This window comes from Enterobacter cloacae complex sp. 342H5 (assembly GCF_050030905.1).
Classification (GTDB): domain Bacteria; phylum Pseudomonadota; class Gammaproteobacteria; order Enterobacterales; family Enterobacteriaceae; genus Enterobacter; species Enterobacter intestinihominis.
Genome location: NZ_JBLGVB010000001.1, coordinates 2691246 through 2747624, shown reverse-complemented (window position 1 = coordinate 2747624; position 56379 = coordinate 2691246). Strand labels below are relative to the sequence as shown.

At 54.1% G+C, this 56379-nt stretch carries 56 protein-coding genes and 1 pseudogene (2 of these 57 running past the window's edge); 35 read left to right on the top strand and 22 right to left on the bottom strand.

Going from position 1 to position 56379, the window contains the following annotated elements; all coding sequences use genetic code 11:
• The 4 genes in view from cmoA to ACQG03_RS13130 are tightly spaced (at most 51 nt apart) and all read right to left on the bottom strand, a layout consistent with a single transcriptional unit that may run on beyond the window.
• A protein-coding gene (cmoA, locus tag ACQG03_RS13145; protein ID WP_038416270.1) for a carboxy-S-adenosyl-L-methionine synthase CmoA crosses the window boundary here: on the bottom strand, positions 1-241 show its beginning. Its footprint begins 503 nt before the window's first position; the window shows 241 of its 744 coding nt (coding positions 1-241); its start codon is at positions 239-241; the stop codon falls past the left edge of the window.
• Between the two features lie 40 nt (positions 242-281).
• The gene (locus ACQG03_RS13140) at positions 282-677 is read right to left on the bottom strand and encodes an MAPEG family protein (RefSeq protein WP_003859737.1); all 396 of its coding nucleotides are present in this window, start codon (positions 675-677) and stop codon (positions 282-284) included.
• A 51-nt stretch (positions 678-728) separates the two neighbouring features.
• On the bottom strand, positions 729-1547 hold the full coding sequence (locus ACQG03_RS13135; protein ID WP_063162937.1) for a DUF72 domain-containing protein: 819 nt from the start codon (positions 1545-1547) through the stop codon (positions 729-731).
• Positions 1544-2110 carry a hydrolase gene (locus ACQG03_RS13130; RefSeq protein WP_023300447.1) on the bottom strand — a complete coding sequence of 189 codons (567 nt, stop codon included), beginning with the start codon at positions 2108-2110 and terminating at the stop codon, positions 1544-1546. The genes ACQG03_RS13135 and ACQG03_RS13130 overlap by 4 nt, the downstream gene beginning before the upstream one ends.
• Before the next feature lie 263 nt (positions 2111-2373).
• Here ACQG03_RS13130 and aspS point away from each other — a divergent pair, with 263 nt between their 5' ends.
• The 6 genes from aspS to ruvB all read left to right on the top strand — a co-directional run bounded on the left by aspS (position 2374) and on the right by ruvB (position 7629).
• Entirely contained in the window at positions 2374-4146 is a 1773-nt protein-coding gene (gene aspS, locus ACQG03_RS13125) for an aspartate--tRNA ligase (RefSeq protein ID WP_023300446.1), read from the top strand.
• Position 4147: 1 nt separating this feature from the next.
• Positions 4148-4591 carry a dihydroneopterin triphosphate diphosphatase gene (gene nudB / locus ACQG03_RS13120; protein ID WP_023300445.1) on the top strand — a complete coding sequence of 148 codons (444 nt, stop codon included), beginning with the start codon at positions 4148-4150 and terminating at the stop codon, positions 4589-4591.
• Between the two features lie 27 nt (positions 4592-4618).
• The gene (locus tag ACQG03_RS13115; protein WP_003859747.1) at positions 4619-5359 is read left to right on the top strand and encodes a YebC/PmpR family DNA-binding transcriptional regulator; all 741 of its coding nucleotides are present in this window, start codon (positions 4619-4621) and stop codon (positions 5357-5359) included.
• A gap of 34 nt (positions 5360-5393) precedes the next feature.
• Positions 5394-5915, top strand: a complete 522-nt coding sequence (gene ruvC, locus ACQG03_RS13110; protein ID WP_014884319.1) for a crossover junction endodeoxyribonuclease RuvC — start codon at positions 5394-5396, stop codon at positions 5913-5915.
• A gap of 80 nt (positions 5916-5995) precedes the next feature.
• On the top strand, positions 5996-6610 hold the full coding sequence (gene ruvA, locus ACQG03_RS13105; RefSeq protein ID WP_022648487.1) for a Holliday junction branch migration protein RuvA: 615 nt from the start codon (positions 5996-5998) through the stop codon (positions 6608-6610).
• 8 nt (positions 6611-6618) lie between these two features.
• Positions 6619-7629, top strand: coding sequence for a Holliday junction branch migration DNA helicase RuvB (ruvB, locus tag ACQG03_RS13100; RefSeq protein WP_006811035.1), 1011 nt, complete (start codon positions 6619-6621; stop codon positions 7627-7629).
• 52 nt (positions 7630-7681) lie between these two features.
• Here ruvB and znuB read toward each other — a convergent pair whose 3' ends face one another.
• On the bottom strand, positions 7682-8467 hold the full coding sequence (znuB, locus tag ACQG03_RS13095; RefSeq protein ID WP_022648485.1) for a zinc ABC transporter permease subunit ZnuB: 786 nt from the start codon (positions 8465-8467) through the stop codon (positions 7682-7684).
• The gene (gene znuC / locus ACQG03_RS13090) at positions 8464-9219 is read right to left on the bottom strand and encodes a zinc ABC transporter ATP-binding protein ZnuC (RefSeq protein ID WP_003859757.1); all 756 of its coding nucleotides are present in this window, start codon (positions 9217-9219) and stop codon (positions 8464-8466) included. The genes znuB and znuC overlap by 4 nt, the downstream gene beginning before the upstream one ends.
• Positions 9220-9296: 77 nt before the next feature.
• Between znuC and znuA the strand changes: the two genes are divergently transcribed.
• From znuA to lpxM, 3 genes are all read left to right on the top strand, one after another.
• A complete protein-coding gene (znuA, locus tag ACQG03_RS13085) occupies positions 9297-10241 on the top strand; it encodes a zinc ABC transporter substrate-binding protein ZnuA (RefSeq protein ID WP_032677373.1) in 945 nt (314 codons plus the stop codon).
• A 15-nt stretch (positions 10242-10256) separates the two neighbouring features.
• Positions 10257-11576, top strand: coding sequence for a murein DD-endopeptidase MepM (mepM, locus tag ACQG03_RS13080; RefSeq protein WP_022648483.1), 1320 nt, complete (start codon positions 10257-10259; stop codon positions 11574-11576).
• Between the two features lie 119 nt (positions 11577-11695).
• Positions 11696-12667, top strand: coding sequence for a lauroyl-Kdo(2)-lipid IV(A) myristoyltransferase (gene lpxM, locus ACQG03_RS13075; protein ID WP_022648482.1), 972 nt, complete (start codon positions 11696-11698; stop codon positions 12665-12667).
• 43 nt (positions 12668-12710) lie between these two features.
• Here the strand turns inward: lpxM and pyk are convergent, their stop codons facing one another.
• Both pyk and ACQG03_RS13065 read right to left on the bottom strand, forming a co-directional pair.
• Positions 12711-14153: a pyruvate kinase gene (pyk, locus tag ACQG03_RS13070; RefSeq protein ID WP_003859767.1), complete on the bottom strand. Its 1443-nt coding sequence runs from the start codon at positions 14151-14153 to the stop codon at positions 12711-12713.
• 114 nt (positions 14154-14267) lie between these two features.
• Complete coding sequence (locus ACQG03_RS13065; protein ID WP_003859769.1) at positions 14268-15137, bottom strand: MurR/RpiR family transcriptional regulator; 870 nt, start codon at positions 15135-15137, stop codon at positions 14268-14270.
• 354 nt (positions 15138-15491) lie between these two features.
• Between ACQG03_RS13065 and zwf the strand changes: the two genes are divergently transcribed.
• From zwf to ACQG03_RS13020, 9 genes are all read left to right on the top strand, one after another.
• The gene (gene zwf, locus ACQG03_RS13060; protein WP_022648481.1) at positions 15492-16967 is read left to right on the top strand and encodes a glucose-6-phosphate dehydrogenase; all 1476 of its coding nucleotides are present in this window, start codon (positions 15492-15494) and stop codon (positions 16965-16967) included.
• A gap of 234 nt (positions 16968-17201) precedes the next feature.
• Positions 17202-19013 carry a phosphogluconate dehydratase gene (edd, locus tag ACQG03_RS13055; protein WP_023300442.1) on the top strand — a complete coding sequence of 604 codons (1812 nt, stop codon included), beginning with the start codon at positions 17202-17204 and terminating at the stop codon, positions 19011-19013.
• Positions 19014-19052: 39 nt separating this feature from the next.
• On the top strand, positions 19053-19694 hold the full coding sequence (kdgA, locus tag ACQG03_RS13050) for a bifunctional 4-hydroxy-2-oxoglutarate aldolase/2-dehydro-3-deoxy-phosphogluconate aldolase (RefSeq protein WP_003859774.1): 642 nt from the start codon (positions 19053-19055) through the stop codon (positions 19692-19694).
• A gap of 335 nt (positions 19695-20029) precedes the next feature.
• Positions 20030-22543 carry a DUF2345 domain-containing protein gene (locus ACQG03_RS13045; RefSeq protein WP_063162938.1) on the top strand — a complete coding sequence of 838 codons (2514 nt, stop codon included), beginning with the start codon at positions 20030-20032 and terminating at the stop codon, positions 22541-22543.
• Entirely contained in the window at positions 22540-24654 is a 2115-nt protein-coding gene (locus tag ACQG03_RS13040) for a T6SS effector phospholipase Tle3 domain-containing protein (RefSeq protein ID WP_063162939.1), read from the top strand. Before ACQG03_RS13045 ends, ACQG03_RS13040 begins: the two co-directional genes overlap by 4 nt.
• 9 nt (positions 24655-24663) lie before the next feature.
• On the top strand, positions 24664-25371 hold the full coding sequence (locus ACQG03_RS13035) for a T6SS immunity protein Tli3 family protein (RefSeq protein WP_063162940.1): 708 nt from the start codon (positions 24664-24666) through the stop codon (positions 25369-25371).
• A 3-nt stretch (positions 25372-25374) separates the two neighbouring features.
• Positions 25375-26082, top strand: a complete 708-nt coding sequence (locus ACQG03_RS13030; protein ID WP_063162941.1) for a T6SS immunity protein Tli3 family protein — start codon at positions 25375-25377, stop codon at positions 26080-26082.
• 12 nt (positions 26083-26094) lie between these two features.
• The gene (locus ACQG03_RS13025; RefSeq protein ID WP_074148337.1) at positions 26095-26352 is read left to right on the top strand and encodes a PAAR domain-containing protein; all 258 of its coding nucleotides are present in this window, start codon (positions 26095-26097) and stop codon (positions 26350-26352) included.
• Complete coding sequence (locus ACQG03_RS13020) at positions 26352-27746, top strand: hypothetical protein (RefSeq protein ID WP_063162942.1); 1395 nt, start codon at positions 26352-26354, stop codon at positions 27744-27746. The genes ACQG03_RS13025 and ACQG03_RS13020 overlap by 1 nt, the downstream gene beginning before the upstream one ends.
• A 61-nt stretch (positions 27747-27807) precedes the next feature.
• Here ACQG03_RS13020 and purT read toward each other — a convergent pair whose 3' ends face one another.
• Entirely contained in the window at positions 27808-28986 is a 1179-nt protein-coding gene (gene purT, locus ACQG03_RS13015) for a formate-dependent phosphoribosylglycinamide formyltransferase (protein WP_063162943.1), read from the bottom strand.
• Between the two features lie 171 nt (positions 28987-29157).
• Here purT and ACQG03_RS13010 point away from each other — a divergent pair, with 171 nt between their 5' ends.
• Positions 29158-29808 carry a tellurite resistance TerB family protein gene (locus ACQG03_RS13010; protein ID WP_022648470.1) on the top strand — a complete coding sequence of 217 codons (651 nt, stop codon included), beginning with the start codon at positions 29158-29160 and terminating at the stop codon, positions 29806-29808.
• A gap of 75 nt (positions 29809-29883) precedes the next feature.
• Positions 29884-31959, top strand: a complete 2076-nt coding sequence (gene ptrB / locus ACQG03_RS13005; RefSeq protein ID WP_063162944.1) for an oligopeptidase B — start codon at positions 29884-29886, stop codon at positions 31957-31959.
• On the opposite strand, the gene exoX is transcribed toward ptrB, so the two are convergent.
• The 3 genes from exoX to ACQG03_RS12990 all read right to left on the bottom strand — a co-directional run bounded on the left by exoX (position 31941) and on the right by ACQG03_RS12990 (position 33608).
• Positions 31941-32603 carry an exodeoxyribonuclease X gene (exoX, locus tag ACQG03_RS13000; RefSeq protein ID WP_022648468.1) on the bottom strand — a complete coding sequence of 221 codons (663 nt, stop codon included), beginning with the start codon at positions 32601-32603 and terminating at the stop codon, positions 31941-31943. The two genes, ptrB and exoX, sit on opposite strands and share 19 nt — an antisense overlap.
• Positions 32604-32627: 24 nt before the next feature.
• Positions 32628-33266: a nitrilase-related carbon-nitrogen hydrolase gene (locus tag ACQG03_RS12995; protein WP_063162945.1), complete on the bottom strand. Its 639-nt coding sequence runs from the start codon at positions 33264-33266 to the stop codon at positions 32628-32630.
• Between the two features lie 111 nt (positions 33267-33377).
• Positions 33378-33608 carry a DNA polymerase III subunit theta gene (locus ACQG03_RS12990; protein WP_003859784.1) on the bottom strand — a complete coding sequence of 77 codons (231 nt, stop codon included), beginning with the start codon at positions 33606-33608 and terminating at the stop codon, positions 33378-33380.
• A 137-nt stretch (positions 33609-33745) separates the two neighbouring features.
• On the opposite strand from ACQG03_RS12990, the gene yobA reads away from it, so the two are divergent.
• The 3 genes from yobA to ACQG03_RS12975 are packed head-to-tail and all read left to right on the top strand — an operon-like array spanning position 33746 to position 35343.
• Positions 33746-34117, top strand: coding sequence for a CopC domain-containing protein YobA (gene yobA, locus ACQG03_RS12985; protein WP_023300433.1), 372 nt, complete (start codon positions 33746-33748; stop codon positions 34115-34117).
• 1 nt (position 34118) lies between these two features.
• A complete protein-coding gene (copD, locus tag ACQG03_RS12980; RefSeq protein WP_023300432.1) occupies positions 34119-34988 on the top strand; it encodes a copper homeostasis membrane protein CopD in 870 nt (289 codons plus the stop codon).
• A 16-nt stretch (positions 34989-35004) separates the two neighbouring features.
• On the top strand, positions 35005-35343 hold the full coding sequence (locus ACQG03_RS12975; RefSeq protein WP_022648464.1) for a YebY family protein: 339 nt from the start codon (positions 35005-35007) through the stop codon (positions 35341-35343).
• Positions 35344-35468: 125 nt separating this feature from the next.
• Here ACQG03_RS12975 and ACQG03_RS12970 read toward each other — a convergent pair whose 3' ends face one another.
• Both ACQG03_RS12970 and ACQG03_RS12965 read right to left on the bottom strand, forming a co-directional pair.
• Positions 35469-35666: a hypothetical protein gene (locus ACQG03_RS12970; protein ID WP_032609507.1), complete on the bottom strand. Its 198-nt coding sequence runs from the start codon at positions 35664-35666 to the stop codon at positions 35469-35471.
• A 45-nt stretch (positions 35667-35711) separates the two neighbouring features.
• Positions 35712-36692, bottom strand: a complete 981-nt coding sequence (locus ACQG03_RS12965; protein ID WP_022648463.1) for a VirK/YbjX family protein — start codon at positions 36690-36692, stop codon at positions 35712-35714.
• A gap of 167 nt (positions 36693-36859) precedes the next feature.
• Between ACQG03_RS12965 and pphA the strand changes: the two genes are divergently transcribed.
• Complete coding sequence (gene pphA / locus ACQG03_RS12960) at positions 36860-37504, top strand: protein-serine/threonine phosphatase (RefSeq protein WP_045308320.1); 645 nt, start codon at positions 36860-36862, stop codon at positions 37502-37504.
• Between the two features lie 34 nt (positions 37505-37538).
• On the opposite strand, the gene ACQG03_RS12955 is transcribed toward pphA, so the two are convergent.
• The 4 genes from ACQG03_RS12955 to yebS all read right to left on the bottom strand — a co-directional run bounded on the left by ACQG03_RS12955 (position 37539) and on the right by yebS (position 43288).
• On the bottom strand, positions 37539-37778 hold the full coding sequence (locus tag ACQG03_RS12955; RefSeq protein WP_006811010.1) for a YebV family protein: 240 nt from the start codon (positions 37776-37778) through the stop codon (positions 37539-37541).
• A gap of 104 nt (positions 37779-37882) precedes the next feature.
• On the bottom strand, positions 37883-39346 hold the full coding sequence (gene rsmF, locus ACQG03_RS12950) for a 16S rRNA (cytosine(1407)-C(5))-methyltransferase RsmF (RefSeq protein ID WP_063162946.1): 1464 nt from the start codon (positions 39344-39346) through the stop codon (positions 37883-37885).
• Between the two features lie 56 nt (positions 39347-39402).
• Positions 39403-42036, bottom strand: coding sequence for a PqiB family protein (locus tag ACQG03_RS12945; protein WP_022648460.1), 2634 nt, complete (start codon positions 42034-42036; stop codon positions 39403-39405).
• A complete protein-coding gene (gene yebS / locus ACQG03_RS12940; RefSeq protein ID WP_022648459.1) occupies positions 42005-43288 on the bottom strand; it encodes a membrane integrity lipid transport subunit YebS in 1284 nt (427 codons plus the stop codon). The genes ACQG03_RS12945 and yebS overlap by 32 nt, the downstream gene beginning before the upstream one ends.
• A gap of 132 nt (positions 43289-43420) precedes the next feature.
• Between yebS and ACQG03_RS12935 the strand changes: the two genes are divergently transcribed.
• The 4 genes from ACQG03_RS12935 to htpX all read left to right on the top strand — a co-directional run bounded on the left by ACQG03_RS12935 (position 43421) and on the right by htpX (position 47844).
• The gene (locus ACQG03_RS12935; RefSeq protein ID WP_006811006.1) at positions 43421-43918 is read left to right on the top strand and encodes a GAF domain-containing protein; all 498 of its coding nucleotides are present in this window, start codon (positions 43421-43423) and stop codon (positions 43916-43918) included.
• 96 nt (positions 43919-44014) lie between these two features.
• The gene (proQ, locus tag ACQG03_RS12930) at positions 44015-44701 is read left to right on the top strand and encodes an RNA chaperone ProQ (protein WP_058677574.1); all 687 of its coding nucleotides are present in this window, start codon (positions 44015-44017) and stop codon (positions 44699-44701) included.
• A gap of 19 nt (positions 44702-44720) precedes the next feature.
• Complete coding sequence (gene prc, locus ACQG03_RS12925; RefSeq protein ID WP_003859896.1) at positions 44721-46769, top strand: carboxy terminal-processing peptidase; 2049 nt, start codon at positions 44721-44723, stop codon at positions 46767-46769.
• 193 nt (positions 46770-46962) lie between these two features.
• On the top strand, positions 46963-47844 hold the full coding sequence (htpX, locus tag ACQG03_RS12920) for a protease HtpX (RefSeq protein WP_003859899.1): 882 nt from the start codon (positions 46963-46965) through the stop codon (positions 47842-47844).
• 51 nt (positions 47845-47895) lie between these two features.
• On the opposite strand, the gene ACQG03_RS12915 is transcribed toward htpX, so the two are convergent.
• Complete coding sequence (locus ACQG03_RS12915) at positions 47896-49269, bottom strand: MFS transporter (RefSeq protein WP_063151962.1); 1374 nt, start codon at positions 49267-49269, stop codon at positions 47896-47898.
• A gap of 178 nt (positions 49270-49447) precedes the next feature.
• Between ACQG03_RS12915 and kdgR the strand changes: the two genes are divergently transcribed.
• Positions 49448-50239 (top strand): DNA-binding transcriptional regulator KdgR, encoded by a 792-nt coding sequence (gene kdgR / locus ACQG03_RS12910; protein WP_022648455.1) that lies wholly within the window; start codon positions 49448-49450, stop codon positions 50237-50239.
• A gap of 63 nt (positions 50240-50302) precedes the next feature.
• Here kdgR and ACQG03_RS12905 read toward each other — a convergent pair whose 3' ends face one another.
• Complete coding sequence (locus ACQG03_RS12905) at positions 50303-50542, bottom strand: YobH family protein (RefSeq protein WP_022648454.1); 240 nt, start codon at positions 50540-50542, stop codon at positions 50303-50305.
• 160 nt (positions 50543-50702) lie between these two features.
• On the opposite strand from ACQG03_RS12905, the gene mgrB reads away from it, so the two are divergent.
• From mgrB to rlmA, 6 genes and pseudogenes are all read left to right on the top strand, one after another.
• Positions 50703-50846 (top strand): PhoP/PhoQ regulator MgrB, encoded by a 144-nt coding sequence (mgrB, locus tag ACQG03_RS12900; protein ID WP_003859906.1) that lies wholly within the window; start codon positions 50703-50705, stop codon positions 50844-50846.
• Positions 50847-50920: 74 nt separating this feature from the next.
• Complete coding sequence (locus tag ACQG03_RS12895; RefSeq protein ID WP_023300358.1) at positions 50921-51208, top strand: YebO family protein; 288 nt, start codon at positions 50921-50923, stop codon at positions 51206-51208.
• A 669-nt stretch (positions 51209-51877) separates the two neighbouring features.
• A pseudogene (locus tag ACQG03_RS12890) lies at positions 51878-52022 on the top strand (DUF2627 domain-containing protein).
• 12 nt (positions 52023-52034) lie between these two features.
• Positions 52035-52244, top strand: a complete 210-nt coding sequence (gene cspE / locus ACQG03_RS12885) for a transcription antiterminator/RNA stability regulator CspE (protein WP_001062678.1) — start codon at positions 52035-52037, stop codon at positions 52242-52244.
• Between the two features lie 216 nt (positions 52245-52460).
• Positions 52461-54206, top strand: coding sequence for a peptidoglycan glycosyltransferase FtsI (gene ftsI / locus ACQG03_RS12880; protein WP_023300357.1), 1746 nt, complete (start codon positions 52461-52463; stop codon positions 54204-54206).
• Positions 54207-54245: 39 nt separating this feature from the next.
• Entirely contained in the window at positions 54246-55061 is an 816-nt protein-coding gene (gene rlmA, locus ACQG03_RS12875) for a 23S rRNA (guanine(745)-N(1))-methyltransferase (protein WP_063162947.1), read from the top strand.
• Here rlmA and mntP read toward each other — a convergent pair.
• Together mntP and ACQG03_RS12865 are read right to left on the bottom strand one after the other, a co-directional pair.
• Positions 55058-55624, bottom strand: a complete 567-nt coding sequence (mntP, locus tag ACQG03_RS12870) for a manganese efflux pump MntP (protein ID WP_032622454.1) — start codon at positions 55622-55624, stop codon at positions 55058-55060. The two genes, rlmA and mntP, sit on opposite strands and share 4 nt — an antisense overlap.
• 400 nt (positions 55625-56024) lie before the next feature.
• Positions 56025-56379 carry the 3' portion of a DUF986 family protein gene (locus ACQG03_RS12865; protein WP_063162948.1) on the bottom strand. The gene runs 104 nt beyond the window's last position, so 355 of the gene's 459 nt are visible here — the last part of the coding sequence; its start codon lies off the right edge, out of view — the gene reads right to left on this strand; it ends in the stop codon at positions 56025-56027.

Sequence of the window (56379 nt, the reverse complement as noted above, 5' to 3'; positions counted from 1 at the left end):
CGTGATGAACGTTACGACGAATGGACAGCGTTGCCGCTCCCAGCGAACAGCCCAGGTCATAGACCTGCGTGCCGGGTTGAACGAAACGCTCCGCCAGCATGCCGATCATGGAGATGATATTGGAATAACCGGGAACAGAGCGCTGGATCATATCCGGGAAGACTTCGGCTACCCGTTCATCAAAGGTCCAGTCGCCCAGGCTGGCGATAGGCGCGGAAAAAAGCGTGTCGCGATCTGACATAACGTAAAAATCCGGGAAAAATAAAGGGGCATATTGTGCGCTAATGGAAGGAGAAAACCAACTCCCACGGCATATACCAAAGGTTAGCCAGCACCATCAGCAAAAGCGAGCACCAGGTCGCGCTCATGCCGGAACGACGCCAGCGGATCAGGCGGTGGTGAAAACCATAATAATGCATCAAACGACCTGCAATCAGCAGCAGCCCACAGACGTGCACCATCCAGGTTTCAGCGCCATCCATCTCCATTAACAGCAGTAAAATTAACGCGACGGGAATGTACTCGACCGCGTTGCCGTGGATCCGGATTGCGCTTTGCAGCTCAGAAAAGCCCCCGTCACCGTAGGAGACGCGGTACTGCATTCTCAGGCGCACAACATCAAATGAAAATTTAATCAGCAGTAATGCACCTAACACCGCATACAGCGCGCTGACCATACTAACTCCCTGTTTTTGGCAGATGGCACGTCTCTATGATAGGGGGTGATTTCAGAAAAGAGAAGATTGTTGTGGGATGGACGGCGCGGGGCCAACCGACGGAACCGCCTGCTGCAAGGCCTGCCAGAGAGCATCGACCAGTTCAGGTGCCTGGGCAATATCCGGCGTATGTAAAAACAGGTACGGAGTGGTGCTTTGCTCCCATTTCGCGAGCGTTTGCAGCCAGACGGCGAACATCTCCTCATTCTGTTGCATGTTATCGCTGCCGATAAACCGCACCATCGGGTTCTGCGCGGTAACAATGGCGTGAACCGGTACTTTCGGTTTTTTGCGCTGGGCATCAACAACGGCTTCGCTGTGCGGGATTGCGCTGTGCACGGGGCGGCTGTCGAGGATCACGCGGTTGACCGATCGTTCATGCAGGCCGCGATTCAGCGCTTTCTCCGCGTCGCCTTTGGCAAAGAAATCTGGATGCCTCACCTCCACACCGTACGTGAAATCGTGGGGCAGGGCGTCGAGAAACTGCCAGAGGGCTTGTAGATCGCGCGGGCCGAACGTGGCAGGAAGCTGGAGCCAGTACTGGCCAACACGGTTTGCCAGGGGCGACATCCGGGTGAAAAACTCGTGGGTTAAATCATCGCAGTTTCGCAGTGCGGCGTTGTGGGAGATGGTTGCCGGAAATTTGAAGCAAAAGCGGAAATCGTCGGTGGTTTGCTCGCGCCAGCGCTCGACGATCTCCGTGCGTGGCAGAGCGTACAGCGTGGTATTGCCCTCCACGCAGTTAAAGTGTCGGGCATACTCTTCAAGGCCAGTAATACCCAGGCGCACCCATTTCGGGTGCGACCACTGGGGCAAACCCACGTACATCATAGCGCGCTGAGGATCTCATCCGTGCTGCGCACGCGACCAATACGCGGGAAGATATGGGTCATGCTGCCCTGATGCTGATCCGCAGAGGCTGCGCTGCACGCATCTTCCGCTATCACCAGATTAAAGCCCAGCTCCCAGGCGTTACGGGCGGTGGATTCCACACCGATGTTGGTGGAGATCCCGCACAGAATAATAGTGTCTATCCCGCGACGGCGCAGCTGGAGCTCCAGGTCAGTGCCATAGAATGCGCCCCACTGGCGTTTGGTGACTTCTACATCGCTGTCGCGTTTACCGAGTGAGACCGGGTATGTCCACCAGTTGTCCGGCAGCGCATGCGCCGGGGCCTGAGCATCAACCGGCTGCTTTAGCGCTTCGGCGAAATCAGTGGACCAGCCGACGCGCACCATGACGACAGGCGCACCGCTGGCCCGGCATTTTTCCGCCAGACGCGCAGCACGGCTTACAACATCGTCAGCGGTGTGTGGACCACCGGCAAAAGGCAGGATCCCTTCCTGTAAATCAATGACCACAAGGGCGGTTTTGGTGGCATCAAGCGTTAACATTGTCACTCCAGTAAAATTAATTGCTTTTTTACACCTTACGACGGGTTGGCCTGTTATCGGTCGGATAATTTTGTTAATTTTTGTGAGAATAGACAATAAGAGCACAGCAAACACGCGTCAGGCCGTGCTTCGCTCTTATCGTGCGGCAGAATTTCCAGTATAATAGCCGCCTTTTTTCATCCAGTTGTGACATACAGAAAGCTGCGACATCGTAGCCTGTAAGACAGGCGACAATCAGCCTGCGGCTAATTAAGGGATATCTCATGCGTACAGAATATTGCGGGCAGCTGCGTCAGTCCCACGTCGGGCAGCAGGTCACCCTGTGTGGTTGGGTCAATCGTCGTCGCGATCTTGGTAGCCTTATCTTTATTGATATGCGTGACCGCGAAGGTATCGTTCAGGTGTTCTTCGATCCGGATCGCGCTGATGCGTTGAAGCTGGCCTCTGAGCTGCGTAATGAGTTCTGCATTCAGGTGACGGGCACCGTGCGTGCGCGTGACGAGAAAAACATCAACGCCGATATGGCGACCGGTGCTATCGAAGTGCTGGCGTCCGATCTGGTGATTATCAATCGCGCAGAAGCGTTGCCGCTGGACTCCAACCACGTCAACACCGAAGAAGCGCGTCTTAAATACCGCTACCTGGATCTGCGTCGCCCGGAGATGGCTCAGCGCCTGAAAACCCGTGCGAAAATCACCAGCCTGGTGCGTCGCTTTATGGATGACCACGGTTTCCTCGATATTGAAACTCCGATGCTGACCAAAGCCACGCCGGAAGGCGCGCGCGACTACCTGGTGCCATCCCGCGTCCATAAAGGCAAATTCTACGCGCTGCCACAGTCACCACAGCTGTTCAAGCAGCTGCTGATGATGTCCGGCTTCGACCGCTACTATCAGATCGTGAAATGCTTCCGCGATGAAGATCTGCGTGCAGACCGTCAGCCAGAATTTACCCAGATCGATGTGGAAACCTCCTTCATGACCGCCGAGCAGGTGCGTGAGGTGATGGAAGCCCTGGTGCGTAGCCTGTGGAACGACGTGAAAGGCGTTGAGCTGGGCGATTTCCCAATCATGACCTTCGCGGAAGCCGAGCGTCGCTACGGCTCCGACAAACCAGACCTGCGTAACCCAATGGAGCTGGTGGACGTGGCAGACCTGGTGAAAGCCGTTGAGTTTGCGGTCTTTGCTGGTCCGGCTAACGATCCGAAAGGCCGCGTGGCTGCCCTGCGCGTACCGGGCGGTGCTGCGCTGAGCCGTAAGCAGATTGACGACTACGGCAACTTCATCAAGATCTACGGTGCGAAGGGTCTGGCCTATATTAAAGTAACCGAGCGTGCTAAAGGTCTGGAAGGCATTACCAGCCCTGTTGCGAAATTCCTGAATGCGGACATCGTGGAAGCTATTCTGGAGCGCACCGGCGCGCAGGACGGCGACATGATCTTCTTCGGCGCAGACAACAAGAAAGTCGTTGCGGATGCGATGGGTGCGCTGCGCCTGAAGCTCGGCAAAGACCTGAACCTGACCGATGAAAGCAAATGGGCCCCGCTGTGGGTGATCGACTTCCCAATGTTTGAAGACGACGGTGAAGGCGGCCTGACCGCGATGCACCACCCGTTCACCTCGCCAAAAGACATGACGGCGGCGGAACTGAAGGCTGCACCGGAAGATGCGGTAGCGAATGCCTACGATATGGTTATCAACGGCTACGAAGTGGGCGGCGGCTCCGTGCGTATTCACAGCGGTGAAATGCAGCAGACCGTGTTCGGCATTCTGGGCATTAACGAGCAGGAGCAGCGCGAGAAGTTTGGCTTCCTGCTGGACGCCCTGAAATACGGTACGCCTCCGCACGCGGGTCTGGCCTTTGGTCTTGACCGTCTGACCATGCTGCTGACCGGCACCGACAACATCCGTGATGTTATCGCCTTCCCGAAAACCACCGCAGCGGCGTGTCTGATGACTGAAGCGCCAAGCTTTGCCAACCCGGCCGCGCTGGCTGAGCTGGGCATTGAGGTGGTGAAGAAGGAAGAGAAAAACTGATATGGCATATAAGCGTCCCGTTTCGGTTCTGGTGGTCATTTATGCAGAAGACTCGAAGCGGGTGCTGATGTTGCAGCGGCGCGACGATCCTGATTTCTGGCAGTCGGTTACCGGCAGTCTGGAAGAGGGAGAGTCCGCGCCGCAGGCCGCCGCGCGTGAAGTAAAGGAAGAGGTCGCCATTGACGTTGCTCGCGAGCAACTGACCCTGAAGGACTGTCAGCGCACGGTGGAGTTTGAAATTTTTAGCCATTTACGTCATCGCTATGCACCGGGAATTGAGCGCAATACGGAATCGTGGTTCTGCCTTGCGCTTCCCCATGAGCGGGAGATCGTGTTCACGGAACACCTGACCTACCGCTGGGTGGATGCGGCGGATGCCGCCGCACTGACCAAGTCATGGAGCAACCGGCAGGCGATAGAAGAATTTGTAATTAACGCTGCCTGAGAAGGCGCGATTTTTGGAGAACTTTTTATGGCAGGTCATAGTAAGTGGGCCAACACCAAACACCGTAAAGCGGCACAGGATGCCAAACGCGGTAAAATCTTTACCAAAATCATTCGTGAGCTGGTAACAGCGGCGCGTCTGGGTGGCGGCGATCCGGCCTCTAACCCACGTCTGCGCGCGGCGGTGGATAAAGCCCTGTCCAACAACATGACGCGTGACACCCTGAACCGTGCAATCGCACGTGGCGTGGGCGGTGATGAAGACGCGAACATGGAAACCATCATTTATGAAGGTTACGGTCCTGGCGGTACGGCGGTGATGGTAGAGTGCCTGTCCGACAACCGTAACCGTACCGTTGCGGAAGTGCGCCACGCGTTCACCAAAACCGGTGGTAACCTGGGCACTGACGGTTCTGTAGCGTACCTGTTCAGCAAAAAAGGCGTCATCTCCTTCGAGAAAGGCGACGAAGATGCGATCATGGAAGCGGCGCTGGAAGCCGGTGCGGAAGACGTAGTGACCTACGACGACGGCGCTATCGATGTCTACACCGCATGGGAAGAGATGGGTGCCGTGCGCGATGCGCTGGAAGCGGCAGGTCTGAAAGCGGATAACGCTGAAGTGTCCATGATCCCTTCCACAAAAGCGGACATGGATGCAGAAACCGCACCGAAACTGCTGCGTCTGATCGACATGCTCGAAGACTGCGACGACGTGCAGGAAGTGTATCACAACGGTGAAATCTCTGATGAGGTTGCAGCGACTCTCTGATGAGAGCCTGTAAACCGTTTACGGGAGACGCGTGATGTCGATTATCCTCGGGATTGACCCCGGCTCACGCGTCACCGGGTATGGCGTTATCCGTCAGGTGGGACGCCAGCTAACCTACCTCGGCAGCGGCTGTATTCGTACCAAAGTGGACGATCTGCCGTCGCGCCTGAAGCTCATTTATGCGGGCGTGTCGGAGATCATCACCCAGTTTCAGCCGGACTTTTTCGCCATCGAGCAGGTCTTTATGGCGAAGAACGCTGACTCGGCGTTAAAGCTCGGGCAGGCGCGCGGCGTGGCGATAGTTGCCGCCGTGAACCAGGACCTGCCAGTGTTTGAATACGCGGCCCGTCAGGTTAAGCAGACGGTGGTGGGCATAGGTAGCGCGGAGAAAAGCCAGGTGCAGCACATGGTGCGTACCCTGCTGAAGCTCCCGGCGAACCCGCAGGCCGACGCCGCCGATGCGCTGGCCATTGCGATTACCCACTGCCACGTCAGCCAGAACGCGATGCAAATGAGCGAGTCGCGGCTCAATCTGGCGCGAGGCAGATTACGATAATGACAAATCAGGCTGGATGTTTATCCAGCCTTTTTTTATTATGTCGGCAGTTAATTTCATCCAGAACGCAGGAGCGTCACGTGATAGGCAGACTCAGAGGCATCATCATTGAAAAACAACCCCCGTTAGTGCTGCTGGAAGTGGGTGGCGTGGGCTATGAAGTCCATATGCCGATGACCTGCTTCTACGAGTTGCCGGAGGCGGGCAAAGAGGCGGTTGTCTTTACCCAGTTTGTGGTGCGTGAAGACGCTCAGCTGCTGTACGGATTCAATAACAAACAGGAACGCACCCTGTTCCGCGAATTAATTAAAACCAACGGCGTCGGGCCCAAGCTGGCGCTGGCGATTCTGTCCGGTATGTCAGCGCCACAGTTTGTGAATGCCGTTGAGCGCGAAGATCCGGCTGCGTTAATTAAACTTCCGGGCATCGGCAAGAAAACCGCCGAGCGCCTGATTGTCGAGATGAAGGACCGCTTTAAAGGTCTGCATGGCGATCTGTTCACCCCGGCGGCCGATCTGGTGCTGACTTCACCGGGCGGGCCAGCGACGGATGATGATGCCGAGCAGGAAGCGGTTGCCGCGCTGGTGGCGCTGGGCTATAAACCTCAGGAGGCCAGCCGTATGGTGAGTAAAGTTGCCAAACCGGATGCCAGCAGTGAAACTCTGATTCGTGAAGCGCTGCGCGCTGCATTGTGAGGTAAAGGATGATTGAAGCAGACCGCCTGGTATCGGCAGGCACCATTCAGCCAGATGACGTGGTGGATCGCGCGATCCGTCCAAAACTGCTGGATGAGTACATTGGCCAGCCGCAGGTTCGTTCTCAGATGGAGATTTTCATCCAGGCGGCAAAGCTGCGCGGCGATGCGCTCGATCACCTGCTGATTTTTGGTCCGCCGGGGTTAGGTAAAACCACCCTGGCGAATATCGTCGCCAACGAAATGGGCGTTAACCTGCGTACCACCTCCGGCCCGGTGCTGGAGAAAGCAGGGGACCTGGCGGCGATGCTGACCAACCTAGAACCGCATGACGTGCTGTTTATCGATGAAATCCACCGCCTGTCACCGGTGGTGGAGGAAGTGCTCTATCCGGCGATGGAGGATTACCAGCTGGATATCATGATCGGCGAAGGCCCGGCCGCGCGCTCGATCAAAATCGATCTGCCACCGTTTACTCTGATTGGTGCCACGACGCGAGCCGGCTCGCTGACCTCACCGCTACGTGACCGTTTTGGTATCGTGCAGCGTCTGGAGTTTTATCAGGTGCCCGATCTTCAGCATATTGTGGGTCGCAGCGCGCGCTACATGGGGCTGGATATGAGCGAAGAGGGAGCGTTTGAAGTGGCGAAACGTTCCCGCGGTACGCCGCGTATCGCCAACCGCCTGCTGCGTCGCGTGCGTGATTTTGCCGAGGTGAAGCACGATGGCACCATTTCGGCTGACATTGCTGCGCAGGCGCTGGATATGCTGAACGTTGATGCCGAAGGCTTTGACTATATGGACCGTAAGCTGCTGCTGGCAGTGCTGGATAAGTTCTTTGGCGGGCCGGTGGGGCTGGATAACCTGGCGGCGGCAATTGGCGAAGAGCGTGAGACTATTGAAGATGTGCTGGAGCCATATCTGATCCAGCAGGGCTTCTTACAGCGTACCCCGCGTGGTCGTATGGCGACGGTGCGGGCGTGGAATCATTTCGGCATCACGCCGCCCGCGATGCCGTAAGTAGCGATTAATGGTAGCCCCGGTAAGCGAAGCGCCACCGGGGACATGCTGACTACTGCGCGGTTTTTTTCATCATACTGAAAATAAACAACACCGCCGCGCACAATACCACCGACGGCCCCGCTGGCGTATCATAGAACGCCGAGAAGGTTAAGCCGCCCGTCACCGCGATCATTCCGATAATCACCGCGATACCGGCCATTTGCTCCGGCGTACGCGCAAAACGACGCGCCGTGGCGGCAGGGATTATCAACAGCGACGTGATGATCAGCGCGCCAACAAATTTCATCGCTACCCCGATGGTTAACGCCGTCACCAGCATCAAGAGCAGCTTCACGCGCTGAAGCTTCACGCCGTCGACAAAGGCCAGATCGGGGCTGACGGTCATTGCCAGTAAATTCCGCCACTGCCACAGCAGGATCCCGAGCACCACCACCACGCCAATGGCAATGGAAATCAGATCTTCGGGCGTGACGGCCAGCAGATCGCCGAACAGATAGGCCATCAGGTCCACGCGGATGTTGGACATCAGGCTCACCACCACCAGGCCCAGCGACAGGGCGCTGTGCGCCATAATGCCGAGCAGGGTATCAATGGCCAGGTGAGGGCGTTTTTCCAGCCAGACCAGACCGGCGGCCAGCAGCAGCGTGACGACAATCACCGCATAAAACGGGTTTACGTCCAGCAACAAACCAAACGCGACACCCAGCAATGACGCATGGGCCAGCGTATCGCCGAAATAGGACATTCTGCGCCAGACGACAAACGAGCCGAGTGGACCCGCGGCGCAGGCAAGCATAATCCCGGCCAGCCAGCCGGGCAATAACAGTTCAATCATGAGTGTCCATTTCCCCGACGCAGGACAATTCGTCCCTGTAAATCATGGCGGTGATTGTGATTATGGCGATAGATGCCCAGCTGTTCGGCGCCACGATGGCCAAACATGGAGATAAATTCGGGATGCATTGACACCACTTCCGGCGTGCCGGAACAACAGATGTGATGATTCAGGCACAGCACTTCGTCGGTTTTGGCCATTACCAGATGCAGATCGTGGGAGACCATCAGCACCGCGCAGTTAAGCTCCCGACGGAGCTGGTCGATAAGATCGTACAGCGCAACCTGACCGTTGACGTCGACACCCTGCGTCGGCTCGTCCAGGACCAGCAGCTGAGGGCTGCTGAGCAGGGCGCGGGCAAGCAATACGCGCTGGGTTTCACCGCCCGACAGCTTTTGCAAAGGCGCCTCAACAAGATGTCCCGCCTGAACGCGTTTTAGCGCCGGTAGGATATCCGCTTTACGCGTACCGGGACGGAGACGCAGGAAGCGGCTCACCGTCAGGGGCAGGGTGGCATCAAGATGTAATTTTTGCGGCACATAGCCGATACGCAATTTGTCCTCGCGGACGATAACACCTGCGTCAGGGGCTACCAGGCCTAATACGACGCGCACCAGCGTCGATTTGCCTGCACCGTTAGGGCCGAGCAGCGTGAGTATTTTGCCGGGCTTCAGATTCAGCGACACGTCAGAAAGGACGCGGCGCTGGCCGAATGAGACCGAAACATTTTCAAGAGAAACTAAAGTCGTCATGTCAATTTAAGCTTGCAGAAGTCATCGAATGTTATAATATCACATTCCACGCATTCATTACGATGATTAGTCGCATTATGTTACAGAAAAATACGCTTCTTTTCGCAGCTTTATCCGCTGCTCTTTGGGGGACAACAGCACAAGATGTTAACGCTGCCGTTGTCGCTTCGCTTAAACCACTTGGCTTTATCGCCGCTGCCATCGCCGACGGTGTGACGGACACAGAGGTTCTTCTGCCTGACGGGGCCTCCGAGCATGATTATTCTCTGCGTCCGTCTGATGTAAAACGCTTACAGAACGCGGACTTAGTCGTCTGGATTGGTCCTGAGATGGAAGCGTTCATGCAGAAATCCGCTAAACAGGTCCCTGCGCAGAAACAGGTGACGATTGGTGAGCTGTCCGCTGTGAAACCGTTGCTGATGAAAGGGGCTGAGGACGAGGGCGATGAACACGACCACGACCATGCTCATGGCGAAAAAGGTGACGACCATCACCATCACGGTGAATACAACATGCATCTCTGGCTCTCCCCAGAGATAGCGCGGCTTACAGCGGTTGCAATCCACGACAAATTAGTGGAACTTATGCCGCAAAGTCGAATCAAACTCGACGCCAACCTGAAGGATTTTGAGGCTCAATTAGCCGCAACCGACAAACAGGTAGGTAACGAGCTCGCACCGCTTAAAGGAAAAGGGTACTTCGTTTTTCATGATGCCTACGGGTATTACGAGAAACATTACGGTCTGACCCCATTGGGGCATTTTACCGTCAACCCTGAAATTCAGCCTGGTGCGCAGCGTTTACATGAAATCAGAACACAGTTGGTTGAGCAAAAAGCGACATGCGTTTTTGCTGAGCCACAGTTCAGGCCAGCGGTCGTAGAAGCCGTGGCCAGGGGAACATCCGTGCGCATGGGAACCCTTGACCCGCTAGGTACGAACATCCAGTTGAGCAAAGCGAGCTATTCGCAGTTCCTCAGCCAACTGGCGAATCAGTATGCGAGCTGCCTGAAAGGAGATTAACGAGGAAGTGAATACGTGCAACAGATAGCCCGCTCTGTCGCCCTGGCATTTAACAATCTGCCTCGACCCCACCGCGTTATGCTGGGGTCGCTTACAGTTCTCACGTTAGCGGTCGCCGTCTGGCGGCCCTATGTTTACCACCCGAGTTCTGCCCCTATTATTAAAACTATCGAACTGGAGAAGAGCGAGATCCGCTCTCTGCTGCCTGAGGCCAGCGAGCCTATCGATCAGGCCGCACAGGAAGATGAAGCTATTCCCCAGGATGAGCTGGATGACAAGATCCAGAATGAAACCGGCATTCATGAATATGTTGTTTCTACTGGCGATACGCTGAGCAGCGTCCTGAACCAGTACGGTATCGACATGGGCAACATTAGCCAGCTTGCCGCATCCGATAAAGAGCTGCGTAACCTGAAAATTGGTCAGCAGCTTTCCTGGACCTTAACGCCCGACGGCGATCTGCAACGTCTGACCTGGGAGATGTCCCGTCGCGAAACCCGCACCTACGATCGCACCGCAAACGGTTTCAAAATGACCAGTGAAATGCAGCAGGGCGACTGGGTTAACAGCGTGATGAAAGGGACCGTCGGCGGCAGCTTTGTTTCCAGTGCCCGCGATGCTGGCCTGACCAGCGCTGAAATCAGCTCGGTGATCAAAGCCATGCAGTGGCAGATGGATTTCCGCAAACTGAAAAAAGGCGATCAGTTCTCTGTCCTGATGTCCCGCGAAATGCTGGACGGTAAGCGCGAGCAGAGCCAGCTGGTGGGTGTTCGCTTGCGTTCAGACGGCAAAGACTACTACGCCATTCGCGCGGAAGACGGTAAGTTCTATGACCGCAGCGGTACGGGTCTGGCAAAAGGCTTCCTGCGTTTCCCAACGGCGAAACAGTTCCGTGTCTCCTCCAACTTTAACCCGCGTCGTCTGAACCCGGTAACGGGTCGCGTAGCGCCGCACCGTGGCGTTGACTTCGCCATGCCGCAGGGCACGCCAGTGCTGGCGGTAGGTGATGGTGAAGTGGTCATGGCGAAACGCAGTGGTGCTGCTGGCTACTACGTGGCTATTCGTCACGGTCGCACGTACACCACCCGCTACATGCACCTGCGTAAACTGCTGGTCAAACCGGGCCAGAAAGTGAAACGTGGCGATCGCATCGCGCTGTCCGGTAACACAGGCCGGTCGACGGGCCCGCACCTGCACTACGAAGTGTGGATCAACCAGCAGGCGGTTAACCCGCTGACGGCTAAACTGCCGCGCACCGAAGGGCTGACCGGGAAAGATCGCAAAGATTACCTGGCGCAGGTGAAAGAGGTGATGCCACAGCTGCGCTTCGACTAAGCTAACACCCTCAAAAATAAGCCGGCGTCAGTGTGCGCCGGCTTTTTCTTTTGTACGCGGACGGCTGCCTCGCTACACTATCTGAATATATTTTTGCGTCACCAGACCCTGGAACCCGCATGGAAACCAAAAAAAACAATATTGAGTACATTCCCGAGTTTGAAAAATCCTTTCGCCACCCGCGTAACTGGGGCGCCTGGCTTGGCGTATACGCGTTTGCTGGCATGGCGTTACTACCTGCTTCCCTCCGCGATCCGGTTCTCGGAAAAGTGGGGTGCCTGGCAGGGCGCTTAGGTAAAAGCGCACGCCGCCGGGCGCAAATAAACCTTCTGTACTGCTTCCCGGATAAAACCGACGTCGAACGCGAAGCAATCATTGATGACATGTATACCACCGCGCCACAGGCCATGGCGATGATGGCGGAACTGGCGCTGAAAGGGCCGGAAAAGATCGTCGACCGCGTTGACTGGAAAGGGCTGGAAATCATCGACGAGATGCGTCGCAATGATGAAAAAGTGATTTTCCTGGTGCCGCACGGTTGGGGGGTCGACATTCCGGCAATGTTAATGGCATCGCAGGGCCAGAAAATGGCGGCGATGTTCCATAATCAGGGAAACAAAATCTACGATTTCGTCTGGAATACCGTGCGCCGTCGCTTTGGCGGACGCCTGCACGCCCGTAACGATGGCATTAAGCCTTTCATTCAGTCGGTACGTCAGGGTTACTGGGGCTACTATCTGCCCGATCAGGATCATGGTCCTGAGCACAGCGAGTTTGTCGATTTCTTCGCGACCTATAAGGCTACGCTACCCGCGATTGGTCGCCTGATGAAAGTCTGCCGCGCCCGCGTGATCCCGCTGTTCCCGGTTTATGACGGTAAAACGCATCGCCTGAGCATTGAGGTACGTCCGCCGATGGACGATCTGCTGACCGCGGACGATCGCACCATTGCACGCCGCATGAATGAAGAGGTGGAAGTGCTGGTGGGACCACATAAGGAGCAATATACGTGGATCCTGAAGTTGCTCAAAACGCGTAAACCTGGCGAAACAGAGCCGTACAAGCGTAAAGAGCTTTTCCCGAAGAAATAGGAAACCTTCACCCCTCTCCCCTTAGGGGAGAGGGGATCGGAGCTTACTCTACGGTCAGTACGCGGGTGGTATTGGTTGAGCCGATGGTGCTCATCACGTCACCCTGCGTCACGATAACGATATCACCGGATACCAAATAACCTTTGTCGCGCAGCAGGTTCACGGCATCGTGCGCGGCGGCCACGCCATCGTTGGTGCTGTCGAAGTAGACTGGCGTCACGCCGCGATACAGCGCCGTCAGGTTCAGCGTACGCTCGTGACGGGACATGGCGAAGATCGGCAGACCGGAGCTGATGCGAGACGTCATTAGCGCGGTACGGCCAGATTCGGTCATGGTGATGATCGCCGTGACCCCTTTCAGGTGGTTGGCTGCGTACATCGCGGACATCGCAATCGCTTCTTCCACATTGTCGAACTGGATATCCAGGCGGTGCTTGGAGACGTTAATGCTTGGGATCTTCTCCGCACCCAGGCAGACGCGCGCCATGGCGGCCACGGTTTCCGCCGGATACTGACCCGCAGCGGTTTCTGCTGACAGCATCACCGCGTCAGTACCATCCAGCACGGCGTTCGCCACGTCCATGACTTCCGCACGGGTTGGCATTGGGTTGGTGATCATGGATTCCATCATCTGGGTGGCGGTGATCACCGCGCGGTTCAGCTGACGCGCGCGACGGATCAGCGCTTTCTGGATACCGACCAGTTCAGGGTCGCCAATTTCCACGCCCAGATCACCACGGGCAACCATCACCACGTCAGACGCCAGGATCACGTCGTCCATCGCGTCCTGATCGCAGACCGCTTCAGCGCGTTCCACTTTCGCAACAATTTTCGCATCGCAGCCTGCATCACGCGCCAGGCGGCGAGCATAGTTCAGATCTTCGCCGCAGCGGGGGAAGGAGACGGCCAGATAATCCACGCCGATCTGCGCTGCGGTCACGATATCCGCTTTGTCTTTATCGGTCAGCGCTTCGGCAGACAGGCCACCGCCGAGTTTGTTGATGCCTTTGTTGTTGGAGAGCGGGCCGCCGACGGTCACTTCGGTGAACACCTTCATACCCTGAACTTCCAGCACTTTCAGCTGTACGCGTCCGTCGTCCAGCAGCAGGATGTCGCCAGGCACAACGTCAGCAGGCAGACCTTTGTAGTCGATACCCACTTTTTCCTTATCGCCTTCGCCTTTGCTCAGGTTGGCATCCAGCAGGAATTTATCGCCGATGTTGAGGAAGACTTTGCCTTCTTTAAAGGTCGATACGCGGATTTTTGGACCTTGCAGGTCACCGAGGATAGCAACATGGCGGCCCAGTTTAGCTGCGATTTCACGCACTTTGTCGGCACGTAATTTATGGTCTTCTGGCGTTCCGTGAGAGAAGTTCATGCGCACCACGTTGGCACCCGCGGCGATAATCTTCTCGAGGTTATTATCGCGGTCGGTGGCCGGGCCTAGGGTGGTGACGATCTTGGTTCTGCGAAGCCTTCTGGACATGTAATACTCCGTTAACTGAAACAACTTTGGTGTTGCGTGAACATAGAATCGGCCTTCATCTATCGCAAGGCAGTAGCGAGGGGACCGAATGCCGTAAATCGTACATCGTCGTTATTAGGGAACATCGCTCTTTATAAGCAATTCTTTATCAAAACGCGATTCTTTCAGGGCTTCCTTGACCCGCTTCAAGTTATCCCGGAATTTTGCGCCCCGGCGTAAAGTAAAACCGGTCGCCAGCACGTCGATGACCGTCAGCTGCGCCAGGCGGGAGACCATCGGCATGTACATGTCGGTGTCTTCCGGTACGTCCAGGGTGATGGCGAGCGTTGCTTCCCGGGCCAGCGGCGTACCTGCCGTCGTCAGGGCGATGACCATCGCATCGTTGTCACGCGCGAGTTGCGCCAGCTCCACCTGGCTCTTGGTGCGGCCCGTATGGGAGATGAGTACCACGACATCATCTTCGCTACAATTCATACAGCTCATGCGTTGCAGCACAATGTCATCGGAGTAAATCACCGGCACGTTAAAGCGAAAGAACTTATTCATGGCGTCATGCGCCACGGCGGCGGACGAGCCAAGGCCAAAGAAGGCGATCCGTTTGGCCTGCGTGAGAAGATCGACCGCGCGATTCACTGAACTCATGTCCAGAGACTGGCGAACATGGTCGAGCGTGGCCATTGCCGATTCAAATATTTTTGCGGTGTAAGCATCAACGCTGTCGTCTTCATCTACATTGCGATTAACATACGGGGTACCGTTTGCCAGACTTTGTGCCAGATGCAGTTTAAAATCAGGAAAGCCGCGGGTGTCCAGACTACGACAGAATCGATTGACCGTCGGTTCGCTGACGCCCGATTCCTGTGCCAGAGCGGCGATGCTTGAATGAATCGCCTGAGCGGGCGCGGCGAGAATAACTTCAGCCACTTTGCGCTCGGATTTGCTAAGGTGTTCCAGTTGAAACTGGATTTTTTCCAGCATGTTCATTGTTAACAAGACGCTCGTGAGGGCATAAACGATTTCATAGAGATGAAACCTTGATTCGATTTAGCCGATATTACCCCCGGGACACCCGAAAGGGTAATCGTCGACAAGAAATGTTGTTGTTTTTTTTCATTACTTGATCGACGTCGGGTTTTGCTCTGACCCTGTTGCGCAAAGAATCGACATTAGTTGCGTCACCAGACGGGCATTATGGCACCGGCGACGAAAAATCACCGTATCGCACGTGACGTTAAGCGCTAATGGTTTCAGGAAACGCGTAAAAGCAGTACAGTGCATTGTAATAAAATTACAACGATACCTGGCAGAGTACCAGGAGATCTAACTGAGGAGAATGACATGGCGGTAACGCAAACAGCCCAGGCATGTGACCTGGTCATTTTCGGCGCGAAAGGCGATCTTGCACGCCGAAAATTGCTGCCTTCCCTGTATCAGCTCGAAAAAGCGGGCCAGATCCATCCCGATACCCGAATCCTTGGGGTAGGGCGCGCCGACTGGGATAAGGAGGCTTATACCAAAGTCGTGCGCGAGGCGCTCGAAACCTTCATGAAAGAGAAAATCGATGAAAGCCTTTGGGATAAGCTGAGCGGGCGTCTCGATTTCTGCAATCTGGACGTCAACGATGTAAGCGCCTTTACCCGTCTGGGTGAAATGCTGGACCAGGAAAATCGCGTCACCATTAACTATTTCGCCATGCCGCCAAGCACCTTCGGCGCCATCTGCAAAGGTCTGGGCGAAGCGAAGCTGAACGCCAAACCGGCGCGCGTGGTGATGGAGAAGCCGCTGGGTACGTCGCTGGCAACCTCGCGTGAAATCAACGACCAGGTGGGCGAGTTCTTTGAGGAGTGTCAGGTTTACCGTATTGACCACTATCTGGGTAAAGAGACGGTTCTGAACCTGCTGGCGCTGCGTTTTGCCAACTCCCTGTTTGTGAACAACTGGGACAACCGCACTATCGACCACGTGGAAATTACCGTGGCGGAAGAGGTGGGCATCGAAGGCCGCTGGGGCTACTTCGACCAGGCCGGCCAGATGCGTGACATGATCCAGAACCACCTGCTGCAAATTCTGTGCATGATTGCCATGTCTCCACCGTCAGATCTGACGGCCGACAGCATTCGTGACGCCAAAGTGAAAGTGCTGAAATCACTGCGCCGTATTGACCGCTCCAACGTGCGTGAGAAAACCGTGCGCGGCCAGTACACCGCAGGTTTTGCCCAGGGGAAAAAAGTCCCTGGCTATCTGGAAGAAGAGGGCGCGAACAAGTCCAGCAACACCGAGACGTTTGTGGCGATCCGCGTGGATATCGACGACTGGCGCTGGGCCGGCGTGCCGTTCTACCTGCGTACCGGGAAACGTCTGCCGGCAAAATGCTCCGAAGTGGTGGTCTACTTCAAAAATCCGGAACTGAACCTGTTCAAAGAATCCTGGCAGGAACTGCCGCAGAACAAACTGACTATTCGTCTGCAACCGGATGAGGGTGTGGATATTCAGATCCTGAACAAAGTGCCGGGTCTTGATCACAAACACAACCTGCAAACCACCAAGCTCGACCTGAGTTACTCTGAAACTTTCAACCAGACGCATCTGGCCGATGCTTACGAGCGTCTGCTGCTGGAAACCATGCGTGGTATCCAGGCGCTGTTCGTCCGCCGCGATGAAGTGGAAGAGGCGTGGAAGTGGGTGGACTCAATCACCGAAGCGTGGGCAGCCGACCAGGACGCGCCAAAACCGTATCAGGCGGGAACATGGGGACCTGTCGCCTCCGTTGCGATGATCACCCGTGATGGCCGCTCCTGGAACGAGTTTGAATAACCCCCATCTCTAGCCCAAAGGTGTTATTTTACCGGTAACATGATCTAACACAGCAAGTGGCATAATTTTTAATCTTTTAAGCTCCGCGTGGATTCACCCGCGGAGCTTTTTTTATTACACTCCCTTCAGACATTTTGCCCCTGTGCTCCGGATATCAGGCGTTTCAGCGTTGTTAACAACCGTCAGAAACTGTGTAAACTCCCGAGCCTGGACAGATAAATTAGAGGAGCTTTTATGAATCCGACATTGTTACGCGTAACACAACGCATCGTTGAACGCTCGAAAGAGACCCGTGCTGCCTACCTTGCCCGCATCGAACAGGCGAAGAGTGAAACGGTCCATCGCTCACAGCTGGCCTGCGGGAATCTGGCCCACGGCTTTGCCGCCTGCCAGCCTGGTGATAAAGACGCGCTGAAAAGCATGCTGCGTAACAATATCGCCATCATTACCTCCTATAACGACATGCTTTCAGCCCACCAGCCGTATGAGGTTTACCCGTCTATCATCCGCAATGCGCTGCACAGCGTGAACGCGGTGGGCCAGGTTGCAGGCGGCGTGCCGGCCATGTGTGATGGCGTGACTCAGGGACAGGACGGTATGGAGCTGTCTCTGTTGAGCCGCGAAGTGATCGCCATGTCGGCGGCAGTAGGCCTCTCTCACAATATGTTTGATGGCGCGCTCTACCTGGGCGTATGCGACAAAATCGTCCCGGGGCTGGTGATGGCCGCGCTGTCGTTTGGCCATCTGCCAGCGATTTTTGTGCCGTCAGGCCCGATGGCAAGCGGTCTGCCAAACAAGGAAAAAGTCCGTATCCGCCAGCTGTATGCCGAAGGAAAAGCGGACCGTCAGGCGCTGTTGGAAGCGGAAGCCGCGTCCTATCACGCGCCGGGCACCTGTACGTTCTACGGTACGGCTAACACCAACCAGATGGTGGTGGAGTTTATGGGGATGCAGCTACCGGGCTCGTCGTTCATCCAGCCGGATGCGCCACTGCGTAAAGCGCTGACCGAAGCCGCAGCCCGTCAGGTGACGCGCCTGACCGGTAACGGCAACGAGTGGATGCCAATGGGCAAAATGGTGGATGAAAAAGTCATCGTCAACGGGATTGTCGCCCTGCTGGCGACCGGCGGTTCAACCAACCATACCATGCACCTTGTCGCGATGGCGCGCGCGGCGGGCATTCTGATCAACTGGGATGACTTCTCCGAGATCTCCTCCGTGGTACCGCTGATGGCGCGTCTGTACCCGAACGGTCCGGCGGACATTAACCACTTCCAGGCCGCGGGCGGCGTGCCGGTGCTGATGCGCGAGCTGCTGAAAGGCGGCCTGCTGCATGAGGATGTCAACACGGTGGCGGGCTTTGGCCTGCATCGCTATACCCTTGAGCCGTGGCTGAACAACGGTGAGCTGGACTGGCGCGAGGGGGCGAGCAACTCGCTCGATCCTCAGGTTATCGCGACCTTCGAACAGCCGTTCTCTCCTCACGGCGGCACCAAAGTGCTGAGCGGTAACCTTGGGCGTGCCGTAATGAAAACTTCTGCCGTGCCGGAAGAGAATCAGGTTATCGAAGCCCCGGCGGTGGTGTTTGAAAGCCAGCACGACGTTTTACCTGCCTTCGACGCGGGTCTGCTTGATAAAGACTGCGTAGTCGTGGTGCGTCATCAGGGACCAAAAGCGAACGGGATGCCAGAATTACATAAACTTATGCCGCCGCTTGGTGTATTATTGGACCGCCGTTTCAAAATTGCGCTGGTGACCGATGGACGCCTCTCGGGGGCATCCGGTAAAGTGCCTTCAGCGATTCATGTCACCCCGGAAGCCTACGACGGCGGCCTGCTGGCGAAAGTCCATGATGGAGACATGATCCGCGTTAACGGTCAGACAGGCGAGTTAACCCTGCTGGTGGACGAAGCAGAGCTGGCGGCGCGTCAGCCACATATTCCTGACCTGAGCGCATCCCGCGTGGGTACCGGACGCGAGATGTTTGGTGCGTTGCGTGAGAAACTCTCCGGTGCGGAGCAGGGCGCAACCTGTATTACGTTTTAAGACGACTTGATTTTAACGATCTGGCGAGAGAAAACTCTGATGAAAAACTGGAAAACAAGTGCAGAAGCAATCCTGACTACTGGCCCTGTCGTGCCGGTTATTGTGGTAAACAAACTGGAGCACGCTGTCCCAATGGCGAAGGCGCTGGTTGCGGGTGGCGTTCGTGTTCTGGAAGTGACCCTGCGTACTGCCTGTGCGATGGATGCGATTCGCGCTATCGCCAAAGAAGTGCCGGAAGCGATCATCGGTGCTGGTACGGTTCTGAATGCGCAGCAGCTGGCGGAAGTGACCGAAGCGGGCGCACAGTTTGCCATCAGCCCGGGCCTGACCGAGCCGCTGCTGAAAGCCGCAACCGAAGGTTCTATTCCGCTGATCCCGGGTATCAGCACCGTTTCTGAACTGATGCTGGGTATGGACTACGGCCTGAAAGAGTTTAAATTCTTCCCAGCTGAAGCGAACGGCGGCACCAAAGCGTTGCAGGCGATTGCAGGCCCATTCTCCCAGGTGCGTTTCTGCCCAACGGGCGGCATCTCTCCGGCCAACTACCGCGACTACCTGGCGCTGAAAAGCGTGCTTTGCATCGGTGGCTCCTGGCTGGTTCCGGCGGATGCGCTGGAAGCAGGCGACTGGGATCGCATTACTAAACTGGCTCGCGAAGCGGTAGAAGGCGCGAAACAGTAACAAATGCTCAATGCATAAAGCAGGCCCTCTGGCCTGATGCTGGTCACTTTATGTGACCAGCATGTATAAGTTCTTCTTCTTCCCACAAACATTTTTAATATCCCTAACCCCTAGGCGTATCATTCTTCATTATTAAATAATCCCTCACTTATATATTTGATGAATAATTCATTCTTAATTTATCTGTGATGAAATTGCCTGGGCTCTTTTTATTTATTCTGTGAATAATATTACTTCCTTTGAGTCAATTCAACTTGAGGTTGGGTATTTTAATAGGAGAACGATAGGTGTATTGTTTTTAATAAACGGAATGTTTGTTAAAAGGATAAATAATAATGTCAGGGGAATCTGAGGTGGCTCAACGGTGGGACACGTTATACAGATATTTATTGTATTTCCCGCGTAGCAAAAATGTTATTTCTGATGTTCATTCTTTTACAGGAAAAGAGATATTAAGCGAGCCTTATCGCTATACCATCCGCTTTACCAGTCCGGATCAAAACATTGCCATTAATGCTGTTCTTAATCAAAGGGCTGAGTTTATTCTGCGTGCACCCAATCTGGAAGCCTCATGGCATGGGCAAACCTCCTGGCTGCCGGTTCGCCAGATTAATGGCACGATCACCCAATTTTCCCGGCTGATGTCTTCAGGTGACGAAGCACTGTATGAATGCGTGCTGGAGCATGAGCTGGCGCTGCTGGATCAAAATTACCGTTCTGCGGTTTACATGAACATGACAGTCCCGGAGCTCGTTACAAAGCTGATGAAGGACAGTGGTCACTTTGACGGCTACAACATTGATTTTGAGCAACTGAGCCACAGCTATCCACGACGGGAAATGATCATTCAGTGGAAAGAAACCGATTTGCGGTTCATCCGTCGGCTGCTGGCAGAGATAGGGATCTGGTTCCGTTTTGAGAATCACAACAAAGTGAAAACGGAAACCGTCGTTATATTTGGGGATTCTGCGCGTCGTTACAACTTCAGCGACAAACAGATGCCTTATGTCCGACATTCAGGCATGACCAGTTATAACGAATACATCACCGATCTGGAGGAGCAGCACGGCCTGATCCCAAAAAATGTGTTGGTTCGCACCTATAACTACCGTGACCCGCAATCGCCGCAGACGGATAAGACCATTAAAACGAGCGATATTCCCGAAGGTGTAACGACAGGCCAACACTATCACTATGCCGATCACTATCTTGCTGCGGGGGATTTTCACGGTGAAGAGGCGGAAACCGCCGCATTTTACGCTCGTCTGCGTTATGAACGCCTGTTGAACGGACAGAGTGTTCTGGGGGCGACAACCAGCGATCCCGAGCTTCAGCCAGGCATTATGTTTTATCCTGCAGGGCCTTTACCTGACGGGTTTAAGTCCGGGTTTGTGATAACTGCGATGATTATCCGCGGCAGCCGTGCTGAACACTATCGCGCCGTACTTTCTGGGATCCCCTATATCCACGGCTATAGCTTCCGTCCTGAATACATATCCCGGCCAGTGATAGCCGGAACGGTGCCCGCCAGAGTGAAGGCTATCGGGGGAGATAAAACCTATGCCGGACTTGATGCGGTTGGACGCTACCGGGTTAAGTTCGATTTTGACCTTGATGAAAAACGGGTCGGATTTGAAAGCGCCCTGGTACGCCTCGGCAGGCCGTACGCCGGTGACACTTTTGGTATTCACTTTCCGTTGCTGGAGGGGACTGAAGTTGCCGTAGGTTTTGAAGGCGGCGACCCGGACAGACCTTTTATCGCCCATGTCATGCACGACGGCAGCCACCCGGATTTAGTCACAAACCGTAACGATACCCGAAACGTGATCCGCACGGCCGCGTTGAACAAGATCCGTCTTGAAGATCGTCGCGGGCAGGAACACATCAAAATCTCTACCGAGTACGGCAAAGGGCAAGTGAGTGTGGGCCACCTGGTTGATGCTGAGGGCAAAAAGCGCGGGGAAGGTGTGGAGGCTCGCACCGACGACTGGATGGCGCTGCGTGCTGCCAAAGGCGTGATGATCACCACGGAAGCACAGCCCCGCGCGGGGGGTAAGCAACTGGATATGACAGCGGCTATTGCACAACTCGAAAAGGCGTTATCGCTGGCGATGACCCTACAACAAAGTGCGCTTACGGCAGGTGCGAGTAATGTGGAAACCGATCGGCAAAATGCGCTCAGCCAGACGCTGAGTCATCTCGCGGAGCCCGGTATTTTGGCATATGGAAAAAGTGGAATTGCGCAGGTTACGCCGGACAGCCTGCAATTGTCAGCCGGGAAAGACCTGATTGCCACAGCGGGCGGGAATGCCAGCGTGAATGTGGTGAAAAAATTCTCGCTGGCCGTAGGGGAAAAACTGTCGCTGTTTACCCGCAAACTCGGCATCCAGATGATTGCCGGTGCGGGGGATATTACGACGCAGGCGCAGCGGGGCGAAATGCACATGCTGTCGCAGCAGGATTTCACGCTGACGAGCACCGCCGGGAAAATGAACGGCAGTGCCAGAAAGGGAATGCAGTTTGTCTGCGGGGGCGGCGGGATCCGGATCAGCCCGACCGGGCTGGTCACGATTTTCTCGCCGACGGGCATTGAGCTCAAAGCGCCGAGCCTGAAATACGACGGTCCGGAAAGTGTGTCGGTACCGACGCCATCCTTTGACAAAGGCGCCTTTAAACTTCGCTACAAACTGCACGCCTGCGATGATCCGGAGCAAATTCTGGCAAACAAAAAATTCAGGCTGACCAGTGCATCCGGTCAGGTGGTGGAAGGCGTGACGGACAGCTCCGGTCGTTCACCACTGCTCGATGCTGACGACCTCGACAGCTATAAAATGGAGATAATGGAATGACGGAGGCGAAGACAAAACCCTACGCTCCACGGGTGGTATCAGAAGGCGATATTCCGGTACACAAAACCCTGGGCGAAGTCGCCCAGACGCGCAACGTCGGGATACCGCGCCCGATGCCCGGCATTGTGATCCTCGTCCATGGCGTGAACGACGTGGGTGAAGCTTACCAGAATCAGGAGAAAGGAATACTTGTCGGGCTGGGTAAGCGACTCAACCGGCAGGATTTTTACGCCCACGAATGGAAAGACTACAGAATTATCACTCCCGGGCGTTCCCCCATCATCCCGTTTTACTGGGGATATAAACCGGTTACGCATGCTGACTACCGGGCGGACCAGAAGCGCTACCGGGAGGAAGTCGGGAAGCTGAGTGACAAAGCGCATCTGCCCTATGATGCGTACCAGGAAGATAACGAGACGAATAAAAAGTCGCTGGGTAATGACGGGAAAGGGCCGTTTCAGTACCAGAACGATAACTTTAAAAATGCACTTGATACGAGTTTTGCCAAGGGGGGCGGGACCTTTGCCAACGCAACGACGACGATCCCGGATATGCTGGGACCCGGCGCCGGTGGCTTCGGCGTTGCCGCTGCGGGATTTGCCTCGCTGCACTTCAATGATGGCGATTTTACCCATCCCATTTATGAAAACCCGCACCGCATTTACCAGTTTTTTGCCGCTCAACGGCTGGCGGATTTGATTATTCAGGTTCGAAGTGAGCCGATTACGGCGAAAGATGTGATTAACATTGTGGCCCATAGTCAGGGCACGATTATTACTATGCTGGCAAATATGCTGGTGAAACAGGCCGGGTATGCTCCGGTAAACTGTGTGATTCTTAATCACTCACCGTATTCTCTTAAGTCGCGCGTGGCTGAAAATATTCAGCCGGGTTATCAACAGACCGACGATGCCAGACAGCAGACATTTAAAAATTTCTGTCGCCTGATGCATACGCAATGGAAAGGTGGCGGGAAAATGGCAGAGAGCGAATTACTGGCTCTGGAGGCCTCCTGTACCCTGCGTAAACCTTCCGATAATCCGCTACGAACGGATGACAGATATTGCCGAAGCAACGACGGTAAAGTGTATAACTACTTTTGCCCGAATGATGGCGTCGTGTCGCTGGAGAATGTGCAGGGGTTTGGCTGGCGGGGCATTCCTCAGAATATTGCCAGTGGTATACCGAATCTGTTTCAGCGTGTGTTTTACCAGTATGGTGAAGTAGGAAAAATCCCTGACGCTAACCCCTTTGAGCTACCATCGCGAAATGAGGGGGATGCAAAATATGCCTTTCTCACGAACGCCAGTTACAGCGCTCGCGATGTGTTGATAAACGGTGAGGAGTTACCGGAACCTTTTATTTTCAAACTCCAGGGGGAGGATAATCACCCGGATAACGATCCTAAAACCAGTGATAAACCGTATACCTATTATGTCGATCCGGACAGCCCGGACGCCTACATTTCCTATTCCGCCAAAGCCAGCGCCATTAAGCGCACAGTAACGACAACCTTTGCTTTGAACCGCTATCAAAATATTGGCTGGCAGCCTGGTCACGTTTTATCTGCTTCAGAGCTTAAAGAAGAGAGTTTTGAACGCAAGCATGAAGTTATTTATGGTGAGGTGTCAGGTTCGCGTGATTTTCAGTTAGTTACCCTTACCTGGAAGAAAACACCGGAAGAACTGCAAGCGGAATGGCAGAAAATTGACCCGGTAGGCTACAGCCAGCACTCCTCTATTGTGATGAGCGAATTTGTGCCATCGCACGCTATGGCGTTTGATTTGGCTATTGGGCAGTGCAAATCATTCGATTATCAGGCAGGGAAATTTTGGGAAGGGTTGTTACATCGTGCGGACTGGCGCGATCCGCAGAACGGTTATCCTGCCGCTAAAGAATATTACCGTACAGGAATGCTAGATGAACAGCGTACGAAATGGTTTATGAATAAGCCTGATGAGGTGCTTCCAAAAGGGGAGTACGGTGTGGAAAACCACTTTAATAATGCCTCGCCAGCCATGCCGTCACGCGAACTGTCCATCAGAAATCAGGATGTGGCAAATTTGCAATGGGATATGCCAAAGCCCATGAGTGATAGTCAACTTGCTTAAGGATAGAGCATGAAAATATTTTTTATCGGCCTGACGACCTTTGCTATTTTGCTTGTGACCGGATGCCTGGCGAAAGAACCGCCGACGCAGGTAGTTTATCGATTCGATGATCATCGTTATCTCGAACTGAAAGGGTGGGATTGTGAAGGCGAACTCTGGTACACGGATACTAAGCGAGGCATTCACACCGAACCCGTTAGTCAGTTTTATCGACTCTTTACCCGTAAATTTATTCATCCATCAGAGCGATATATTGCACTGACGGGATGGGGGGTGAGTGGATTCATAGTATCTAAGGATTATGGGAAAACGTGGCGCTCTGTAGCGTTTTCACCAAATCATAATGAACCCAATGGTGATGACTACGCGCCGTATGAGGATATTATTTCTTTCACCGTCGTCAACGATCAGGGCTTTTTACTAACCAAACACCGGCTGTATATGTCATCAAAGCCATTTGAAGACCCGCGCATTCTGCCCGGCGGGCCGGGGATTGCCTATACCGTGGATGACGGAATGGGAAATAAAGTAAGCGATACGCTGGACCCCCGTTTCCCTGGCTGGGCATGGGGAATGGTCTATATGACTAAGCAGGGGCTTAAGCACAGCACGCAGCAATTTAAGGCTAACTGGCAAGATTTACCCGACAGCGTACCCGACGTGAAAGGCTATACCGGCTGGGATCATATGCGCTGTGATATGGATGCGGGGCGATAACTGATGAAAGGATTATGTACCGTTCTCGCAGCGACGTCCGTTGTGCTGGCAACCGGATGCCAGGCGAAAGAGCCACCGACGCAGATAGTTTACCGGTTTGATGATCATCGCTACCTTGAGTTAAAAGGCTGGGGCTGCGAAGGTGAACTCTGGTATACGGATACTCTTCGGGGTATTCATACCAGGCCCGTCAGTCAATTTTATCGGATTTTCACCAAAAAATTTGTTCATCCTTCTGAACGATATATTGCCATACCCACCTGGGATGACCCAGGAACAATGATTTCAAAAGATTATGGTAAAACATGGTCTCCCCAGTTTTTTTCGGTAGGGCCTAATGAGCCCGATGGTACTAACCAACCATCCTATGAGGATATTATTTCTTTCACCGTCGTCAACGATCAGGGTTTTTTACAGACCAAACACCGGCTGTATATGTCGTCAAAACCGTTTGAAGACCCGCGGATTCTGCCCGGCGGGCCGGGGATTGCCTATACCGTGGATGACGGAATGGGAAATAAAGTCAGCGGGAAGCTGGACCCCCGTTCCCCTGGCTGGGCGTGGGGAATGGTCTACATGACTAAGCAGGGGCTCGAGGGCAGCACGCAGCAACTTAAGGCTAACTGGCAAGATTTACCCGACAGCGTACCCGACGTGAGGGGCTATACCGGCTGGGATCATATGCAATGCAACATGGATGCGGGAAAATAGGGAGGTAAAGTGATGAAAGGCGTCATTAGGTTAAACGATCCGCTGATAAGCGGAGGAAAAGTCACTAAGGCCTCTGGGGCAGACTTTATGAGTCAGCCCGTGGCCTTGAAAGATGATCTTGTGCAGTGTCCGCTCCATAAAGGGACGTTCCCAATAACTGAATGTCACCCAACCTGGACCATGCATGGCCGTGGGGTTGTGGTAGATGGCTGTCGCGCGGCGTGTGGATGTGAAATCAAAAGTACCTTACCTGTGGCGGGAGCTTCGTAATGCGCGCGTGGTGGTTATACAAAAAACAGCCAGACTCGGTTTCCACTGTGCCAGTCGTCATGATTGTTTTCCTCTATGTAATAGCCGTCGCAATGGGCCTCGCGATCCGGGCTTTAACCTGGCCTGAACAGGAACACGTTACGGCTCTCTTTTTTGTGCCTTCAGTTATTCTGCCCATCTGTGTTGTGTCGTTGTTAGTTTTTACAAGTTTCATATTTCATGACGCCAACATTCATTATGCTGAAACCCGAAAATTCATAGCAAAAGAGCAGGAGATTAATTTAAAGGCGTATGCGCGGAAAAATATGGCTATCGCAGCATGGTCTTCAATAACCCCCCTGGAGCAACCCGCGCTGAATATGTTGAAACTGGAAGGCGAATTTCCGCTGGCACCGAAAACGCCGGTTAACATTCAGCTGCAAGATCGCTTCGACCAGACCAGGAATGAACAGATGTTTTACCGCTTACTGGACCCGATGGCAGAAAAATTGAAGGGCTATAACTACCGTATTTTTGAAACCGTTGTCTGGGTTCGTGGAGGGAGTGGATCCTGCATTGATGAACTGAGACGCACTCTGGAGCGGTTGGGTATTGAAACGGCCAGCACGTGTAAAATTGAGTACAGCACAGAATGTCCTGACTACGCGATCGTTAGCCAATGGATGAACTTATCTGATTACAGAGTTGAAAACCGGTTGATTGTTATCGTTCATTTACATGAAGAAAGCGGCGAATCAAAGAGCATGGAAAATGCATGTGCATTCCTGCTGACCAGTCATTATGTCCGGGAGGAGGGCGAAAAACCGGTATATTTATATCAGCCTATGTCTGACGTGACTGATGTAGAGGACAAAATGGCGGTCTTCCTTGAGACGGGTTCGGTACTTACGCCGAAAAATCTCTGGTATACCGGGCTATCCCGTATTGAAAAATATCCATTAATGCAGGCACTGGACAAAAAAGCGCTCACGGTGGAACGGCTGGATATCGATGCCTCTCTGGGCGCAAAGAGTGCCGGGTATCGGTGGCTGGCTCTGGCATTTGCGGCGGATGCGGTAAAATATGCCCAGGGGGAGCAACTGGTAGCATATTCAGACAAAAACAAATTTTGTATTACTGCGCTTTCCTCCATGAAGACAGCTATCCCAAAAAAACTTACCTGGTGTAACTGGAGTAATCCCCTTTATCCTGCGGGGATGGCGGCTTTATTCTGCGTGTTATCCCTCATTGCCTATCGTATCAGTTTCCTGGCGCAAAACGATCCGCCAGCAATCTGGGAACTGATTGCGAGCATAATCATTCCCTTCGTTATTTTTATAGGCCTCGGTAGTTTTGTTTTCATCTCGAAAACGAATGAAGCCTACGAGGACATGGAATACGAATGGAAGCGATAGAAACGAAACAACGTTAATCATGCTATGTGGCTGGTCGCTTAGTTGACCAGCCTTTAGTTATTTACCCTGTCACTTTTACCGCAGTGGCCGCTATTTTCGCTCTCGCGACGGCTTCGTCCACGTTTTCCCCGGTTGCTAATGCCACGCCCAGACGACGGCTTCCGTCGATCTCCGGTTTGCCGAACAGTCTGACCTGTAAGCCTGCACCAACCGCACCTTCGACGTTATCAAAGGTGACATTCTGGCTGGTCAGCTGCGGCAGGATCACCGCCGAGGCTGCCGGGCCGTACTGACGGATGCCGCCAACCGGCAGGCCGAGGAAAGCACGTACGTGCAGCGCGAACTCAGAGAGATCCTGCGAAATCAGTGTGACCATCCCGGTATCGTGCGGGCGAGGGGAGACTTCGCTGAAGATCACCTCGTCGCCGCAAACAAACAATTCCACGCCGAACAGGCCGTAGCCGCCCAGCGCCAGCACCGTTTTGCGGGCGATCTCCTGCGCGCGTGCCAGCGCCAGCGCGCTCATCTGCTGCGGCTGCCAGGATTCGCGATAATCGCCGTCTTCCTGGCGATGACCAATCGGGTCGCAGAAATAAACGCCATCCACGGCGCTGACGGTGAGCAGGGTAATTTCAAAATCAAATTTCACCACGCCTTCTACGATGACGCGCCCGGCACCGGCACGGCCGCCCTGCTGGGCATAGTCCCAGGCTTTGTCCAGCGTGCTGCTGTCGCGGATAAAGCTCTGCCCTTTGCCAGAGGAGCTCATTACCGGCTTAATGATGCACGGGTAGCCAATCTCCTCTACGGCCTGGAGAAACGCAGCTTTATCCCCGGCAAAACGGTAGCTGGAGGTCGGGAGCTGTAATTCTTCTGCCGCCAGGCGACGAATGCCTTCCCGGTTCATGGTCAGTTTTGCCGCTGTGGCACAGGGCACCACGCGCTGGCCTTCCTGTTCAAGGGCAACCAACATCTCAGTGGCAATGGCCTCAATTTCAGGTACCACGAAATCCGGTTTTTCGTCGGCAATTAACGCCCGCAGTGCATTACCGTCAAGCATATCGATGACGTGCGAGCGATGCGCGACGTGCATGGCGGGCGCATTCGCGTAACGGTCCACCGCAATCACTTCCACACCCAAACGCTGGCATTCAATGGCCACTTCTTTACCCAGTTCACCCGATCCCAACAGCATGACGCGCGTCGCGGCAGGACGCAGCGCGGTTCCTAAACGAGTCATAAAAATCCCCCTGAAAAAGATGCGGGCAGTATAAACGAAAACGTTTGCGTATGTCTTGTATGGCAATAACCGGACACGGGGGAAATTTGCGCTTCTTTAGCACTGACAGACATTTCCTGACACCCGCTCGCTTAGGCTGTGAAGGTTACGCACTGTTACGTGAGGAAAAATATGTCAGGCTGGATGAATCAACTGCAATCCCTGTTGGGACAAAAAGGCTCGTCGTCCGGCGAGCAGGGTCTGAGCAAGCTGCTTGTGCCGGGTGCGCTCGGCGGGCTGGCCGGTTTGCTGGTTGCCAATAAATCATCGCGGAAACTGCTTACCAAATACGGTACCGGCGCGCTGCTGGCGGGCGGAGGGGCTATTGCAGGCTCCGTCTTATGGAACAAATACAAAGACAAGGTGCGCAACGCGCATCAGGATGAACCGCAGTACGGGAAGCAGGTATCGCCGTTAGATTTACGCACCGAGCGCCTGATCCTCGCCCTGGTCTTTGCGGCCAAGAGCGACGGGCATATTGATGCCAGTGAACGTGCCGCAATTGAACAGCAGATGCGGGAAGCGGGCGTTGAGGAGCAGGGCAGGGCGCTGGTGGCGCAGGCCATCGAACAGCCGCTCGATCCGCAGCGTCTGGCGCAAAGCGTGAAAAACGAAGAAGAGGCGCTGGAACTCTATTTTCTGAGCTGTGCTGCCATCGATATCGATCACTTTATGGAGCGCAGCTACCTGAACGCCCTGGGTGATGCGCTGAAGATCCCACAGGACGTTCGTGAGGGAATTGAGCAGGATATTCAGCAGCAGAAGCAGACCCTCGCGGGCTAGAAGGCCATGTTTCGCTTGCATCATACGCGTGTTTTGCCAACCTTATAGGATGTAAAACGAAAAAGTAAGAATGCCATGCCTCCAAAAGCCCGACGTACTCCTTATGCGATCACCACGCATGGCGATACGCGTATCGATAACTACTACTGGCTGCGGGACGATTCCCGTTCCCGGCCAGAGGTGCTCGACTATCTGCACGAGGAAAACGACTATGGCCGCCAGGTCATGGCCAGCCAGCAGGCGCTTCAGGATCAGCTCCTGAACGAAATGGTGCAGCGTATCCCCCAGCGTGATGTCTCTGCCCCGTGGTGCAAAAACGGTTATCGCTATCGCCATATTTATGAGCCGGGAAACGAATATCCCATCTACCAGCGCCAGTCTGTGCTGAGCGCCGAGTGGGACGAATGGGAGATCCTGCTGGATGCTAACAAACGTGCTGCCCACAGTGAGTTTTATACGCTGGGCGGCATGTCCATTTCCCCCGATAACGCCATTATGGTGCTGGCTGAGGATTACCTCTCCCGCCGCCAGTACGGTTTGCGTTTCCGCAATCTTGAAACGGGAAACTGGTATCCCGAAATGCTGGATAATGTCTCCCCCGATTTCGTCTGGGGTAACGATTCAGAAACGGTCTACTACGTTAAAAAGCATGCCTCAACGCTGCTACCTTATCAGGTCTGGCGTCATACGGTGGGGACCGATTCCGCCGATGATGAGCTTGTGTATGAAGAAAAAGATGAGACGTTCTACGTCAGCCTGCATAAAACCTCGTCTCGCCACTACGTGATTATCTTCCTTGCCAGCGCCACCACCTCTGAGGTGCTGCTGCTGGATGCCGAACTGCCGGATGCCCAGCCGTTATGCTTCCTGCCGCGCCGTAAAGATCATGAGTACAGTCTGGATCACTTCCAGCACAGCTTTTACCTGCGTTCGAACCGCGAGGGCAAAAACTTTGGCCTTTATAAAACCAAAGTGCGCGATGAACGGAAGTGGGAAGTGTTAATTCCTGCGCGCGATCAGGTGATGCTGGAGGGGTTCACCCTGTTTACCGACTGGCTGGTGGTGGAAGAGCGTCAGCGCGGACTGACCAGTATCCGCCAAATCAACCGCAAAACCCGCGAAGTGGTGGGCATTGCGTTCGATGACCCGGCTTACGTGACGTGGATCGGCTTTAACCCGGAACCGGAATCGTCCCGCCTGCGGTACGGCTATTCGTCAATGACTACCCCGGACACGTTGTTTGAGCTGGATATGGACACCGGGCAGCGTCAGGTGATTAAACAGGCTGAGGTCCGGGGATTTGAGTCGGAAAATTATCGCAGTGAACACCTGTGGGTGACCGCGCGCGACGGCGTTGAAGTCCCCGTGTCTCTCGTCTACCACAAGGATCACTTCAACAAAGGTAAAAACCCCATCCTCGTCTACGGTTACGGCTCCTACGGATCCAGCATGGACGCCGATTTCAGCAGCAGCAGGCTGAGCCTGCTCGACCGCGGTTTTGTTTATGCGATTGCCCATATTCGCGGCGGCGGCGAGCTGGGTCAGCACTGGTATGAAGACGGAAAATTTCTCAAAAAGAAAAATACCTTCAATGACTACCTTGATGTCTGCGATGCGCTGATCGCGCAGGGTTATGGCGATCCGCAACTCTGCTTTGGCATGGGGGGCAGCGCCGGAGGCATGTTAATGGGAGCCGTGGTAAACCAGCGGCCTGAACTGTTTAAAGGCGTTATCGCTCAGGTGCCGTTTGTGGACGTGGTGACGACCATGCTGGACGAAACCATTCCGCTGACCACCGGGGAGTTTGAGGAGTGGGGGAACCCGCAGGATGAAACCTATTACCGCTACATGAAAGAGTACAGCCCGTACGATAACGTCGAGGCGAAAGCCTATCCGCATATGCTGGTGACCACCGGCCTGCACGATTCCCAGGTGCAGTACTGGGAGCCCGCGAAATGGGTGGCGAAGCTGCGTGAGCTAAAAACTGACGATAATCTGCTGCTGCTGTGTACCGATATGGACTCGGGGCACGGAGGGAAATCAGGGCGATTTAAATCCTATGAAGGGGTGGCGCTGGAGTACGCCTTTTTGATTGGCCTGGCGCAGGATACGCTGCCAGGCCGCGCGGGAACTCAGGCTTCGCCTAAATAATGCTTCAGCGTCAGGCGCAGTTCCGGGCTCATTCTGTCGAGGTTGTTGTACAGCCAGCGCAGATAGCCCGGATCGTTGTCCGCCACTTCCGATACCGGTTTTCCACGATATTTACCGAACGTGAAGGTGGTCAGTAGGGCGGGGCGGCCGGTAATGGTCGCCATATCGTCCGGCGTCCAGCCGGAAGTATTCATGATATCAATCAGAAGCGCTGCGGTGATGTAGCAGTCATAGAGGGCGCGGTGATGATGCAGCCCTTCCGGCGTCCGCACGCTTAGTTTGCGCGACTTATACAGCGCCATATTGCTGTATTTGATCCCCGGCCACAGACGGCGCGCCAGCTTCATGGTGCAAATCCATTCACCGGGCATCTCCGGCAGCACGCGGCGGTCAAAGCTGGCGTTATGGGCGACATACCACTGGCTACCGTGGTAAAGAGGGATGATCTCTTCAATCCACGGCTTATCCGCCACCATCGATTCCGTAATGCGATGAATTGCCATCGCCTGCGCACTGATGGGACGGTCCGGGCGCACCAGGTGGCTCATTGGATTGACTATCTTTCCGTCAACCACGTCGACAGAGGCGACTTCCACAATTCCACCCTGCAAATCGCAGGTTTCGGTATCGATGACGCGCAGCATTGATCGCTCCTGATCCAAAAATGCCTAGCCTAATGGAATGATATCCCCTTGCCAACCCTGTCGGCCCAAAGAACCGGTTAACAGCAACTCTCCCTTATCGGCACGCACGATCAGCTGACCTTTTTCATCCCATAACGCGCTACCGCTGCGCGCGTTCGCCATTAATACCACGATGGCGTACTTATGCGCGAAGCGTTGTAACGAACTGATGGATTGCCGCCAGCGTTGCTCACCCACCGCCAGGCTGCTGGTGAACAGCGTTGCCTCTGGGTCCAGTTCCGGGGCGTCAGCCTGATTATCAACGATGGTTAACCGTTTATTGCCAGGAATAACACACGCACCGTTACCCTGCGGATAGCGCCGGATGGTCGACAGGTTAGGGGTGAAAAGCGCGAGTCCTTTCTGTTGCTGGAGAGTAATACCGGCAATCACCGTGATGAAACGTGACTGCGCCGCGTGAAGGAGGGGGGCAAGCTGCAAATCGTCAGGGGGTGGGGGTAAGGTTGTTCCGCCAGGGCCGGTAAGCGAAAGCTCCGGAAAGACGACTAAATCGCACCCATGCGAGGCAGCCTCGGCAATAAAGTGCAGGTGATGTTTTACGTGCTCATCAACACAGTTGTGCCGCGGAGCATACTGAGCCGCGGCAATAGTCCATCGTGACATCGTGACTTCCTTATACACTAAGTCGCTGGGATTTTAAGATTACACCTAAATTTATCAGGGTTTTCTTATCCTGCCACATAACGCGTAAGGAAGTGTAACGGGACGTTAAGCTTATTTAACTTTAGGTTCGTACGGCAGGCGCGAGAGATTAACGGAGGCGAGGCGATGCGCAATAAGACGTTCGCGGAACCAGTCGCGCAGATGCGCGGGTTGTTCACGCTCTACCACTTCAGCCACGACGGGCATGTTGTAACGCTCTTTGAATGCGACCCCCGCGGCGGCGAGATCGACATTCACTTTGTCCATCTCGTCCTGAGGAAGGGCGGCCAGGTTAACGTTCATTTCCTTCTCCTTTTTCTGCGGCGGCAACGTTACCGCGATTGTTTAACGATGACAAGGGAGCAAAGGATGTTCCTCGACTCGTTAATTATACAGAGTTATTCTTTAGCATTCAGGCATAACGAAAAGGAATGATTGTGATGCACTTTACCCCTTCCCGCGTCGCGTGTGCGCTGGTGTTTCTGCTCTCTTCGGCAATCGCGCCATCAGCTCTGGCCCATGCGCACCTTAAGCAACAATCCCCGCAGGAAAATACCGTCGCGACGGCACCCGACGTCATTACCCTGAATTTCTCGGAAGGCATTGAACCTGCCTTCAGCGGCGTCGTGGTGACGGACGCGCAGCAGCACAAAATCCAGACCGGCGCGGTGAAGCGTGACGAGAAGGATAACGCAAAGCTGATTGTTCCTCTTGAGAAACCGTTGACGACCGGCACCTATACGGTGGACTGGCATGTGGTCTCCGTGGACGGCCACAAAACCAAGGGCAGCTATCACTTTAGCGTGAAATAGTATGCTGGCCCTGAGCTACGTAGCGTTTCGCTTTATCCATTTTGTTGCGCTGATACTACTGTTCGGCAACGCGCTATACAGTGTCTGGTTTGCACCGTCTTCGTTGCAGCGCCTCATGACGCAGCGTTTCCAGCGCCAGCAGAATATCGCGGCCTTAATCAGCCTGATGGCTGCTCTGCTGATGTTCGGCCTGCAAAGTGGGTTAATGGGCAACGGCTGGGGTGATGTCATTCGCCCGGCGGTCTGGCGCAGCGTGCTGGGCACGCAGTTTGGTGGCGTCTGGCTGTGGCAAATGGTGCTGGCCGCTGTGACCGCGGGCGCTGCATGGCTTACCCCGCAAAAGGGCTCACGGCTGTTACTGCTCGCGATGGGGCAACTGGTGCTGCTGGCGGGCGTGGGACATGCCGCGATGAACGGTGGCGCGCCGGGTGCGTTGCATCGTCTGAACCATGCGCTTCACCTGCTCTGCGCCGCCACCTGGGTGGGCGGTTTACTGCCGCTGCTGTTCTGTATGCGGCTGGCGAAAGGCCGCTGGCAGCCAGCCGCTATCTTTACCATGATGCGCTTCTCCCGCGTGGGGCATTATGCCGTGGCGGGCGTGCTGCTGACCGGGATAATCAATACGCTCTTTATTGTAGGCATAGACGTGCCGTGGGAAGCGCCTTATGTACGGCTGTTGTTGTTCAAATGTGCGCTGGTCATAATGATGGTGGCAATTGCGCTGGCGAATCGGTATTTTCTTGTGCCACGCTTTCGCCCTGATGCCGGGCGGGAACAACAGATTTTTATCAGGATGACACAGGCAGAAGTGGTGCTGGGCGCGCTGGTACTGGCGGCCGTCAGCCTGTTCGCGACCTGGGAACCCTTCTGACAAGGTTTAATAACTTATGAAAAAGACACTGCTTTCTCTTTTACTTCTCACCTGTGCCAGCAGTGCGCTGGCCGCGCCGCAGGTCATCACCGTCAGCCGGTTTGAAGTGGGTAAGGACAACTGGGCATTTAATCGTGAAGAGGTCATGCTCACCTGCCGTCCCGGTAACGCGCTATATGTCATCAATCCCAGTACGCTCGTGCAGTATCCGTTAAATGACGTAGCGGAGCAGCAGGTTGCCAGCGGGAAAAGTAACGGACAGCCTGTCAGCGTGATCCAGGTGGATGACCCGGCAAACCCCGGGCAGAAGAAGAGTCTGGCACCGTTTATTGAGCGCGCTAAAAAGCTCTGCTAGCCGTCAGGTTTCCAGTAAAAAAAAACCGCAGGTGCTTGTAAAAGCTCTGCGGTTTTTCACATTTAGTGATGTTCTGACGCTTTTTTTCAGACCACTTTTACTGTGGACTGGAAAACCTGACGTCGTCATCTATTCTTAAAGGGCAAGGCGATTGAGCCTGCATTAATGCCAACTTTTAGCGCACGGCTCTCTCCCAAGAGCCATTTCCCTGGACCGAATACAGGAATCGTATTCGGTCTCTTTTTATCTGCATGAAAATAAACGATAAAATCCGGTTTTCGTCTCAGCAGAAGGTTCACTTCCTGTGCGCCTGCTTCAAACATACCACAACCCGGCAGGCGTAAGTCCAGTCCTTTTTGGCTGTTTTGTTAAATTTTTGTTTGTATTTTGCCTGAGACGACTGCGGGATCAATGCGCGCATGTACGGAAGCCGCAATATCATCAAGTAACGCAAAGCGGCGACGGTATTCGGCGCGTTTTTTGCTGGCAATCTCCTCCAGCGCTTTACGCTCCATCTGGAGCGGCAACTGCCAGCAGAAGGGGGAGAGTTTCTTTCCGTTCAGGCCTTCCCAGAACTCGTCGTAGCTTGCGTGAAAATGACGCCCTTTACTCAGACGGTAGCGCAACGCGCGGAAAACATGGCCTTCATCGCTGACGGCAAAAATCGCGCTGATGTTCGAGCGTGAGGCAAGCTGGAAGATCACCTCCATCAGCACGCGTTTCGGGAAAAGCCCATGGCAGGCACGGGTTGCCTGCTTAATCACCTCCCGTGAAACATGACGACGTGGACCCTGGAGGCCGCCGATCACCAGCACCATACGGCCATTACTGCGTGCGACACAGAACGTCAGGCTGGCAAGCAGCGTGTTGTCATTGTCATGCAGCCAAAGCGTGCTTTCGCCTTCACGTTCAGCCTTACCTGCGGACGAGGCGTGGACGGTATAGATTTCGCCGTTTTTTGCCTCGAACCGGACAACCGGCACCTCTTGCGGATTGGTCAGCGCGTGGGCGAGGGCGGTATTTGTCAGACTATCAATCCACTGATAGTGGCTGACGATAGCATCGGCCCGGTCGTTTGAGTTCAGGCCACGCATCAGATACTGGCGGTGAGTTTTGCTCGGCAAGGTAATTTGAGAGGTGAGCAGCCTGTCGAAATCATCGCGCCCGGATAGCGCCTCCAGCATGCGATGGGTGGAGGACCAGAATAAAAGCGAGCGCAGAAGGAACTTTAACCGGTAATCACGTTTGTGCCAGATTGGGCCGGGAACGCGTTTCCCTCTCACCAGTTCAGAAATAATATTTGTACGATGCGGATAAAAAACATCGTTTTGCAGGTGTATGTTTGACACGTGAAAATCCCTCTTTTTATTCCGCACTATTTTAAAGGCCAGGGAATAAGGGATTAATAGCGCAGCGATCTTTATTTCCGGCTGGTTTATGGTTTGTTTGGATTCGCGATATCCAACGCCAGCGCATGACATTTTCTGTGGCAGCTATACTTCTTACAGGAGGCGTTATGTATCAGAAAATAGAGGGAGAACACTGGCGTCATGTCTGGGTTGTCAGCGATATTCATGGTTGCTATCAGTGGCTTATGGATGAGCTTAAACGACGGCATTTTAATCCTGATGCGGATCTGCTTATCTCGGTGGGGGATATTATCGACCGCGGTCCCGACAGCGTGAAATGTTTACAGTTGATGCAGGAAAAGTGGTTTTATGCGGTACGCGGTAATCACGAGCAAATGGCGTTAGATGCGCTTGAAAATAATGATTTTAGTCTCTGGTCGATAAATGGCGGTAACTGGTTTACCGGGCTTACGGTCGCTCAACAAAAGCAGGCGAAGGATTTACTCGACGCGTGTCGGGACTTACCGCACATTATTGAAATAACCTGCAAAAACGGTCTGAACGTGATTGCTCATGCGGATTATCCCGCCGCCGAATATGCCTGGCATAAGCCGGTAGATGCCCAGCGGGTGCTGTGGGATCGCGACCGGTTAATGGGCTTTATGGTGGGTAGAGGGCAGGGCATTAGCGGTGCGGATCACTTCTGGTTCGGACATACGCCTGTGGACAAGCGCTACGATTTCAACAATCTGCACTACATTGATACGGGAGCGGTGTTCGGGGGCTTTCTGACGCTGACGCAGCTTCAGTAATAAATAACCCGCCTTCGGGCGGGTTCTCTTTGGGTTATGCAAGACGCAAGACCCAGGCATCGGTTTTACTGTCGTAATGTTCACGGTACAGAACGGAATGTTCCCCATCAAGGATCGCCGGGACGCTGGTATCTGCATCCCAGGCGTCCAGTTGCATGCACAAATCCGGATCGGATTTGCAGGGAATACTTAAGGTTCGTTCGCCTTGTGCTTCGCCGCGCAATTCAGCGTCGTCGATTTCAAAAGCGCCAATGCGTACGCTGGTTTTCGTCATAATGCTCTCCGGTTTGTTGCCCAAAATCTGGTATGACCAGTGCAGTCATCCATTTTTGATCCTAGACAAGGAGAGAGAAATCGCCAGTAAAAAAATGCGTTTTTTCAGTCAGTGCGGCTGTTACCGGTAAACAGGCGACCATCGCGTACCAGTTCACGCGGATAGCTATTTTTCAGCCGCGAGCCGACTTTTTTCGCCAGCCCGAGCGGATAGCCCTGATACGTCACGATGACTTCATCCTGTGACGGGCCGTCTTCCGGGTAAACGTCACGACCGCGATACCACTCTTCCGCTTCATGATGCGTCAGGGCGAAGGTGTTCTCATTGCCTGCCAGCGCAATGACCGCTTCGTGCTGCCAGCGATATCCTTTGTTGTGGATCTCCGCCAGGCGAATACCGAGGCGGGAGAAACGCACCTTACCAATCAGCGGTTCGATGTTGACCGGGAACAGCCACAGCTCTTTGTCCCGCATCCAGAGGCGCAGGCTCTCATCCCAGTGCAGTCCTACTTTGCTGGCAGCCGCTTGCGCCTGTGTCGCCTCACGGCCTTTGACCGGCGCGAACGGGAAGTTGCCGACCTTAAACTTAGGGACAGGCAGCGAATCGACGGCGCGGGTTTTACGCAGTCGTGCGACAAAGAACCCCTCGCAATCGTAAATCTGCGGGAAGACGTGCAGGAAGCCTTCAGGGGTGGCCGCGTGACTGGCCGAATCGAAGAGGGTGTCCAGCGGCAGAAACTCGACGGCATCCGCATAGCGTTGCCTGAGCCACAGGCAGACGTCCTCGTTTTCATCGCGGTTCAGCGTGCAGGTGGAGTAAACCAGCGTTCCACCGGGGCGCAGGGCATGAAACGCACTGTCGATCAGTTCACGCTGCGTGGCGGCGATCTCCAGGTTGCTTTCAACGGACCAGTTTTTTAACGCATCAGGATCTTTACGCACTACGCCTTCGCCGGAGCAGGGCGCGTCGAGCAGGATGGCATCAAAAGCTTCCGGCAAGGCAGCGCCAAACACGCGACCGTCGAAGTGTGTTAACGCGACGTTGTGGATCCCGCAGCGGCTGATATTGGCGTGCAGGACTTTGACGCGGCTGGCGGAAAATTCGTTGGCGAGGATCGCGCCGCGGTTGTTCATCCGGGCGGCAATTTGCGAGGTTTTAGAGCCCGGCGCCGCCGCGACATCCATCACCCGCTCAGGCTGGTTTCCGTCGGCAAACAGCGCGGCAACCGGCAGCATGGAGCTGGCCTCCTGAATATAAAACAGCCCGCTCAGGTGCTCGGCGGTGCTGCCGAGCGGCAGGCTCTCCTCGTCATCCCGCTCGATCCAGAACCCTTCCTCACACCACGGCACCGGCGTCAGCTGCCAGCCGTAGGAGGAGACGAGATCCAGAAATGCTCCGACGCTGATTTTCAGCGTATTGACGCGAATACTTCGACGCAAAGGGCGCTGGCAGGCGGCGACGAAATCGTCGAAAGAGAGATGAGCAGGAAGCGCCTCGCGCATCTGTGCGAGGAATTGTTCAGGAAGAAATACGGAGTTTTGAGCCACGGGCACACCACAGGGAAACATTCAGGCGCGCAGTGTAACATAAAGGCTCCGGCGCGTTGACACCGGAGCCTGCGAGATTAACGCGGCAGTGCCGTTCCCCATTCGCGCCACTCTTTCGGTTCACTTTCCAGCAGCAGGAAGTGTTTTCCTGCCTGCGCCTTAGGCGCCAGAGGCGTGCCAGGCGGCGTCGCGAAGGCAATGCCGCCGCGAATGAACTGGTTAAAGGTCCCCGTTTTGACCACGCCACCGGTCAGGCCGAAGTCCAGCGAGTAGCCTGAAGCGAGCCAGAACACTGAGTTGTTGCGAACCAGATGCTGATAACGCTGGCTGATGCGCAGGCCAACCATCACGCGATCGGACAGATTACCCAGCGTCAGGCTTGTTACTGTCCCCACTTCAATACCGCGGAACAGGACCGGCGTACCGATGCCCAGCGAACCGGCTTCCGGTACTTCAACCACAATGCTCAGACCGTCCAGATAACGGGAATCGGTGATGGTCGCCTCCTGCAACTCAAACTCACGACGCGCGTTGCCCCGACCCGGTTCAACGTTAATGTACGGCTGAAGTATGGTGTCGAGATGCTCAACCCCTGCGGCAGAAATTTGCGGCGTAACCACCGAGAAGCGCGAGCCTGCCCGGGCGAACGTCTGTACATATTCCGGATAAAGCACGGCGGTAGCCTGAACTTCATTGCGCGCGGTGATCAGCGTCAGCTTCTGAACCTGCCCGATATCAATTCCGAGATAGCGGATAGGCATGCCTTCTGCCAGTTTACCGGCATCAAAGGTGTGCAGGGTAATCTGTCCCCCGACGGCGCGCGCCGCGGTTTCAGACGGGAAGAGGATCCGCTTGTCACCTTTACGCATGTTGCCGCCCGCGCCGCTCAGGTTATCGAAGCTGATCGCACCGCGCAGGGCACGGGAGAGGGGAGACGCCTGTACGGTCAGCCCGTTGCCATTGAGCTGCACTTTCGCGCCGCCTTCAGCCCAGAACACGCTGTTTGGCGTGAGCAGCTTGCGATACTCCGGCTTAATATGCAGTTCGATATCAAACGCGTCCGCACGAGGACGAACGGTGATCACTTCTCCGACCTCAAACTTACGATAAAGCACGACGGAGCCTGCCTGGACATCCGGCAGCGTTTCAGCGCTTAAGGTCAGCGTGGTGGTCGGCAGGTCGCCGAGGCTGTTTTCAATGGCTTTGTCCAGATTGGCGAACAGTGGATAGCTCTCACGCAGCGCGCCTTTGCTGCCCGGCAGAATGCGGATCCCGCCGTTAACCCACTCGCTGGCGCTGGCGCCGAGGAACTCAACGCCGTCCAGACCCACCTTCACGTCGACCCGGCTGTTCACCACAAATTTACTGTCGCCGTGCACAAGGTTGCCGTACTGCGGATCGATGGCGGCGGAGAAGGAGACCCCTTTTTCCGTCAGCTTTCGTTCCAGAACCTGACCCACCTGCACACCGTGCAGGATTAGCGGTTGACCGGCTTCGATACCATAGCTTTCCGGCGCATTCAGCTTAACCGTCAACACGCCCGGTTTTTGCAGCAGAGCTTTATCCGCCGGCGCGATGACAAAGTTTTTATTCGGCGCACCTTCACCGGGGATCAGCTCAAAGGTGCTTCCCGTCAGCAGGGAACTGATGCTGGCGTCGCTGAGGGAGAGCTTCGGATTACGCAGCTCGATGCGTGTTTTTTCCCGCAGGAGGTCCACAACGCTCGGATCCACCGTCATTTCGCCGGTAACGGAGCCGCCCGCGTTGAGGGTTAATTTTGTCAGTTGCCCGACCTCTAAACCCTGGTACATCAGCGGGGTCGAACCGGCTTTCAGGCCTTTGGCATCCGGCAGGGTCAACTTGACGATGACACCGCGCTGGCTGTGTGCCAGGTCGGCGTACAGACCAAAGGTATCCTCTGCGGCGGCAGGGCTGGAGTCAGCAGGTGAGTCGAAGGCGATAGCGCCATTCACCAGCGCCGCCAGGCTCTCAAGCTTCACTTTCGCACCGCTTAAGCTCAGGTCGGCATCGACACCGGAGACGTTCCAGAAGCGGCTGCCTTTTTTTACCAGGTTGGTAAAACGGCGATCGATCAGTACATCAATGGTCACGCCATCTTTGTTCGGGTTAATGGCGTAGTCGTAAACGCGGCCAACCGGAATTTTGCGGAAATAGACCAGAGAACCACTGTTCAGCGAGCCCAAATCCGGCGCGCGGAGGTGGATCATCAGATCGCCGTTATTCAGCCGATATTTCGGCTGGGTATCCAGCGCAACAAAGTGATCCTGTGGCTCACCTTTGCCAGGCATCATGCCGATATAGTTACCGCCCACAAGCGCATCCAGCCCGGAAACGCCGGCCAGGGAGGCTTTAGGCGTGACCAGCCAGAACTGCGTTTCGGCGCGCAGGGCATCCTGCATGTCAGACTTAATGCTCGCCCGGACCTGGATTTTGTTCAGCCCTTTGCCGAGGGAAATATCCTGCACGGTACCCACTTCCACCCCCTGGAAGCGAACGGGGGTACGTCCGGCGACAATGCCGTCCGCAGACTGGAAATCAATCGTGATGGTACTTCCGCGATCTTCATAGCTCGTCCAGATAAGCCAGCCTGCGATCATCAGCGCGATGACAGGCAGCAACCAGAATGGCGAAATGCGGCGTTTTGTTTTAATTCTCGCTTCAGTCGGCGAAGCGGGCGTTTCCTGACTCATGTGCGTCCCAAAGTAAGCGGCTGTCCAGCCATTCCACTGCAAGAATAGTCAATATCACCGCAGAGCCGAAATAAAAAGCTGCGGGTCCCATGGTAAAAGCAAGTAACTGATCGCGATTGATGAGCGACATCATCAGCGAAATCACGAACAGATCCAACATCGACCAGCGACCAATCCAGGTCACGAATCGCAGAAGCAGGATACGGGTGCGTAGTCCTTGTTCGCATTTAAAGTGAATGCTGATAAGTAGCGTAAACATCACCACCACTTTGGTAAAGGGCACCAGAATACTGGCGATGAACACAATGGCGGCAACCCCCACGTTACTGTGCGCCAGAGAGATAATCCCCGAAAGGATAGTATCTTCCTGTCGGGCGCCGTTCACATAAATTACGGAGATCGGCAGCATATTGGCCGGGAATAAAAATATCAGTGAGGCGATAAGCGCCGCCCAGCATTTTTGCAGGCTGTTGTTGCGCCGCAATCTTAACGGAATGTGGCAGCGAGGACACCTCCCGCGTTTATCCGGAAAACCGGTGTAATGGCACCCCAGGCAGACGCGCAGGTTTTCATCAGGCCGGGTCGCGGGACGCTGAGGGTAAAATCGCTCCCAAAGCTGTTCAACATTCAGATGAATCAGGGTCAAAATACTCAGCAGGACCAGTGAAATAAACGCAAAAAGGCCAATGCCGGGTTGTAAAAACGCATAATCCTGCACCTTAATGGAGGCCACGCCGACGCCCACCAGATAGATGTCCAGCATCACCCACTCCTTGAGCTTTTCCAGCATGAGCAGGACAGGGCGCAGGTTCATCCCCAGAATGTTGCCAAACCACAGGTAGGCAATTGCCGCGACCAGCACCAGCGGTGCGCCGACGACGCAGAACAGCACCATAGCGCCGGTGAGCGGATCGCCCTCGCGCGTCATCTGCCAGATCCCCTGCAATACGTTAGCGTCAATACGCACGCCAAGCAGGTAGAGCTTTAACAGCGGCTCGGTCCAGGCGAACGGCATCAGCAGCAGCATGGTAACCGCCATTGCCGCCAGACGCGTCAATGACCAGTCCCGGCCATCGCGAATTTTGGCATCGCAGCAAGGGCAAAAAGCACTTTGGTGCGATTTCATCTTCGGCAACATAAAAAGCGTATCGCACTGGGGACAACGCTGATAATGTGCACGAGGCAGAGCCTGGCTTACCGTACGGACAACGATCTTTCTTGTCGGCGTAATTTGGGGTGTTTTTAGGGCCATCAGTCGCACACAGATAAGTATTGTTGAAAGTTATAATAACTCATGAACGGATTCATCTTGAGCATGAGCGCATTTAATGCTTATTTTAATAGGCTATGCGGTAATTATGTAAGATAACTAAGTGATTGAATAATGAACAAAACAGAATTCTACGCGGATCTGAATCGCGATTTTAAGGCATTAATGGCAGGGGAAACCAGTTTCTTAGCCACTCTGGCAAATACCAGTGCGTTACTGTTCGAACGCCTTTCTGACGTGAACTGGGCGGGCTTTTATCTGCTGGAAGGCGACACGCTGGTGCTGGGGCCTTTCCAGGGGAAACTCGCCTGCGTACGCATCCCGGTAGGTCGCGGCGTGTGCGGTACCGCAGTGGCGACCCGTCAGGTTCAGCGTGTCGAAGATGTACATGCGTTTGACGGCCACATTGCCTGCGATGCCAGCAGCAATTCTGAAATCGTACTGCCGCTGGTGGTTAAAAATCAGATTATTGGCGTTCTGGATATCGACAGCACGGTCTTCAGCCGCTTTACTGCCGAGGATGAGCAGGGGCTGCGCGCGTTGGCCGCAAACCTGGAAAATGTTCTGGCAGAGACCGATTATCATAAATTCTTTGCGAGCGTCGCAGGATAATCAACGGATAACGTAGCATTTACTGATAGCGTCATTATAATGTCGCCTGTTCATGCCTGCGCTTGTTGGCAACGTCCGTTGTAATCAGGAAATTTCATGGAAAATCAACCTAAGTTGAATAGCAGTAAAGAAGTTATCGCATTTCTGGCCGAGCGTTTCCCGCAGTGCTTCAGCGCTGAAGGTGAAGCGCGTCCTCTGAAAGTCGGTATCTTTCAGGATCTGGTCGCGCGCGTTGAGGGGGAGATGAACCTCAGCAAAACGCAGCTTCGTTCTGCCTTGCGCCTTTATACCTCGAGCTGGCGTTACCTGTACGGTATCAAGCCGGGTGCGACCCGTGTCGACCTTGACGGCAACCCGTGTGGTGAGCTGGACGAGCAGCACGTAGAACATGCGCGTAAGCAGCTTGAAGAAGCCAAAGCTCGCGTTCAGGCACAGCGTGCTGAACAGCAGGCCAAAAAACGCGAAGCCGCAGCGGCAAACGGTCAGGAAGACGCCCCTCGTCGCGAGCGTAAACCGCGTCCGGCACCGCGTCGTACTGAAAATAACGATCGCAAACCGCGTGCTGACAAACCAGCAGCTAAAGCCCAACGTGCGCCGCGCGAAGAGCCGCGCCACACCCCAGTTTCGGACATCAACGCCCTGAGCGTAGGTCAGTCTCTGAAGGTTAAAGCGGGTAACAATGCGATGGATGCCACCGTACTGGAAATCACCAAAGATGGCGTTCGTGTACAGCTGACTTCTGGTATGTCAATGATTGTACGCGCAGAACACTTGTTGTTCTGAAACGGAGGCCGAGCCTGGCATGAACACTTTTTTTAAGCTCACCGCGCTGGCTGGCCTGTTTGCTATAACAGGCCACGCTTTCGCTGTGGACGATATTACGCGTGTTGATCAAATTCCGGTTCTTAAGGAAGAAACTCAGCACGCGACGGTGAGTGAGCGCGTGACGTCGCGCTTTACTCGTTCGCACTATCGTCAGTTCGATCTCGATCAGGCCTTTTCGGCCAAAATCTTTGACCGTTATCTGAACTTGCTGGATTACAGCCATAACGTACTGCTGGCCAGCGATGTCGAACAGTTCGCTAAACGCAAATCCGAAGTGGGTGATGAGCTGCGCTCCGGAAAGCTGGATCTTTTCTACGATCTGTACAACTTATCGCAAAAGCGCCGTTTTGAGCGTTATCAATACGCGCTGAAAGTGCTGGAACGTCCGATGGACTTCACCGGCAACGACACCTTTAATCTGGACCGCAGCAAAGCGCCATGGCCGAAAGATGAGGCTGAACTGAATGCGCTGTGGGACGGAAAAGTCAAATATGACGAACTGAGCCTCAAGCTCACAGGCAAAGACGAGAAAGAGATCCGTGAGACGTTAAACCGTCGCTACAAATTCGCAATTCGTCGTCTGGCGCAGACCAACAGTGAAGATGTTTTCTCGCTGGCGATGACCGCGTTTGCGCACGAAATTGATCCACACACTAATTATCTCTCTCCACGTAACACCGAACAGTTCAATACCGAAATGAGCCTGTCTCTGGAAGGTATCGGTGCTGTGCTTCAGATGGATGATGACTACACCGTTATCAACTCCATGGTGGCCGGTGGCCCTGCGTCGAAAAGCAAAGCGATCAGCGTAGGCGACCGTATTGTCGGTGTAGGTCAAACCGGAAAGAGCATGGTGGACGTGATTGGCTGGCGACTTGATGACGTAGTTGCGCTGATCAAAGGGCCGAAGGGCAGCAAAGTTCGCCTGGAGATCCTGCCTGCCGGAAAGGGGACCAAAACCCGTATCGTTACTCTGACCCGTGAGCGTATCCGTCTGGAAGATCGCGCGGTGAAAATGTCGGTGAAAACCGTGGGTAAAGAGAAGGTTGGCGTTCTGGATATCCCTGGCTTCTACGTTGGCCTGACCGATGATGTAAAAGTGCAGCTCCAGAAGCTTGAAAAGCAGAATGTCAGCAGTGTGATCATCGACCTGCGCAGCAACGGCGGCGGGGCATTGACCGAGGCCGTCTCGCTCTCAGGGCTGTTTATCCCGTCTGGCCCGGTGGTTCAGGTGCGCGATAACAACGGTAAAGTGCGTGAAGATGCCGATACCGATGGCGTGGTCTACTATAAGGGTCCGCTGGTGGTGCTGGTCGATCGCTTCAGCGCATCTGCATCGGAAATCTTCGCTGCTGCCATGCAGGATTACGGCCGGGCGTTAATCGTCGGCGAACCGACGTTTGGCAAGGGCACCGTTCAGCAGTACCGCTCTCTGAACCGTATTTACGACCAGATGCTGCGTCCTGAATGGCCGGCGCTGGGCTCAGTACAGTACACCATTCAGAAGTTTTACCGTGTTAACGGCGGCAGTACGCAGCGCAAAGGCGTGACGCCGGACATCATGATGCCGACAGGTACCGAAGAGACGGAAACGGGCGAGAAGTTTGAAGATAACGCGCTGCCGTGGGATAGCATTGATGCCGCGACATTCGTGAAATCGGGTGATATGAAACAGTTCGGTCCGGAACTGCTGAAAAATCACAACGACCGCATCGGGAAGGATCCGGAATTCCAGTACATCATGAAGGACATCGCGCGTTTCAACGCTCTGAAAGCGAAACGGAACATTGTCTCTCTGAACTACGCCCAGCGTGAGAAAGAGAACAATGAAGATGACGCGACACGTCTGGCGCGTATCAACGATCGCTTCAAACGTGAAGGCAAGCCTCTGCTCAAAAAACTGGACGATCTGCCTAAGGATTACCAGGAGCCCGATCCGTATCTGGACGAGACGGTGCATATCGCGCTTGATCTCGCGAAGCTGGAAAAAGAGAAACCTGCCGTACAACCTGCTCCGACAAAATAATCCCCCAACAGGCACAAGAAATTGTGCCTGTTTCTTTTTGTTCCTCATCCTTCCGTCAGGCAGATTTCCAATTGTGTAAAGTTGTGTCTTTCTGGTGACTTACGCCGTCTGGATGCTTGAAAATAGCCGCAATACCCATACGATGTGGGTAATCGCATAGTGCGTTTTGTTAAACTGAGGTTAAAAGAATATTATGATGCGAATCGCGCTCTTCCTGCTCACCAACCTGGCGGTGATGGTGGTATTCGGGCTGGTGCTAAGCCTGACGGGAATTCAGTCGAGCAGCGTTCAGGGTCTGTTGATTATGGCGCTGCTGTTTGGTTTCGGTGGCTCTTTCATTTCACTGCTGATGTCGAAGTGGATGGCACTGAAATCCGTGGGCGGTGAAGTTATTGAGCAGCCGCGTAACGATATGGAACAGTGGTTGATGAGCACGGTTGCTCAGCAGTCAAAGCAGGCGGGCATAGCCATGCCGCAGGTGGCGATCTACCACGCGCCGGATATCAACGCGTTTGCTACCGGTGCGCGTCGTGACGCGTCCCTGGTGGCCGTCAGTACCGGTCTGCTGCAAAACATGAGCCGTGACGAAGCGGAAGCGGTTATTGCTCACGAGATCAGCCACATCGCTAACGGCGATATGGTCACCATGACCTTGATCCAGGGCGTGGTGAACACCTTCGTTATCTTTATTTCCCGTATTCTGGCGCAGATTGCTGCCGGATTTATGGGGGGCAACCGTGATGAGGGTGAAGAGAGCAACGGTAACCCGCTGATCTATTTTGCTGTTTCAATGGTGCTGGAGCTGGTGTTCGGTATCCTGGCAAGCATCATTACCATGTGGTTCTCCCGTCATCGTGAGTTCCACGCGGATGCCGGTTCTGCGAAACTGGTGGGTCGTGAGAAGATGATTGCTGCGCTGCAACGTCTGAAAACCAGCTACGAGCCGCAGGAAGCAAACAGCATGATGGCCTTCTGCATCAATGGTAAATCAAAGTCGCTGAGCGAGCTGTTTATGTCACACCCGCCGCTGGATAAACGTATTGAAGCGCTGCGAAGCGGCGAATACCTGAAGTAATACCCGCCGGATGAAAAAAACCGGGCAGGAGACAATCTCCGCCCGGTTTTTTTATGCCTGCGCCTTTGGCTGGGTCACACGAAGGCCGCTAATGATAGCCGCGAGGGTCGCCAGTGTCCCTGCGGTAATCAGCGCAACGTGTGTCGCATTTTGCCCGGCAAGGTTAAACATCAACGCCACCATTGCGGCCCCGGTGCTTTGCCCTAACAGTCTTGCCGTACCCAGCATCCCGCTGGCACCACCGCTGCGATGACGTGGGGCAGAGGTGATAATTGTGTGGTTGTTAGGTGACTGGAACAGACCGAAACCTGCCCCGCACAGGATCATGCGCCAGATAATATCCAGATCCCCCGGCGAGGAGGGCAGGAGCGACAGCGCAAACAGTCCTGCTGCCATGACGATCAGCCCGATAGCCCCCAGCAGTCCGGCATGAACGCGCTCAATAAGGTACCCGGCCAGCGGGGCCATCACCATGGTTGCCAAAGGCCAGGGCGTGAGCAGCAAGCCTGTTTCCACTTCCGAACGGCCAAGCACGCTCTGCAAAAAGAATGGCAGCGCAACCAGCGCCAGCATCTGGGCGCAGAACGAGCAAATGGAGGTACAAATTGATAGCGAAAATAGCGGAATACGCAGCAAATCGACCGGCAGTAACGGCACGGGCAGCGCCAGCTGGCGTCGTACAAAGAAAAAGCCGATGATAAGCAGGGCAACGATTTCTGTGGCAATGAGCGACAAAGACTGTCCCTGCGCAAATCCGCTCAGCGCAGTAATCAGCAGGCCAAAGGTCAGCGCGTTCATCACAGCGCTGGGCAGGTCAAAACGTGGCATGGTGTTTTTCGGACCATTTTCCGGAAGATAGCGCAGGGCGAAGAAGATCGCCACAATGCCCAGCGGCACGTTAATGGCAAACAGCCACTGCCACGAGGCTACGGACAGAATGGCGGCGGCAATCGTCGGCCCGGCGGCGGACGACACGGCCACAATAAAGGAGTTAATGCCCATGCCGCGCCCCAGATGGCGATGAGGATAGATAAGCCGTATCAGGGCCGTGTTCACGCTCATTAGCGCCGCACCGCCAAAACCCTGTGCGATACGCGCAAGCGTAAGGGTGTGCAGTGAATCGGAAAGGGCACAGAAGAGCGAGGTGAGAGTAAAGACCACCAGCCCGCACTGATAAACCCGGCGATAACCAAACATATCGCCCAGGAAAGAGAGTGACAAAAGGGAAATCACAATCGCTATCTGGTACGCGTTCACAATCCAGATGGAGCTTGCCGGAGAAGCATTAAGGTCTTTGGCAATGGTAGGAAGAGCCACATTGGCAATCGCACCGTCAAGGACAGCCATCGAAATGCCGATGACAATAGTGGCAATTGCCCCGTACCGCTGGGGTAAGGGCAGGCCATCAGAAACGTTTTTTTGCATGGGAAAAGAATGACTCAGTGTGAAATTATTTTCAGAGTAACTATTTTAGCATCGTTATTTCGGTTTTATGTCGCAGATTTGTAACGAAGTAAACCCAGATAGATTGCAGCGCGCATCACACGAATTTATAATAAAAACCGGTTCTGATTTTTATAAAACACTCTCCATGAGGTGATAAATGGCAATCGCAGATTTGGATAAGCAGCCAGATTCTGTTTCTTCCGTGCTGAAGGTGTTTGGCATCTTGCAGGCGCTCGGAGAAGAGCGTGAAATTGGTATTACAGAGTTGTCGCAGCGTGTGATGATGTCGAAAAGCACCGTTTATCGCTTTTTGCAGACGATGAAATCATTGGGTTATGTCGCGCAGGAAGGAGAATCAGAAAAATATTCTCTGACCCTGAAACTGTTTGAATTGGGCGCCCGCGCCTTGCAGAACGTGGATCTGATCCGCAGCGCTGACATTCAGATGCGTGAACTTTCGCGGTTGACGAAAGAGACAATTCACCTCGGCGCACTGGATGAAGACAGCATCGTTTACATCCACAAAATTGACTCCATGTACAACCTGCGCATGTATTCACGCATCGGTCGTCGTAACCCGCTGTACAGTACCGCAATTGGTAAAGTCCTGCTGGCCTGGCGCGATCGTGAAGAGGTTAAGCAAATCCTTGACGGTGTGGAATACAAACGCAGCACCGATCGCACGATTACCAGTACGGATGAACTACTGAGCGTGCTGGATAAAGTGCGTGAGCAGGGTTATGGGGAAGATAACGAAGAGCAGGAAGAAGGGTTGCGCTGCATCGGTGTGCCGGTGTTTGACCGCTTCGGCGTTGTCATTGCGGGACTGAGCATCTCTTTCCCAACGCTGCGTTTCTCCGAAGAGCGTCTTCATGAGTATGTGGCAATTCTGCATACCGCAGCGCGCAAAATTTCAGAGCAGATGGGCTATAACGAATACCCGTTCTGATCAATGCCTCCAATAAAAACGCCGCACTCTTGCGGCGTTTTTGTAAGCGAAATTTAGCTCTGATTAGCCGTTATCAACCACAACAGATGATTTACGCAGCACAGGACAGTTGGTTAACCCGATGATCCCGCTGTCGGAATGGATGTACTGAGCCGTGCTTACCCCCTGGGCGGTGAGATATTTACACTGAATACCCAAACCCGCGGCATTCTCTTTGCTTCCCATTAATACGCCATACCCACTTAACAGCAGGCCGATCCACACAAGTGCCAGTACAATTATCGTACGAACGAGTAAACGCATCGATGCCTCTTTTTTCTTTGTTGTCATGGAGTAAGCGTAACGGGTTTACGCAGTGAAACAAGTGCACGATTCCGAAAAGCGTCTGTTGAAGGTACAGTTAGCCCCTGTTTAAGATAGCCGTGATAACCTGGCTACATCAGGTCATAAGACGGAGTGTGGAGTGAAAAAAATACGCTGGGTAATTCTGATTATAGTGCTGATAGCATGCGTGGTGCTGTGGACGCAGACTATCAATGTGATGTGCGATCAGGATGTACAGTTCTTTAGCGGCATTTGTTCAATCAATAAGTTTATCCCCTGGTAGTGGCTATTTTTGCACTGAGCGATGTCCTTACGTGGCTGCAGTGGTAAAATGACTGTTTTTACTGAGGTGGTGAAATGGGTGAGTTAATGAATTCGGGGCTGCTGAGCATTGCATCCCTGGTAATGTCTTTAGTGGTGCTGGTCGTTGGACTGGTGCTGTGGTTCTTCGTTAATCGCGCCAGCTCCCGCACAAACGAGCAGATTGAGCTGCTGGAAGCATTGCTCGATCAGCAGAAACGGCAGACTGCGTTGCTGCGTCGTCTGTGCGAAGCCAACGAGCCGGAGGAGAAAGCGGTGCCGAAGGAAGCTGATGCTCAAAAACAAGACGAGGAAGAGTTCATTCGCCTGGTGGCCGAACGATAGTCTGCCCGGAACGGGGAGGTGGCCTGACGTGCGGCGTAAATCTCCTCCCTTATCAAATGTGTCCCATAACATCCCAATATATAATTAAGCAGCAGTTAACTACTGTTTCAGTATACTGAAAACTGGCGAATATTTATCCTTATACAAGTCGTACCGTTTCGTTGAATAAATTGTGAGCTTTAACTTTCCTGAAGTGTTTTATTTTTATCGAAACGTTTTGCTTGCCTTGTTTTGAGGCAGAGTCATAAAAATTTCATTATTTTGGTGCAGAATAACGCTTATTAAATGGTGGATTTTAATACAGTTAGCAAAATGTATTTAACATCGTTTATTCACTGTCACACTCTGGTGCATTGCGATGTTTTCAGCATAACTTTTCACAAAATGTTCTAACTCAGTCATTCCTTTAAAGAAATTCAGGGATTGGGATGGACGCTTTGAAATGATTGAGCTATGTTTAAAAAGTCTTTGATTACAGGGCGCGTCAGCGCACCCTGTGGGCGGTGAGGTCAGGTGGCGCTTCATTTGACAATTCGCATAACTGTGCAGATTGTTATGGAGTAACGCCTGATTTTGTGCGGCGGATCGAGACACGTTTAAAAATGGCTTGCCATATTAAACGTTGTGTGTGATAACACGTTTTGGGTCAAACGAGGTACAGTTCTGTTTATGTGTGGCATTTTCAGTAAAGAAGTCCTGAGTAAACACGTTGTCGTTGAATACCGCTTCTCTGCCGAACCTTATATTAGTGCCTCAAGCAGTAATGTCTCAGTTTTATCTATGTTAAAGCCTGCGGGCTAAGAAAACACTCTAAGGAATTTTGCAAATGGCAAAGATTAAAGGTCAAGTTAAGTGGTTCAACGAGTCTAAAGGTTTTGGTTTCATTACTCCTGCTGACGGCAGCAAAGACGTGTTCGTACACTTCTCTGCAATCCAGGGTAACGGCTTCAAAACTCTGGCTGAAGGCCAGAACGTTGAGTTCGAAATTCAGGACGGCCAGAAAGGCCCAGCTGCGGTTAACGTAACTGCTATCTGATCGAATCACTGCTGACTGAAGCGCTTAGCGCTTCGATCTCAGACATAAGCCTCGCCGATGCGGGGCTTTTTTATTCACTTATTTTTCAAAATGTTACGTATTCCTCCTCTGTTATTATCTTGTTTCAAACCCGCGAGATTATTAGCATTGTTTTCCCGCCTTATTATCCCTTTTTCCCGTTAAATCAGGGCGTTGATTAACAGCCCTGGGGTTAAAGTGAAAAAAAAGACAATAACGGCCAACGGAAACTTTACACCGGCACGTTTTGCACTTCTGTGTCTCGCCATCTTTTGTAGCCTTGCTTTTCTGTTAGGCCGCGTGGCATGGCTACAAATTATCAAACCGGATAATCTGGTGAAGCAGGAGGATATGCGTTCCCTGCGCGAAGTGGCGATAGACGCCCCGCGTGGGATGATTGTTGACCGTGAAGGGCGTCCCCTTGCGGTAAGCGTACCTGTCCAGGCCGTCTGGGCCGATCCCAAAACTGTGCTTGATAAAGGGGGGATCGGCTTTGATTCGCGCTGGCAGGCCCTGGCAAATGCTTTACACCTTTCTCTGAGCACGCTCGCATCGCGAATAAACAGCAATCCGCACGGGCGATTCATTTATCTAGCTCGTCAGGTTGATCCCTCCCAGGCAAAGTGGATTGATAAGCTGCGTCTTCCCGGTATCAACCTACGCGATGAGTCCCGCCGCTTTTATCCTGCCGGACACGTGGCGGCAAACCTGATTGGCTTCACTAATATTGATGGTCAGGGTATTGAGGGCGTCGAGAAAAGCTTTAACACGCAGCTCACCGGGAAGGCAGGCGTGCGGCTGGTCAGGAAAGATCGCTACGGGCATGTGGTTGAGAACCTCACGGAGGTGGCGCCCGTACCGGCACATAATATCCAGCTTAGTATCGATGAACGCCTGCAAACTATCACCGAAGACGCGCTGGACAATGCCGTGGCGTGGAATAAAGCCGAGTCAGGCGCGTCGGTGCTGATTAATATCCAGACGGGCGAAATTCTGGCGATGGCGAGCTTCCCTGACTTCAACCCCAACAATCGGGAAGGGGCAACACTGGATGACTTTCGTAATCGCGCGATCAGCGACACCTTTGAACCGGGTTCGACCGTTAAGCCTCTGGTGCTGATGACGGCGCTACAGCAGGGGCTGGTGCAGCCTGACAGCGTGATAGACACGCATCCCTACACCATTGATGGCCATCGTATTCGCGATGTGGGCTACTACCCCGAGCTGACCATGACCGGGATCCTGCAAAAATCCAGCGACACGGGCGTATCCCGTCTTTCTCTCGCGATGCCCGTGCAACGGTTACTTGATACCTATAAAAACTTTGGTTTTGGCGAGAGTACCGGGCTTGGCTTAACGGGAGAAAGCTCAGGTTTACTGCCGCAGCGAAAATTCTGGAGTCAGTTAGACAGGGCGACCTTTGCCTTTGGGTATGGCCTGATGGTTACTCCCCTCCAGCTGGCGCATGTGTATGCCACCATCGGTAGCTATGGCATTGAACGGCCTCTGTCCATCACCCGTATCGATCCCCCCGTGATTGGCAAACGGGTGATGCCCGGGGAGATTGTTCACGAGGTGGAACACATGATGGAGAGCGTCGCGTTACCCGGCGGTGGCGGGATCAAAGCGGCGGTGCGTAACTATCGTGTGGCGATTAAAACCGGGACGGCCAAAAAAATCGATGAACACGGTAAGTATGTGGATAAATACGTCGCCTACACAGCAGGCGTTGCGCCCGCCAGCGATCCCCGTTTTGCACTGGTGGTGGTGATCAACGATCCGAAAAACGGAGCCTACTACGGCGGGGCCGTTTCCGCGCCCGTGTTCAGCGAAATTATGGGTAACGTCTTGCGCCTGGAAAACGTGAAGCCAGACGGGCTGCCGGCAGATTCTGACCATCTGATCGTGATGCGTCACCCAGCCGTTTATAACCCTGGCGAATAGCGGTACACTTCGCCTTTTGGTTTTCGCCCTGGAGCTGTCATGTCTTTCAGTTGTCCCCTTTGCCACGCGCCGCTGACGCGCGCGGAGAAAACGTTTATCTGTCCACTGGGACATCAGTTTGACCGGGCTAAAGAGGGCTATGTCAATCTTCTGCCGGTACAGCACAAGCGCTCCCGGGATCCGGGTGACAGCGCGGAGATGATGCAGGCGCGCCGGGCGTTTCTTGACGCCGGGCACTATCAACCGCTCAGGGATACCGTTGTCGACTTACTCCGTCAATATCTGACAGAAGGCGCATCCGCCATGCTGGATATCGGCTGCGGCGAGGGCTACTACACCGCCACGTTTGCTGACGTCGCGGCTGGGAAGGGCGCCGAAACTTACGGGCTGGACGTGTCGAAAGTGGCTATCCGTGCAGCTGCAAAACGCTACTCAGCGGTAACGTTCTGCGTGGCCTCCAGCCACCGCCTGCCGTTTGAGGAAGCGAGTATGGACGCCGTGGTGCGTATCTATGCCCCGTGCAAGGCAGAGGAGCTGGCGCGCGTCGTTAAGCCCGGCGGGTGGGTTATCACCGTTACGCCGGGACCGCGTCATCTGCTGGAGCTAAAAGGGCTGATCTATGATGAAGTTCACCTGCATGCGCCGCACTCTGAACAGCTGGCGGGCTTCGCGTTAAAGCAGGCGCAGTCAGTGGCGTATGAGATGACGTTGCAGGGAAGTGAAGCGGTGGCGTTACTGCAAATGACGCCGTTTGCGTGGCGGGCAAAACCAGAGGTGTGGGAAACGCTGGCAGCACAGACAGAATTTCGCTGCCAGACGGATTTCAGCATCCATTGCTGGCAGCGCGAAGATTAACCCGCGAAGTGTGCCCAGAGTATTTGGGCACCAATTCCGATCAACACGATACCGCCCAGAATTTCGGCGCGTTTGCCTAACAGCGGGCCAATGAACCGCCCCACCATCATCCCCAGCGTTGACATAATCAGCGTGGCGCAGCCAATCGCCAGCGCGGTGGCGATAATATTGACCTGCAAAAACGCCAGACCGACACCGACAGCCATTGCGTCCAGGCTGGTTGCGATAGCGGTTGTCACCAGAAGCCAGAAGCCGTGGCGTTGCAGCGGCGCATCATCTTCATCGCTGTTGCCACGAAAACCTTCAATTACCATGCGTCCGCCGAGGAACACCAGCAGCACGAAGGCGATCCAGTGGTTCCACTCCAGCACAAACTGGCTGGCGAGCATCCCCAGACCCCAGCCAATAAGCGGCGTCAGCGTTTCGATTGCGCCAAAGATGAGACCGGTGCGCAGGGCTTCGGAAAATTTAGGTTTATGGAGGGTGGCACCTTTACCGATAGAGGCGGCAAATGCGTCCATGGACATGCCAAAAGCCAGAAGGATCGTAGCGGAGATATTCATAAGTGCGTCCAGACCGGGGATATCCATATGACACATCACTGCCCCCAGTAAACAGCAGTTGATGTATCTATGGTCTCGCCTGATCGCTTTTGGCACAGTAAGTGTGCTGAATACGATCCGTACGCGCCACGTTTTGCAACGAGTATGTTGACACGTACATTTCCCGCAGGCAGGAAATCGGCTACTCCCCAACGACGGGCGCAACCTTAACATATTTTGAGAATATAAAACAACAACGAAGATGGCTTTATAAAGCCACTATGTTGATAACGATTTTCATTTAGGTTTATGCGTAAAAGTATCGTTAATAAATATAAGTTAATTCGCAGGGGAGATATAGCATCGGCTATATTTCTGGTATGAGAATAATACAATACATAGCCGATGCTATAAAATTAATTCATTGAGTTTTAAGGAGTAATTTGTAGATTTTTTCCAGGTCGTCAATATTTTTGACCCGAATGAGCAGGCGGCGTTGTTCTAATTGCATCACCAGAACTCCGTCTTCGGATAAATTCATCTCTTTAATGCGGTTATATTCTATCCAGACATTGGCGAAGAAGAATCCGTGTTTTTTAAAAATGAGTTTTGGCGAGCGGAACCAGAACAGGTAAATCGCCATTAATGCCAGCGCACATAATAACCATGTGGTTAATATTGCGCCGTGGCTGGTCACATTATTGTAAATCAGGATGACTACCAGACCGGCGAAGATAAACGCATCAATGCGCCCACGGCGTAAGAGGGGAAGGGTC

Bases quoted from the DNA above. Each gene is read 5' to 3' on its own strand.
- ACQG03_RS13140 (WP_003859737.1), bottom strand. From the start codon at position 677: ATGGTCAGCGCGCTGTATGCGGTGTTAGGTGCATTACTGCTGATTAAA.
- ACQG03_RS13135 (WP_063162937.1), bottom strand. From the start codon at position 1,547: ATGATGTACGTGGGTTTGCCCCAGTGGTCGCACCCGAAATGGGTGCGC.
- ACQG03_RS13130 (WP_023300447.1), bottom strand. From the start codon at position 2,110: ATGTTAACGCTTGATGCCACCAAAACCGCCCTTGTGGTCATTGATTTA.
- aspS (WP_023300446.1), top strand. From the start codon at position 2,374: ATGCGTACAGAATATTGCGGGCAGCTGCGTCAGTCCCACGTCGGGCAG.
- nudB (WP_023300445.1), top strand. From the start codon at position 4,148: ATGGCATATAAGCGTCCCGTTTCGGTTCTGGTGGTCATTTATGCAGAA.
- ACQG03_RS13115 (WP_003859747.1), top strand. From the start codon at position 4,619: ATGGCAGGTCATAGTAAGTGGGCCAACACCAAACACCGTAAAGCGGCA.
- ruvC (WP_014884319.1), top strand. From the start codon at position 5,394: ATGTCGATTATCCTCGGGATTGACCCCGGCTCACGCGTCACCGGGTAT.
- ruvB (WP_006811035.1), top strand. From the start codon at position 6,619: ATGATTGAAGCAGACCGCCTGGTATCGGCAGGCACCATTCAGCCAGAT.
- znuB (WP_022648485.1), bottom strand. From the start codon at position 8,467: ATGATTGAACTGTTATTGCCCGGCTGGCTGGCCGGGATTATGCTTGCC.
- znuC (WP_003859757.1), bottom strand. From the start codon at position 9,219: ATGACGACTTTAGTTTCTCTTGAAAATGTTTCGGTCTCATTCGGCCAG.
- znuA (WP_032677373.1), top strand. From the start codon at position 9,297: ATGTTACAGAAAAATACGCTTCTTTTCGCAGCTTTATCCGCTGCTCTT.
- lpxM (WP_022648482.1), top strand. From the start codon at position 11,696: ATGGAAACCAAAAAAAACAATATTGAGTACATTCCCGAGTTTGAAAAA.
- pyk (WP_003859767.1), bottom strand. From the start codon at position 14,153: ATGTCCAGAAGGCTTCGCAGAACCAAGATCGTCACCACCCTAGGCCCG.
- ACQG03_RS13065 (WP_003859769.1), bottom strand. From the start codon at position 15,137: ATGAACATGCTGGAAAAAATCCAGTTTCAACTGGAACACCTTAGCAAA.
- zwf (WP_022648481.1), top strand. From the start codon at position 15,492: ATGGCGGTAACGCAAACAGCCCAGGCATGTGACCTGGTCATTTTCGGC.
- edd (WP_023300442.1), top strand. From the start codon at position 17,202: ATGAATCCGACATTGTTACGCGTAACACAACGCATCGTTGAACGCTCG.
- kdgA (WP_003859774.1), top strand. From the start codon at position 19,053: ATGAAAAACTGGAAAACAAGTGCAGAAGCAATCCTGACTACTGGCCCT.
- ACQG03_RS13045 (WP_063162938.1), top strand. From the start codon at position 20,030: ATGTCAGGGGAATCTGAGGTGGCTCAACGGTGGGACACGTTATACAGA.
- ACQG03_RS13040 (WP_063162939.1), top strand. From the start codon at position 22,540: ATGACGGAGGCGAAGACAAAACCCTACGCTCCACGGGTGGTATCAGAA.
- ACQG03_RS13035 (WP_063162940.1), top strand. From the start codon at position 24,664: ATGAAAATATTTTTTATCGGCCTGACGACCTTTGCTATTTTGCTTGTG.
- ACQG03_RS13030 (WP_063162941.1), top strand. From the start codon at position 25,375: ATGAAAGGATTATGTACCGTTCTCGCAGCGACGTCCGTTGTGCTGGCA.
- ACQG03_RS13025 (WP_074148337.1), top strand. From the start codon at position 26,095: ATGAAAGGCGTCATTAGGTTAAACGATCCGCTGATAAGCGGAGGAAAA.
- ACQG03_RS13020 (WP_063162942.1), top strand. From the start codon at position 26,352: ATGCGCGCGTGGTGGTTATACAAAAAACAGCCAGACTCGGTTTCCACT.
- purT (WP_063162943.1), bottom strand. From the start codon at position 28,986: ATGACTCGTTTAGGAACCGCGCTGCGTCCTGCCGCGACGCGCGTCATG.
- ACQG03_RS13010 (WP_022648470.1), top strand. From the start codon at position 29,158: ATGTCAGGCTGGATGAATCAACTGCAATCCCTGTTGGGACAAAAAGGC.
- ptrB (WP_063162944.1), top strand. From the start codon at position 29,884: ATGCCTCCAAAAGCCCGACGTACTCCTTATGCGATCACCACGCATGGC.
- exoX (WP_022648468.1), bottom strand. From the start codon at position 32,603: ATGCTGCGCGTCATCGATACCGAAACCTGCGATTTGCAGGGTGGAATT.
- ACQG03_RS12995 (WP_063162945.1), bottom strand. From the start codon at position 33,266: ATGTCACGATGGACTATTGCCGCGGCTCAGTATGCTCCGCGGCACAAC.
- ACQG03_RS12990 (WP_003859784.1), bottom strand. From the start codon at position 33,608: ATGAACGTTAACCTGGCCGCCCTTCCTCAGGACGAGATGGACAAAGTG.
- yobA (WP_023300433.1), top strand. From the start codon at position 33,746: ATGCACTTTACCCCTTCCCGCGTCGCGTGTGCGCTGGTGTTTCTGCTC.
- copD (WP_023300432.1), top strand. From the start codon at position 34,119: ATGCTGGCCCTGAGCTACGTAGCGTTTCGCTTTATCCATTTTGTTGCG.
- ACQG03_RS12975 (WP_022648464.1), top strand. From the start codon at position 35,005: ATGAAAAAGACACTGCTTTCTCTTTTACTTCTCACCTGTGCCAGCAGT.
- ACQG03_RS12970 (WP_032609507.1), bottom strand. From the start codon at position 35,666: ATGTTTGAAGCAGGCGCACAGGAAGTGAACCTTCTGCTGAGACGAAAA.
- pphA (WP_045308320.1), top strand. From the start codon at position 36,860: ATGTATCAGAAAATAGAGGGAGAACACTGGCGTCATGTCTGGGTTGTC.
- ACQG03_RS12955 (WP_006811010.1), bottom strand. From the start codon at position 37,778: ATGACGAAAACCAGCGTACGCATTGGCGCTTTTGAAATCGACGACGCT.
- rsmF (WP_063162946.1), bottom strand. From the start codon at position 39,346: ATGTTTCCCTGTGGTGTGCCCGTGGCTCAAAACTCCGTATTTCTTCCT.
- ACQG03_RS12945 (WP_022648460.1), bottom strand. From the start codon at position 42,036: ATGAGTCAGGAAACGCCCGCTTCGCCGACTGAAGCGAGAATTAAAACA.
- yebS (WP_022648459.1), bottom strand. From the start codon at position 43,288: ATGGCCCTAAAAACACCCCAAATTACGCCGACAAGAAAGATCGTTGTC.
- ACQG03_RS12935 (WP_006811006.1), top strand. From the start codon at position 43,421: ATGAACAAAACAGAATTCTACGCGGATCTGAATCGCGATTTTAAGGCA.
- proQ (WP_058677574.1), top strand. From the start codon at position 44,015: ATGGAAAATCAACCTAAGTTGAATAGCAGTAAAGAAGTTATCGCATTT.
- prc (WP_003859896.1), top strand. From the start codon at position 44,721: ATGAACACTTTTTTTAAGCTCACCGCGCTGGCTGGCCTGTTTGCTATA.
- htpX (WP_003859899.1), top strand. From the start codon at position 46,963: ATGATGCGAATCGCGCTCTTCCTGCTCACCAACCTGGCGGTGATGGTG.
- ACQG03_RS12915 (WP_063151962.1), bottom strand. From the start codon at position 49,269: ATGCAAAAAAACGTTTCTGATGGCCTGCCCTTACCCCAGCGGTACGGG.
- kdgR (WP_022648455.1), top strand. From the start codon at position 49,448: ATGGCAATCGCAGATTTGGATAAGCAGCCAGATTCTGTTTCTTCCGTG.
- ACQG03_RS12905 (WP_022648454.1), bottom strand. From the start codon at position 50,542: ATGCGTTTACTCGTTCGTACGATAATTGTACTGGCACTTGTGTGGATC.
- ACQG03_RS12895 (WP_023300358.1), top strand. From the start codon at position 50,921: ATGGGTGAGTTAATGAATTCGGGGCTGCTGAGCATTGCATCCCTGGTA.
- cspE (WP_001062678.1), top strand. From the start codon at position 52,035: ATGGCAAAGATTAAAGGTCAAGTTAAGTGGTTCAACGAGTCTAAAGGT.
- rlmA (WP_063162947.1), top strand. From the start codon at position 54,246: ATGTCTTTCAGTTGTCCCCTTTGCCACGCGCCGCTGACGCGCGCGGAG.
- mntP (WP_032622454.1), bottom strand. From the start codon at position 55,624: ATGAATATCTCCGCTACGATCCTTCTGGCTTTTGGCATGTCCATGGAC.